This is a genomic window from Rhodovulum sp. HP10 (genome assembly GCF_047553435.1).
Lineage (GTDB): Bacteria > Pseudomonadota > Alphaproteobacteria > Rhodobacterales > Rhodobacteraceae > Rhodovulum.
Genome location: NZ_CP180201.1, coordinates 1,350,221 through 1,407,891 on the forward strand (window position 1 = coordinate 1,350,221; position 57,671 = coordinate 1,407,891).

The 57,671-nt window shown below is 66.1% G+C and carries 43 protein-coding genes and 3 pseudogenes (2 of these 46 running past the window's edge); 26 read left to right on the forward strand and 20 right to left on the reverse strand.

All coding sequences use genetic code 11. The annotated features are described in order from the left end of the window. Both ACK8CO_RS06265 and ACK8CO_RS06270 read left to right on the forward strand, forming a co-directional pair. Positions 1-352: the final stretch of a DUF1156 domain-containing protein gene (locus ACK8CO_RS06265; protein WP_414898551.1), read on the forward strand. Its footprint begins 2,435 nt before the window's first position; only the last 352 of its 2,787 coding nucleotides appear in the window; its start codon lies beyond the left edge, outside the window; the stop codon is at positions 350-352. Positions 353-364: 12 nt separating this feature from the next. Next, positions 365-3,697, forward strand: a complete 3,333-nt coding sequence (locus ACK8CO_RS06270) for a DUF499 domain-containing protein (protein WP_414898552.1) — start codon at positions 365-367, stop codon at positions 3,695-3,697. A gap of 213 nt (positions 3,698-3,910) precedes the next feature. On the opposite strand, the gene ACK8CO_RS06275 is transcribed toward ACK8CO_RS06270, so the two are convergent. Next, complete coding sequence (locus tag ACK8CO_RS06275; RefSeq protein WP_414898553.1) at positions 3,911-4,249, reverse strand: hypothetical protein; 339 nt, start codon at positions 4,247-4,249, stop codon at positions 3,911-3,913. Between the two features lie 1,154 nt (positions 4,250-5,403). On the opposite strand from ACK8CO_RS06275, the gene ACK8CO_RS06280 reads away from it, so the two are divergent. From ACK8CO_RS06280 to ACK8CO_RS06300, 5 genes are all read left to right on the forward strand, one after another. After that, positions 5,404-7,188 (forward strand): RecB family exonuclease, encoded by a 1,785-nt coding sequence (locus tag ACK8CO_RS06280; RefSeq protein ID WP_414898554.1) that lies wholly within the window; start codon positions 5,404-5,406, stop codon positions 7,186-7,188. Continuing rightward, positions 7,185-10,325, forward strand: coding sequence for a UvrD-helicase domain-containing protein (locus tag ACK8CO_RS06285; protein ID WP_414898555.1), 3,141 nt, complete (start codon positions 7,185-7,187; stop codon positions 10,323-10,325). Before ACK8CO_RS06280 ends, ACK8CO_RS06285 begins: the two co-directional genes overlap by 4 nt. A 58-nt stretch (positions 10,326-10,383) precedes the next feature. Further along, on the forward strand, positions 10,384-11,865 hold the full coding sequence (locus ACK8CO_RS06290) for a hypothetical protein (RefSeq protein WP_414898556.1): 1,482 nt from the start codon (positions 10,384-10,386) through the stop codon (positions 11,863-11,865). A gap of 408 nt (positions 11,866-12,273) precedes the next feature. Further along, positions 12,274-12,531 carry a hypothetical protein gene (locus ACK8CO_RS06295; protein ID WP_157982236.1) on the forward strand — a complete coding sequence of 86 codons (258 nt, stop codon included), beginning with the start codon at positions 12,274-12,276 and terminating at the stop codon, positions 12,529-12,531. Between the two features lie 4 nt (positions 12,532-12,535). Further along, positions 12,536-13,297 (forward strand): Fic/DOC family protein, encoded by a 762-nt coding sequence (locus ACK8CO_RS06300; RefSeq protein WP_414898557.1) that lies wholly within the window; start codon positions 12,536-12,538, stop codon positions 13,295-13,297. A 300-nt stretch (positions 13,298-13,597) separates the two neighbouring features. Here the strand turns inward: ACK8CO_RS06300 and ACK8CO_RS06305 are convergent, their stop codons facing one another. Continuing rightward, positions 13,598-14,695, reverse strand: coding sequence for an AAA family ATPase (locus ACK8CO_RS06305; RefSeq protein WP_414898558.1), 1,098 nt, complete (start codon positions 14,693-14,695; stop codon positions 13,598-13,600). Between the two features lie 316 nt (positions 14,696-15,011). Further along, entirely contained in the window at positions 15,012-17,282 is a 2,271-nt protein-coding gene (locus ACK8CO_RS06310) for an adenosylcobalamin-dependent ribonucleoside-diphosphate reductase (RefSeq protein WP_080615288.1), read from the reverse strand. A gap of 137 nt (positions 17,283-17,419) precedes the next feature. Here ACK8CO_RS06310 and ACK8CO_RS06315 point away from each other — a divergent pair, with 137 nt between their 5' ends. Further along, a complete protein-coding gene (locus ACK8CO_RS06315; protein WP_414898559.1) occupies positions 17,420-17,854 on the forward strand; it encodes a DUF1489 family protein in 435 nt (144 codons plus the stop codon). Positions 17,855-18,068: 214 nt separating this feature from the next. On the opposite strand, the gene hisG is transcribed toward ACK8CO_RS06315, so the two are convergent. The 3 genes from hisG to hisS are packed head-to-tail and all read right to left on the reverse strand — an operon-like array spanning position 18,069 to position 21,370. Next, the gene (gene hisG, locus ACK8CO_RS06320; protein ID WP_080615286.1) at positions 18,069-18,767 is read right to left on the reverse strand and encodes an ATP phosphoribosyltransferase; all 699 of its coding nucleotides are present in this window, start codon (positions 18,765-18,767) and stop codon (positions 18,069-18,071) included. Next, positions 18,764-19,870 carry an ATP phosphoribosyltransferase regulatory subunit gene (locus tag ACK8CO_RS06325; RefSeq protein WP_414898560.1) on the reverse strand — a complete coding sequence of 369 codons (1,107 nt, stop codon included), beginning with the start codon at positions 19,868-19,870 and terminating at the stop codon, positions 18,764-18,766. The genes hisG and ACK8CO_RS06325 overlap by 4 nt, the downstream gene beginning before the upstream one ends. Before the next feature lie 3 nt (positions 19,871-19,873). Further along, on the reverse strand, positions 19,874-21,370 hold the full coding sequence (gene hisS / locus ACK8CO_RS06330) for a histidine--tRNA ligase (RefSeq protein ID WP_414898561.1): 1,497 nt from the start codon (positions 21,368-21,370) through the stop codon (positions 19,874-19,876). 85 nt (positions 21,371-21,455) lie between these two features. On the opposite strand from hisS, the gene ACK8CO_RS06335 reads away from it, so the two are divergent. The 3 genes and pseudogenes from ACK8CO_RS06335 to ACK8CO_RS06345 all read left to right on the forward strand — a co-directional run. Then, positions 21,456-21,617: a hypothetical protein gene (locus tag ACK8CO_RS06335; RefSeq protein WP_155773914.1), complete on the forward strand. Its 162-nt coding sequence runs from the start codon at positions 21,456-21,458 to the stop codon at positions 21,615-21,617. Between the two features lie 205 nt (positions 21,618-21,822). After that, positions 21,823-22,017 (forward strand): annotated as a pseudogene (locus ACK8CO_RS06340) (transposase); the annotation flags it as partial. Positions 22,018-22,127: 110 nt separating this feature from the next. Then, a pseudogene (locus ACK8CO_RS06345) lies at positions 22,128-22,256 on the forward strand (IS481 family transposase); the annotation flags it as partial. 381 nt (positions 22,257-22,637) lie between these two features. On the opposite strand, the gene dnaE reads toward ACK8CO_RS06345, so the two are convergent. Both dnaE and ACK8CO_RS06355 read right to left on the reverse strand, forming a co-directional pair. After that, positions 22,638-26,141: a DNA polymerase III subunit alpha gene (gene dnaE, locus ACK8CO_RS06350; RefSeq protein WP_414898562.1), complete on the reverse strand. Its 3,504-nt coding sequence runs from the start codon at positions 26,139-26,141 to the stop codon at positions 22,638-22,640. A 38-nt stretch (positions 26,142-26,179) separates the two neighbouring features. Continuing rightward, a complete protein-coding gene (locus tag ACK8CO_RS06355) occupies positions 26,180-26,542 on the reverse strand; it encodes a VOC family protein (RefSeq protein ID WP_080615282.1) in 363 nt (120 codons plus the stop codon). A 278-nt stretch (positions 26,543-26,820) separates the two neighbouring features. Here ACK8CO_RS06355 and xdhA point away from each other — a divergent pair, with 278 nt between their 5' ends. The 8 genes and pseudogenes from xdhA to ACK8CO_RS06395 all read left to right on the forward strand — a co-directional run. Beyond that, a complete protein-coding gene (gene xdhA / locus ACK8CO_RS06360; protein ID WP_414898563.1) occupies positions 26,821-28,248 on the forward strand; it encodes a xanthine dehydrogenase small subunit in 1,428 nt (475 codons plus the stop codon). Beyond that, positions 28,245-30,596, forward strand: coding sequence for a xanthine dehydrogenase molybdopterin binding subunit (xdhB, locus tag ACK8CO_RS06365; RefSeq protein ID WP_414898564.1), 2,352 nt, complete (start codon positions 28,245-28,247; stop codon positions 30,594-30,596). The genes xdhA and xdhB overlap by 4 nt, the downstream gene beginning before the upstream one ends. Beyond that, the gene (gene xdhC / locus ACK8CO_RS06370; protein ID WP_414898565.1) at positions 30,593-31,537 is read left to right on the forward strand and encodes a xanthine dehydrogenase accessory protein XdhC; all 945 of its coding nucleotides are present in this window, start codon (positions 30,593-30,595) and stop codon (positions 31,535-31,537) included. The genes xdhB and xdhC overlap by 4 nt, the downstream gene beginning before the upstream one ends. Next, positions 31,534-33,054, forward strand: a complete 1,521-nt coding sequence (locus tag ACK8CO_RS06375) for an ABC transporter ATP-binding protein (protein ID WP_414898566.1) — start codon at positions 31,534-31,536, stop codon at positions 33,052-33,054. Before xdhC ends, ACK8CO_RS06375 begins: the two co-directional genes overlap by 4 nt. A gap of 12 nt (positions 33,055-33,066) precedes the next feature. Continuing rightward, positions 33,067-34,152: an ABC transporter permease gene (locus ACK8CO_RS06380; protein WP_080615277.1), complete on the forward strand. Its 1,086-nt coding sequence runs from the start codon at positions 33,067-33,069 to the stop codon at positions 34,150-34,152. After that, positions 34,152-35,084, forward strand: a complete 933-nt coding sequence (locus ACK8CO_RS06385) for an ABC transporter permease (protein WP_414898567.1) — start codon at positions 34,152-34,154, stop codon at positions 35,082-35,084. The genes ACK8CO_RS06380 and ACK8CO_RS06385 overlap by 1 nt, the downstream gene beginning before the upstream one ends. A gap of 61 nt (positions 35,085-35,145) precedes the next feature. Then, complete coding sequence (locus ACK8CO_RS06390; RefSeq protein WP_414898568.1) at positions 35,146-36,219, forward strand: BMP family ABC transporter substrate-binding protein; 1,074 nt, start codon at positions 35,146-35,148, stop codon at positions 36,217-36,219. Positions 36,220-36,683: 464 nt separating this feature from the next. Continuing rightward, positions 36,684-36,965: pseudogene (locus tag ACK8CO_RS06395) on the forward strand (IS110 family transposase); the annotation flags it as partial. Positions 36,966-37,003: 38 nt separating this feature from the next. Here the strand turns inward: ACK8CO_RS06395 and ACK8CO_RS06400 are convergent. After that, positions 37,004-37,726, reverse strand: coding sequence for an LrgB family protein (locus ACK8CO_RS06400; RefSeq protein WP_414898569.1), 723 nt, complete (start codon positions 37,724-37,726; stop codon positions 37,004-37,006). Continuing rightward, a complete protein-coding gene (locus tag ACK8CO_RS06405; RefSeq protein ID WP_414898570.1) occupies positions 37,701-38,123 on the reverse strand; it encodes a CidA/LrgA family protein in 423 nt (140 codons plus the stop codon). The genes ACK8CO_RS06400 and ACK8CO_RS06405 overlap by 26 nt, the downstream gene beginning before the upstream one ends. 117 nt (positions 38,124-38,240) lie before the next feature. Here ACK8CO_RS06405 and ACK8CO_RS06410 point away from each other — a divergent pair, with 117 nt between their 5' ends. Continuing rightward, the gene (locus ACK8CO_RS06410) at positions 38,241-39,140 is read left to right on the forward strand and encodes a LysR family transcriptional regulator (protein ID WP_414898571.1); all 900 of its coding nucleotides are present in this window, start codon (positions 38,241-38,243) and stop codon (positions 39,138-39,140) included. Positions 39,141-39,811: 671 nt separating this feature from the next. Here the strand turns inward: ACK8CO_RS06410 and ACK8CO_RS06415 are convergent. The 3 genes from ACK8CO_RS06415 to dapE all read right to left on the reverse strand — a co-directional run bounded on the left by ACK8CO_RS06415 (position 39,812) and on the right by dapE (position 44,763). Then, on the reverse strand, positions 39,812-41,146 hold the full coding sequence (locus ACK8CO_RS06415; RefSeq protein ID WP_080615271.1) for a lytic murein transglycosylase: 1,335 nt from the start codon (positions 41,144-41,146) through the stop codon (positions 39,812-39,814). A gap of 146 nt (positions 41,147-41,292) precedes the next feature. Continuing rightward, the gene (gene rnr, locus ACK8CO_RS06420; RefSeq protein WP_414898572.1) at positions 41,293-43,548 is read right to left on the reverse strand and encodes a ribonuclease R; all 2,256 of its coding nucleotides are present in this window, start codon (positions 43,546-43,548) and stop codon (positions 41,293-41,295) included. A 66-nt stretch (positions 43,549-43,614) separates the two neighbouring features. Beyond that, on the reverse strand, positions 43,615-44,763 hold the full coding sequence (gene dapE, locus ACK8CO_RS06425; protein WP_414898573.1) for a succinyl-diaminopimelate desuccinylase: 1,149 nt from the start codon (positions 44,761-44,763) through the stop codon (positions 43,615-43,617). A gap of 231 nt (positions 44,764-44,994) precedes the next feature. Here dapE and ACK8CO_RS06430 point away from each other — a divergent pair, with 231 nt between their 5' ends. Further along, on the forward strand, positions 44,995-45,927 hold the full coding sequence (locus ACK8CO_RS06430) for an HNH endonuclease (protein WP_414898574.1): 933 nt from the start codon (positions 44,995-44,997) through the stop codon (positions 45,925-45,927). A gap of 447 nt (positions 45,928-46,374) precedes the next feature. On the opposite strand, the gene ACK8CO_RS06435 is transcribed toward ACK8CO_RS06430, so the two are convergent. Further along, a complete protein-coding gene (locus ACK8CO_RS06435) occupies positions 46,375-46,716 on the reverse strand; it encodes a hypothetical protein (protein WP_414898575.1) in 342 nt (113 codons plus the stop codon). Beyond that, a complete protein-coding gene (gene dapD / locus ACK8CO_RS06440; RefSeq protein ID WP_414898576.1) occupies positions 46,709-47,536 on the reverse strand; it encodes a 2,3,4,5-tetrahydropyridine-2,6-dicarboxylate N-succinyltransferase in 828 nt (275 codons plus the stop codon). The genes ACK8CO_RS06435 and dapD overlap by 8 nt, the downstream gene beginning before the upstream one ends. Before the next feature lie 92 nt (positions 47,537-47,628). On the opposite strand from dapD, the gene ACK8CO_RS06445 reads away from it, so the two are divergent. Further along, positions 47,629-48,447, forward strand: coding sequence for an LOG family protein (locus ACK8CO_RS06445; protein WP_414898577.1), 819 nt, complete (start codon positions 47,629-47,631; stop codon positions 48,445-48,447). On the opposite strand, the gene ACK8CO_RS06450 is transcribed toward ACK8CO_RS06445, so the two are convergent. Both ACK8CO_RS06450 and rlmN read right to left on the reverse strand, forming a co-directional pair. Continuing rightward, positions 48,444-49,364, reverse strand: a complete 921-nt coding sequence (locus tag ACK8CO_RS06450; protein ID WP_414898578.1) for a DMT family transporter — start codon at positions 49,362-49,364, stop codon at positions 48,444-48,446. The two genes, ACK8CO_RS06445 and ACK8CO_RS06450, sit on opposite strands and share 4 nt — an antisense overlap. 105 nt (positions 49,365-49,469) lie before the next feature. After that, entirely contained in the window at positions 49,470-50,693 is a 1,224-nt protein-coding gene (rlmN, locus tag ACK8CO_RS06455) for a 23S rRNA (adenine(2503)-C(2))-methyltransferase RlmN (RefSeq protein WP_414898579.1), read from the reverse strand. Positions 50,694-50,896: 203 nt separating this feature from the next. Between rlmN and ACK8CO_RS06460 the strand changes: the two genes are divergently transcribed. Further along, entirely contained in the window at positions 50,897-51,868 is a 972-nt protein-coding gene (locus tag ACK8CO_RS06460) for a VPLPA-CTERM sorting domain-containing protein (RefSeq protein WP_414898580.1), read from the forward strand. A gap of 60 nt (positions 51,869-51,928) precedes the next feature. Here ACK8CO_RS06460 and ACK8CO_RS06465 read toward each other — a convergent pair whose 3' ends face one another. After that, a complete protein-coding gene (locus ACK8CO_RS06465; RefSeq protein ID WP_080615262.1) occupies positions 51,929-52,462 on the reverse strand; it encodes an invasion associated locus B family protein in 534 nt (177 codons plus the stop codon). Between the two features lie 165 nt (positions 52,463-52,627). Between ACK8CO_RS06465 and ACK8CO_RS06470 the strand changes: the two genes are divergently transcribed. The 3 genes from ACK8CO_RS06470 (at position 52,628) to ACK8CO_RS06480 (ending at position 55,947) form a co-directional block, all read left to right on the forward strand. Beyond that, positions 52,628-53,623: an asparaginase gene (locus tag ACK8CO_RS06470; protein ID WP_414898581.1), complete on the forward strand. Its 996-nt coding sequence runs from the start codon at positions 52,628-52,630 to the stop codon at positions 53,621-53,623. Positions 53,624-53,689: 66 nt separating this feature from the next. Beyond that, entirely contained in the window at positions 53,690-54,964 is a 1,275-nt protein-coding gene (locus tag ACK8CO_RS06475) for an aspartate aminotransferase family protein (protein WP_414898582.1), read from the forward strand. Further along, on the forward strand, positions 54,961-55,947 hold the full coding sequence (locus ACK8CO_RS06480; RefSeq protein WP_414898583.1) for a phosphotransferase enzyme family protein: 987 nt from the start codon (positions 54,961-54,963) through the stop codon (positions 55,945-55,947). The genes ACK8CO_RS06475 and ACK8CO_RS06480 overlap by 4 nt, the downstream gene beginning before the upstream one ends. 137 nt (positions 55,948-56,084) lie before the next feature. Here ACK8CO_RS06480 and pncB read toward each other — a convergent pair whose 3' ends face one another. Both pncB and pncA read right to left on the reverse strand, forming a co-directional pair. Beyond that, positions 56,085-57,377 carry a nicotinate phosphoribosyltransferase gene (pncB, locus tag ACK8CO_RS06485; protein ID WP_414898584.1) on the reverse strand — a complete coding sequence of 431 codons (1,293 nt, stop codon included), beginning with the start codon at positions 57,375-57,377 and terminating at the stop codon, positions 56,085-56,087. A gap of 3 nt (positions 57,378-57,380) precedes the next feature. Beyond that, on the reverse strand, positions 57,381-57,671 hold the 3' portion of the coding sequence (gene pncA / locus ACK8CO_RS06490; RefSeq protein WP_080615257.1) for a bifunctional nicotinamidase/pyrazinamidase. Its footprint extends 318 nt past the window's final position; the window shows 291 of its 609 coding nt (coding positions 319-609); the start codon falls outside the window, past its right edge — the gene reads right to left on this strand; its stop codon occupies positions 57,381-57,383.

Here is a 57,671-nt window from a genome sequence, read left to right on the forward strand (position 1 = left end):
AAGCTCGGCCGGGAGCGTGCGCATCTTCAAGCGCGCCGAGATCGACCCTGAGTGGGACCCCGAGACCGATGATCATTTCACGATCTGGGAGGCCTGCCAGCACCTGATCCGCACGCTGGAAAATGACGGCGAATATGCAGCGGCGGAACTGCTGAAGAAGATCGGCAGCGAGCGGGCCGAGACGGTCAAGGACCTTGCCTATTACCTCTACGACGTCTGCGGCAACAAGCGCCAGGATGCCAAGGAGGCGACTTCCTACAACGGCCTGATCGCCGTCTGGACAGATTTGACCCGGCTGGCGGCCACGATTCATGTGACCGACAAGAACCGCCAGACCCGCATGGATATTTGAAGGTGATTTGAGATGGCAAAAAGCACGCGCCAATATGTGTTCGAGGGGATGGAGCATATGCAGAAGGGCCTTCAGCCCTTCGTGATGCAACGGCTCGAAGCGGGGATGGGCAAGGGATGGCCGCAGGACGTGATCTCGCGCTTCCCCGAGTGGCGACCGGAATCCAACGGAAAGTTCACGCTCGATACGCAGAAGCTTCTGAAGATCATGGAGCGTCTCTGGAACGAGGCGTTTCGCGACGTTCTGGACCGGACGCACCGCTCGATCGTCAACGAGCTGATCGACGTCCGTAACAAGCTCGCCCATGATGGCAAGTTCTCCTACGACGATGCGGAACGGGCGCTGGACAGCATGCGTCGCATCCTCGACGCGGTGAGCGCCGGGGACAGCGCCGACGAGATCGGCAAGATGCGGGAGTCGATCCTGCGAACCAAGTTCACCGAGCTTGCCCGGAACGAGGAGCGCAAGAAGAGCAGCTCCACCACGATTTCGACCGAGACCGTTTCGGGGCTGCTGCCGTGGCGCGAAGTGGTGGAGCCGCATCAGGACGTGGCGACCGGCGAGTTCCAGCAGGCAGAGTTCGCGGCTGACCTTGCCAAGGTCCACAAGGGCACGGCAGCGCAGGAATACTGTGACCCGCGCGAGTTCTTCAGCCGGACCTATCTGACAGAAGGCCTGAGCGCCCTGCTCAAAGGTGCAGCCAAGCGCCTCTCCGGTGCCGGTGGTGATCCGGTGGTCGAGCTGCAAACCAACTTCGGCGGCGGAAAGACGCACTCGATGCTGGCGCTCTATCACATGGCAGGGCAAACCCGTGTCGGCGATCTGCCGGGCCTCGATCAGCTGCTGTCGCGCAACGGGCTGGATGTCCCCGAGAAGGTCAACCGCGCCGTTCTGGTCGGGACGTCGCGCGGTCCGCAGGACGTCATCACCCTGGAAGGCGGTCAGGTCATCAAGACAACCTGGGGCGAGCTGGCATGGCAGCTTGGCGGTCAGGCTGGCTTCGACATGATCGCGGAAAACGATGCCCGCGGTATCGCGCCGGGCTCGAACCTGCTGGAAGAGATCTTCAACAAGTTCTCGCCCTGTCTGATCCTGATCGACGAATGGGTCGCCTACCTGCGCCAGATCTACAAGATCGAGGGGCTGCCGTCCGGTTCGTTCGACGCGAACCTGTCCTTTGTCCAAGCGCTGACCGAGGCGGTGAAAGCCGCACCGCAAACGCTGTTGGTCGCCTCCTTGCCTGCCTCTCAGATCGAGGTCGGCGGTGAGGGTGGGCAGGAAGCTTTGGCCCGTCTGAAACAGACCTTCAGCCGTGTCGAAAGCTCATGGCGACCGGCATCGCAGGAAGAAAGCTACGAGATCGTCCGGCGGCGCCTGTTCCGGGAAATTCCCGGCGACAAGTACCTGCATCGCGACAACACGCTGAAGCAGTTCGCGAAGCTCTATCGGGAGAACCCTAACGACTTCCCGCAAGGCTGCGCCGACGAAGACTACCGCCGGAAGCTGGAGAAGGCCTATCCGATCCATCCGGACCTGTTCGATCAGCTCTACACCGCTTGGGGGTCGCTTGAGAAATTCCAGCGGACCCGTGGGGTTCTGCGTCTTATGGCCCAGGTCATCCATGAGCTTTGGATGTCCGGCGACCCTTCCGTCATGATCATGCCCGGCAGTGTGTCCATCAGTTCTGAACGGGTGGAGCCCGAGCTTCTGCACTATCTGGACCCCTCGTGGCAGTCGATCATTGCGGGCGACATCGATGGCACATCTTCAACCCCGTACAGGGTCGACCAAGCTGCGCCAAACCTGAACCGCTACTCGGCCACACGCCGCGTCGCCCGCACGGTCTTCATGGGAACGGCCCCGCTGCACTCTCAGGAAAACAAGGGGCTCGACGACAAGCAGATCAACCTCGGCGTCGTGCAACCCGGAGAGAAGATCGCAATCTTTGGCGACGCACTACGCCGCCTGACCAACCAGGCCAAGTTCATGCACGGTGACCTTGGTCGATACTGGTACTCGATGTCCGCGAGCCTCAACCGGGTGGCGGCAGATCGGGCAGGACAACTCGAAGACGCGCTTGTCCTTGTCGAAATCGACAAGGCCTTGTCGACCTACATCAACGGCATTGCAGATCGTGGAAACTTCGATGCCGTCCAGGTTGCCCCGGACAGCTCCGCAGCTGTGCCAGATGAGGCGGGCGGTGTCCGTGCCGTGGTTCTTGGCGTGGCGCATCCGCACAGTGGCCGAGACAACTCGGATGCGATGACGGAAGTGAAGGACATCCTGCTTCAACGTGGCTCAACGCCACGCGTCTATCGCAACACCTTGGTCTTCCTGGCTGCGGACTCCCGTCAGCTCGACAACCTGAAAGACGCCATGCGTTCCCTTCTGGCATGGGATGGGATCGTTCGAGATGCGAACAGCGGACGCCTGGACCTCAAGTCCAGCGAAATGTCTCTCGCCAAAGACAAAGCTCAGGAAGCCAAGGAGACCGTTCAGACAAGGCTCAAGGAAACATGGGCTTTCCTGATCTATCCTTATCAGGACAGCGCCCAGACCGACGTCGGCTTCTCAGCGGCCCGCATTCCGGCTCAGGATGGCCTCTTGAGCCGGGCAAGCAAGAAGCTAGTCAGCGAAGAGGCTCTTCTTCCAGAGATTGGTCCGGAGCGCCTGAACCGCGAGCTGGAAAAATACATCTGGAACGATCGCGACCACCTGCATCTCAAGGACCTTTGGGAATACCTGAACCGATACACCTACCTGCCCAGACTGAAAGATCGGGATACTCTGATCCGCTGCGTTCGTTCTTCGATCGCGCAAATGGTGGCGGGCCCCTTCGCGTATGCTGAAACTTATGATGAAGCTCAGAGCGAATACCGTGGTCTTTCCATCGAAAGCGCAGGAAGCGCTGCCGTCACGATCGACGCCGACAGCGTCATTGTAAGGCCGACTGTTGCTGAAGCCGCGAGAGCAAAACAGGTACCTGCTCAAGCGGAAAGGACCACCAGCACCTCGATAACTTCATCTGGCACCCCAGTCTCGCCAACAACAGCCGACGGGGAGCGTGAAGGCGGGACCACGGCCCCAGTGGGTCCAGCCCCCGAAGCGCCCAAAGACCCAACAAGGTTCCAAGGCACTGTCATGATCTCGGCTGACCGCCCTGCGAGAGATATGGCCCAAATCGTTGAGGCGATCGTGGAGCAGCTGACAACGGTCCCTGGCGCCGAGGTCACACTCCGACTGGAGATCGATGCCGAGGTGCCTTCTGGCCTAGATCGGTCGAAGGTCAGAACGCTGACCGAAAACGCGGCTACCCTCGGATTCATTGAGAAGTCCATCAGGTAACATGAAAAACTGAAGAAAATGTCGGGTTCATGCCGCCTTCTTGGCAATGCGGCATGAATTCGGCAATTTCTGTAGGGTTCCGCATGCGGAGGAGATCGAGCGCCGCCGCGACCGCATGGGCGCCCTGGTCAAATCCCTTGGCACGATGGTGTCGGCATGTGTGGCTCAGAAATAGCGCAGGGCGGCAGCAACCCGGCCCGTTTCGACAGAGGCTTACCCATCCCCGAAATACTTGTCGGCCTCCCCAACCCCGAGGGTCTCAAGCGCCGTACGGTCCATCTCGAAACCCTCCGGCCTCACCAGCACATGCGGGATGAAAGGCCCACCATAATCCACCACAGGATGGCCATCATGGGTGTGAAGCTCCCCGTTCGCTTCTTGGGCCAACATGATGAAGTCGACGAGATACTGGACGCCATTGAACAAGGCACTTCGTTCTGCCGCAGGAAGGTCAACAATCTTTTTGAGGTCGATAACCTGGTTCATCAGGGCAACGAACTCCTGCTCGGTGAAATTCTCAGGGAGTCGTTTGGCGAAATCCTCAAGGTTCATGGTTGTGCCTTCTGCAATATGGAAAGTGCCCGCGGGCTCCCTCAACGTCGGGAGCTGCCACGTACTGATGTAGGCTAACTTTTCCGGATGACGCAACAAGAACCATCACTCGCAATGACCTTTATCCCATTGCTTAAATTGCGAAAAAGTCACTCAGTCCTTTTCGCATATGGGCTTCGGCATGATTTTAGAGTGACCGGTCATGGGATAATTCATCCGACGTCGAATAGATGTCCGGCCCAACTCGCCTTGGGTGAAGAGACTAAAGGCATTCGAAGACGAGCACGCGAAGCTGAAGGCGATGCTAGCCGGACAGCGGCACGTGACCTGCCCCCAGAGGATCTGCCGCGGAAGATGTAACGCGCATTCGACACGCAAGAACGTCATGACCCCGGAGGGGTGACAGATACTGTAATACGCGATCCGGGAATCGCCTTTTCTCCTTTCCCTCCAATATCGTCTCGCTACTGTCCTTGCAGAAGGACCTTGTCGTTACCATTGGGAATACGCCCTTGCCCCTTGATCCCATCTCAACCGTTCATCCCGTGACTGGGGCAGTCCGTTTCGTGAGCCCGGAATTGTTGGCCGAAACCTACCTCTGCCCACCTCCTGCGGCCTTCGAAGACACCGCTGCTATCAGGGAGGCGAAGAGCGCTCCCTGGTCGTCGAGCCTTGCGGTCGCCCCCGATGCCACGATCGCCGCCGTATCGAGAGCCCTGAGCGATCTGGTCCATGCCGCGCCCGCGCTGGATCCCACGTCTGTGGAGGTGGATCGCCTGCCCGAGGGACGTGCGCGCACCCATCTGACATCGCTACGTGATCTGTGGCGAGACATAGGACGTCTCCCCGAAGATCTGGTACCACTTGCACACGCGCAATCCTGCAGGGCCGAAGATGCTCTCGCCCCATTGCAGCTTCTGTCAAGCGGCAGTCGGATTGGGGCTAGAGCCAGCGAGGTTGCTCTTGCAGAAATGCTCGAGCGCCATCATGGCTTGACGGTGAATGTGAGGGCGTTCCCAGGTCTGATCCCTGCTGGGGCCGGTCTTCTTTCGACGTTTCAATCTGGTGGCATGGCGCCATGCGCGCCCATCTCCGTCACTGCCCTGCGCGACCCTCTTGAGGAATTGCGCCACGCCGCCGCGCGAGCGCAACGCATGCTGGACGATGGCACAGTCCATAGCGCCGAGGAGATCGGCCTTCTCTTGCCCGACGATCCCGCATGGCTGGTCGACGCGGAGGCTGCCTTTGCCAATCTGGGTCTTCACCTCGGAGGTCTGCCGGGCGCACCCGCTCGGGATCGAGCGACCGAAGCACTGCATCTCATCCTGACGGTATTGAACAAGCCTGTGCCCGGCATGGCTGCCGTTGCTCTTGATGCACTGGGTCTCGGGACCTCCGACGGTGAGCTGCGCGGGCTTCTGCGCCGACATCCTGCCACGGGTGGCGAACTTGCGAAAACCCTTCGCGCAATCGCCTCGCACGTTCCGGGGGAGATCGCCACGGCTCTGCGGGCCATGCCCTGCGGCCCGGAGGAAGCCCCCGTCGACTGGGCTGGTCTCATTGCGGCAACCCGTCCCGGCACCCTGCCCGAAGCGCCGGTAGCGGCCACGCGCGGCGCGATTGCGGTTTTCACCGAAGGACAGAACCCATGGCGCGAAGTCCGCCATCTCCTGGCGCTCGGCTTCGCGGGGGACCGTTTCCCTAGCGTGTCAGGTTCCGGTCCGTTCTGGCTGGAGCACGAGATAGACCTGATTGAAAAATGCTGCGGCATCGCCCTGCCTGGTCGCCGTGCATCGCTCGAACTTGCCCGCGCACGGCTGGATCGGCAGTTCGCCGCAGTCTCGGAAGGTATCGAGATCACATGCCCCGTCCGTGATCGCGCCGGGGGCCGGCTGGCGCCTGCTGCCGCGCTCGACTTGATCGCGCACAGGCTTGGGACAAAAGCCGAGGACCTGATCCGCCCCCTGTCAGAGGATCCGGCCGACTGGCCCTTTGACACCCACGTTCCGCTCCCGGCAGCGCCGCGGACATTCCCGGCCGATCGCACGCTCGACCTCAACCGCGACCTCACCGGCTTGCGCCTCAAGGAAGACGGCACGGTGCGCCCCCAATCGCCCTCGCGCCTCGACACGCTGCTCGTGTCTCCTCTCGCCTGGCTCCTTGGCGAACTGGGGATCGAGGACAAGGGGTGGGGGCCGGATGCCCTCGATGCGATGGTACGCGGATCGCTCTTGCACAAGGTGCTGGAAGCACTCTTCCCGCCTGGTCCACCGCCCGATCCCGGCAGCATGGCGGAGGCTGTACCCGTCGCCATCGACGCCGCTATCGAGGATGATCGCGACTTGCGGTTCCTCGGGGCTCCCGCCTGGACGGTCGAACGCCGTCACGTCGCCAGCGACCTCACACGCATTGCCATCCGATGGGCCGAGATGTTGCAAGAAACCGGCGCAACCATCCACGCGACCGAGGAGTACCTTTCCGGTGAGGCCTTTGGCATGGGGCTCCACGGCAAAGCCGACACCCTGCTCAAATTGCCGAACGGGACCATCCTGGTGATCGATTACAAGAGCGGCAAGTCCCCCAAACGCGTGAAGCGCATGGAGAATGGCTGGGACGTTCAGGCCGAGCTCTACGGGGGCATGATCCGGGGCAGCGCACTCGCGGAGGGGAAGAATGCTGTCGCCGTGGGGTACCTCAGCCTTGCGGACATGGTGGCCGTAACCAGCGGCAAACTGGCCGGAGACCCCTTCGGCCCTTTGGACGCCGATACACATGGTGCGGCGAAAGAGAAGCTTACTGAAACCGTCGCAGCACTGCGGCAGGGACGGGTCACGCTGAACGGATCCCCCGATGCCAAGTTCTTCGACGACCTCGGGGTTGGTGCCTATGCCCTCGACAACACGATCGTGAGCGCATTCCTTTGGGAGGACGACCAATGACATTCCAGATCGTTGGGGCAGGCGCCGGTGCGGGCAAGACCTGGCACATCCAAGAGGCGCTTAAGGAATGGGTTACTGAAGATGCAATCAGACCCGAACGCATCCTCGCCGTGACCTTTACCGAGACAGCCGCCTCCGAACTCAAGGGCCGCATCCGTGGGGCCTTGCTGGCGGCTGGTCGATTGGTGGAGGCGGCGGCCATCGAGCGGGCCTATGTCTCCACCATCCACTCCCTCGGAAACCGGATACTGACCGAGCATGCCTTCGCCGCGGGCCTGTCCCCTTCGTTGCGGCTGATCGAGGATGCGGAGGCCGAGCTGCTCCTACGACGGGCAATGGCGGATGCCGACGCGATCAGGGTGTTTACCGATGATCTCGAGGCCCATGGCTATGCGTGGAGCTACGCGGGGGGCGACGCCACGGACGCATTCCGCAAGGATCTGCGTGCGGCCATCGCCAAGCTGAACGAGCTTGGGGAATTCGGCGACGATCCGGAACTGCCTGCGCGCGCGGCCGAAGCCTTGAAGATCGACTGGCCGAAGACGGACGCGAGCGGCGACAAGTTGGATGCAGGCCTGCGTCGCTCCATCGAAGCCATGCTGAAGGCCTTCCCGGACGGGATTGTCGATTGGGCAAAGAGCGGTGCCGCAACAAAGGATTTCACGTCGAACCATCGTGACCTCCAGCGCGGACTGTCGGAGGATGCCTACACCGACTGGGCTTGGTGGCAGCGTCTCACGAGCCTTCGGGTGAAGAACAGGGTCCAGCCGACCCCGGACGGCTACGACGATCTCGCCGAGGGCGTGATGCAAGCCGCTGGGGCATTACCCCGCCATCCAGGCCCGAAGATCGAGACGGCCCAACGCCTGCAGATGCTGCTCGCGGGAGCACAGGAGGTGCGTCGTCTGTTCGCGCAGGCCAAGGAGCGGCTCGGCGTGGTGGATTTCGGCGACATGATCGCCCGGGCTGAGGCCCTTCTGCGTGCCCGTCCCGAGGCTGTCGCGGCCATGATGGACGGAATCGACTGCGTGATCGTGGACGAATTCCAGGACACCAACCCCGTTCAGTTCGCCCTTTTGGCGCATCTCATCAAGGCCGCCCCCCGCGTCGTCCTGGTGGGAGACGGCAAACAGGCCATCATGGGGTTCCAGGGGGCTGACGCGCGCCTCGCGGCCGCCCTTGCTGCGCAGCGCCCCAATGATGCGCATACGTTGGACACCAACCGGCGGTCTGTTCCCGGGATCATGAACCTCGTGAACGATCTCGGCGCCGGGCTCTTTTCAGATTACGCACCCTTGGCACCGCATCGGAGCGCTGCTGACGGTACACCGATCGACGTCATGCGAGTCGAGAACAAGACCGCGACCAGCAAGGGAGAACCCCTGGCCAAGGGCTCGCATCACATCGCCGAGCGCATTCGCAGCCTGATGGACGAGAGCCGTACAATCATCGACAGGACTACGGAAACTCCCCGTCCCATGCAGCCTTCGGATATCGCCATCTTGTGCCGCACGCACGACAAGGCGCGGGAATACGCGGACTGTCTCACGCACTTGGGCATCCCCGTGGATCTCGCCGAAGATGGCTGGTTCACGTCAGAGGTCGTCACCGTCGCCCGGGCGGCCCTTGCCGTGATCGCCGATCCGTCAGATGCGTTCTCCGCCGTTATCTTCCTGACGCATGGCCCGGCGGCGGTGTCGCTGGAGGCAGCACTGACTGCTATTCTGGATGGCAACCTCGCCGCGCATCCAGCGTTGGCTTCTCTCGAGGCGTTGCAGGAACGGGCATCCAGCTGGACGGCAGCAAGGCTGCTCGCAGGGCTGCGAACGGACGCCGACCTCGATGATTGGGCCGCCGGGCTGGAGGATCATGCCCGCGCCCACGCCGACCTCGCCCGCCTCGACGCAGAGGCCGCAGCCTTCGAGGCCGCAGACCCCGTCACCCGTGCCGCCGCCGGCGTCTTCGGCTGGGATATTCGATCCTTTCTCGCATGGCTCGCGATCCGCACGGATGCGGGCGACAATGCACGTCCTGATCCGAGCGGTTCGACAGCGCGCGGCGTGAAGATCGCGACCTGGCACGCGTCAAAGGGGCTTGAATGGCCAGTGGTCTGTGTGACCGGCCTCGACTGGCCGGTCGGAGAGCGCGCCAATACCCTTCGCATCGAATTCAGCGGCTGGGACGTCCCGGAAACTTTGCTCGAGGGGGCCACGATTCACTATCATCCGGTCGTCGCTTGCCGGGAGGTGGCCGCACATTTCGCAGCCGCCCGCCGCGAGCCCGCCGCCGTGACAGAGCGCTGCCTGTCCTATGTTGCCATGACACGCGCACGGGATCTGCTGGTTCTGGAATGGCCAGACTACGTGAAGGAAGACGCGGACACGGTTTCACGACTGCTGGCCGAAGAAGGGAAGCTCGAACTCGGCACCGGAGAAATCACTGTCGGAAAGTCGAAGCATCCTGCGCGTCTGACCAACCATGGCAAGGCCTTCCCTGAGTCCTTCGCTGACAAAGGCATCGAAACAACAACCGAAGCTGAAGTCCGACCCGGTCGCCCGGAAACTCCAGGTCCGCGCGGCGCGCCTCTCTTCCTGCGTCCATCCGACGGCGGTGAGGCGACAGCGCTATGGTCTCTCGAGACCCATGCCCTTGGTGCCGCTCTCCCGCGCGAGGCGTTCGACGATGCAAGCTTGCGCGGAAGCGCGCTTCACCTTGCCATGCGAGTCTTTCTACAGCGCCCTGACCGGGCAATTGATCTGGGCGCAGCAACCGGCCTCTCGCCAGAGACCCTCGTAGCTCTCGCGGAACAGGCGAGAAGCCTGCATGAGACATTGGCAGAGCATGGCTTCACCGACTTGCACCCTGAGCTTCCATTCGACACAGAGATTGCAGGCGGCACCCGGATCCGCGGCACGGTCGATCTCCTCGGCCTGAGCCAAGATGGGCGAGAAGCAGTGATCATCGACTACAAGTCGCCTGCACCGGAATCCCCTGTCGAAGCTGCCCAGCCGTACCTTGCCCAACTCGGAGCATATGCCGGCGCACTTTCGGCGCTCCGCCCTGAAACCCGGCTGGCGCGTGCGGGCATCCACTTTCTAGGGTCGGGCACGCTTGCATGGGGCTCGCCCAGCATGTGACACCCTGCGCAAAGCCAGTTGCGCTGGCCCTCACCTCCTACACCCTGAAAGCCGCCGAATGACTCTTGCCCCCGCCGAGGCAGAACGCCTCCTCCGTTCCCGCTACGGTGATCCCGCAAAGGCACCGACCGACTACATCATCGGTTTCCGAAACTCAGTCGGGCGCGTCCTTGCCATCCACCGCACGAACCAGACCACTCGTGTCTGGTTTCAACCACCCGCACCACCGCAACTGGACGGCGTCGCGCTTCTGCCCGAGCCCAACAACGGCAACCACCATATCAACGGCCCGCTCAGACCGTTGACGCGACCAGACACTCAGCGCGCCGAGATCGACAGCCCTACAGCCCTGCAACGCTTTCTCGACTGGTACGATGGCGCGCCCGCGATGGCCCCGAAAACGCCCGATCTTCTGGAAGGCATCGATTTCACCAGCGCCTTCACCCGCTTCCAATCGCTGATTACCACCTTCGACGCCCCTTTTACGCGATTTGACGAAGGACTTATCGCCGCCTGGGAAAGCTACAAGCCCCGCGTCCGTGCCGAGGCATTGACTCGCCTCGGCGCCGACAGCTGGACGCAGGATCAGGTCGGCGACGGCGCTATCGCCGCCAAGGTCATCGCCGCCATCGAAATCCAGGCGACGCACGGCGACCTGAACAACAACATGGTATTCTGGCAGAACCGATATGGCCACGCCAACCGCGACCACCGCGCCCTGATCGAAGCGGCGACAACGGGCACCGGCCTGCGAACCCTCGAACGCCTTTTGTTCCAGCTCTATCGCACCGACCGGGACGAAGCAGCGCTGTTCGACGAATTGAGCGAAGCGACCGGCGCGAAATACCCGCTGATGGCCTTCCTGTTCTTCCTCAAGGACATGGATCGCTTCATGCCGATCCAGCCCACCGGCTTCGACCGTGTCTTCGGCGAGATCGGCCTAGAATTCCGCACCCTGCGCAATTGCACCTGGGAGAACTACAGCCAGTTCAACGGGATCTTGAATGCCCTCCGCAAGCCAATCGCGGAACAGGCAAGACTGGACCACGTCCGCCTAATCGACGCCCATTCCCTGCTGTGGCTGTTCTCGACCCTGCTGCGTAAAGAAGCCAAAGGCGAACTGGCAAAAGGTGAAAAGGCCGACGCGCGCTACCTCGGTGCCCGGGAGAAATCGATTGCCGACATCAAGTATTCGGTGGGCAAGACGGTCTTCAACTCCAACGGCCAAGTGGTCCCGACGACGGTCAAGAACAAGGAGCTGCACATGTCCGACGCGGAGTTGGACAATCTGATCCGGGACCTTCTCACCATCCAGGAAGACCGCTGCGCCATCACCGGCCTGCCGTTCCAGTTCCGGGGCGCACAGACTGACGACAACATGCTGCCCTCCTTGGACCGCATCGACAGCAATGGGCACTACGCCAAGGAGAACCTACAATTGGTCTGCCGCTTCATCAACTTCTGGAAGCAAGCATCTGATGACGCTGAGTTCCGCAGGTTGGTTGGCGTCGTTCGTGGCGATGACATGGAAGGGGGATAGCAGGCACCGAAACTGCGGAACGACAATCACCAGATACCTGATCGGCCCCGAGCTGCCGTTCGATCCAGGACCAAGGTGCGTCCGGTCCCTGAACACAGCCGGTATGGTTCCGGACGCTGCGAATGTCCGGCGTCACCTTTGCATGCCTTTCGGGCGGCAGCGGAGCAGGCAAAGGCCCATACATACTTAGCTTCGCATTGTCACCGGCTCCAAGCATGGTTCTTTGTATTTGTATGGTAGTGTTCGGGTGAATGTTAGCGGTTGGCAGGTCACGCAAAAAGCCTACACTTAACTTTGGAGCTAGTGAGTGGGAAATGTGGCCCGCAACACCGGCTCAGAGGCCATCAAACGCAAATTGGAGTGGCGGAACCGTATCTAAGATGCTATCTCTTCCCTAAGGAGATCCCAGTGTCCAGCTATGTCGCCATGAAACAAAAATCGCACAGTGTCGCAGATGTGGTCGCGCGATTCAGTCGGCAGAAAAAATTCATGCCGGTGAAGACCTACGGACATGTCTATGCTGGGAAGGTGACCGAGTTGGCGGGAGATAGCGTCGAGCTCGACATGACTGAAGAGCTCTTGGTAGCCTTAAAGCGTCGAAAGATCATTAGCGGGCGTCGCATGGTCAGTCTCCTCGGGCAGCACCAGCGCGAGATCCGGAGCTGACCTTTTGGTCTTCGACCCATTTGGCGACTTCGACACACAGGGTTACCTGCGCAATTCTCAAGGTTTGACCGATCCAGAGTCTGTCAAGCACGTTGAGCATTCATTGTTCCTGGCAAATCTGGATGACGCAATCGACATGCTGCGCACGCGCAAGGTGATTGATTATGGCAGCTTCCTCGACGTCCACCGGATCCTGTTCGAGGACTTCTATCCCTGGGCGGGGCAGGACCGACTGACGACTGCGCCGGCGCTCTACATCACTAAGGGCGAAGCCCACTTCGCCCAGGCCACGGAGATCCGAATGGCAGTCGACTGGGGTTTGACCCTGGCTGACAGAAACCTTCTCGAAAACTGCGGGACGGTACTGGGTCAGTTTGCCCTTGGGCATCCCTTTCTGGACGGGAACGGACGGACTATCATGCTGGTCTTCGGGGAACTCTGCTATCGGGCAGGCTTCGGCATTGCCTGGGAGGGAACGGACAAGACCGACTACCTGGACGCTCTCACGCGGGAACTCGATGACCCCCGCCCGGCGCCGCTCAATGCTTACCTCGCCCCCTATATCGCGGCTCGAGTTCCACATGAGGCCTACTCGAAGACGCTCAATGAACTGCCCGGTCTCAGTGGGATGGAGCGTTTCATCGATGAGGGGAGAGAGATCGCAGGCTACACCTCCGATCCTGGCGCTAAGAAAGCCTACGAGGCCTATATGGCTGCCCGTAATGCCGCGATACGCGTCGAGCAGGTCAAGACGGTTAAATCTTGAGAATGTCACATGCTTGACTCATGGGACGGCCCACAAGTGTCTACCGCTTTTGCGCCACGCTGAGTTCGCCTACTTCCGAGATAGACGTTCAGACGCCGAGCGGTGCGCTGATGCAAGCTCCGCATTGCATACGTTCGTGCAATTTTCTGCGAACGGCAGCGCTCGTCCGTTCGTGTCGGCGCCTGGCGTAAAGTTGCGCCTTGCACGAAAGCCGCTTGGGCCGACACCCGCCATTTGCGGCGGTCAGCCCAAGCGGCTGCTATGGTCTTGGCCGACCTAAAGCGCGCCTGCATCCACTCTTCAATGCAACCGCGGGCTGCTTGCCATGGCCTCTGCCCTCGCCAGCATTCTGGCCACATGGCGCAGGTTGAGCTCTTGCGTGTCGGCAACTTGCTCGATCACCTCGCAGATGGCGCCCAGGGCAGCATCAGACAGCCCCCATCGTGCGCCCTCGCGCTCCGCGAAGGAGATGAGGTCTCCTTTGCCGGGGCCGGCGAGGCGCAGGATTTCCAAGCGGCTCAGGAACGGGGCCGGAAGCGCCGTCAGGCTGTTCGAGGTCAGGACCCAGCTTATCCATGACATGTCGAAGCCGACCTGGTAATAGGGGCACTTCCATGCCAAGGCAGACGATCGCTCCAGCAGCGGCAGCAGCCCGTCGGCCAAGCCGTAGGCCTGCCCCTTGGTCGAGGTCGGCGTCCCGGCCTTCTCGATCTCGTCGATCACCACGATCGGGTTCGCGCAGAGGCTCTGCACGATGGTCTGCAGGGGCCGTCCAGGGAATGCCGAGCCCCAGCCACGTTGTGAGCCGTTGACGACGAAGGAGGCCTGTTCTGCGGTGCCCTCGATGCCACAGCGCGGCACCCCGAGATGGCGCCCGAGTTCGCGCGACCACACACTCTTGCCGATCCCCGGCGGGCCGTCGAGCAGCACGGGCGGCAAACGGAATCCGGGCTCCCCCACCCGTACCGAGCGGCGCATCGCTGTCCAGAGGAAGTCAGTGGCCGCCGCCATCCAAGGCATCTCGGCATGAATGGCGGCGGCGATCTCATCGGCGCGGTGCTCGCTGGCGATGCCGACTAGGTCCGCCCCGCAGCGGAACACCTCGAGCGCGCGCCGGTCATCCGAGCTGAGATGGCTGAGCCCGGAAGCCTTGGCACGCGCGCCCATTACCCGGCGCGCACGGCGCAGTACCTTGTTGCGGTCCTTTTCCGAGAGCGGCACGGCGATGAGGTCCTCGTTCCAGCGCAACTCATCCTCAAAGTCTCCCGGAACCTTTGCGGACACCCCGTCATGAAGGGCACGGAGCTTGCGCAGATGCCACTCAAAGCGGCGCTTTAGGGCGAACTCGTTCTCGTCGGGATCGGCGAAGCGGGCATCGATAAACTTGATCTTCGTCATGGAGGTCCTTTCTGGCGCATCGCGCCATGCCCTCGAGCAGCGGTTCTGCAGGAGGAGGAGGTTGGAAAGAACCCGGCCGGATTTGCCTGTGGGATGCCGAAAGCGCGGCTGGCCGTCAACGGCGCCCACCAGGGCGGAGCACTGCTACGGCGCACCAGAGGCCGTAAATCCGCCAGACGCGCAAGCCGTTGATGTAAAAAGAAAACCACCGGCTACGGTGCAGCCGGTGGTCATTAATCCTGTGCCGGAATGGACAAATTACCCCGGAAATGGACAAGATTTAGTGGGTCCTACAGACTTTGAGCCTAGAGCATGATTACTGGCATTTCGAATAGCCACAGCTCATGCATGTTCTGCAACCTTCCACCATCCGTATCTCATAGGCACCGCAGCTCGGGCAGGACGGGCCGCGGGGGGTGTCGCCAACCGCCATCTCCTCGTATTTCGGATCGATCTTCAGGCCCTTGCCCTCGGCCTCGATGAATCCGATGGTCACCAGATGGCGCTCGATCACGCCGCCGATGGCCGCAAGGATCGAGGGAATATACTTGCCCTGCATCCAGGCCCCGCCGCGCGGATCGAAGACGGCCTTCAGTTCCTCGACCACGAAGCTCACATCGCCGCCCCGCCGGAACACCGCCGAGATCATCCGCGTCAGCGCTACCGTCCAGGCGAAATGCTCCATGTTCTTCGAATTGATGAAGACCTCGAAGGGGCGGCGGCGACCGGCGATGACGATGTCATTGATGGTGATGTAGATCGCATGCTCGCTGTCGGGCCATTTCAGCTTGTAGGTGTTGCCCTCCAGCTCGTGCGGCCGGTCGAGCGGATCGGACAGATAGACGACATCGGCGCCGGTCTCGGCCTCGGGCGTCTTCTCCGAGCTCTCCGACACGCTCAGCACCGAGCCGGTCACGTCATTCGGCCGGTAGGTCGTGCAGCCCTTGCAGCCGGTTTCATAGGCCTGCATGTAGACGTCCTTGAAGGCGTCGAAGGCGATGTCCTCGGGGCAGTTGATGGTCTTGGAAATCGAGGAATCGACCCAAGTCTGGGCCGCCGCCTGCATCCGCACATGCTCGGAGGGCGGCAGAGTCTGGGCATTCACGAAATACTCGGGCAGCTCGGCATCGCCGAACTTGTCGCGCCAGAGCTGGACGGCGTAGTCGACCACTTCCTCCTCGGTCCGGCTGCCGTCGCGCTGCAGCACCTTGCGCTTGTAGCTGTAGGCAAAGACCGGCTCGATCCCCGACGAGACATTGCCCGCGTAAAGGCTGATCGTCCCCGTGGGCGCGATCGAGGTAAGCAGAGCGTTCCGGATCCCATGCTCGGCAATGGCAGCGCGCACATCGGCATCCATATGCGCCAGCGCACCGCTTCCGAGATATTGCTCGGCATCGAAAAGCGGAAACGCGCCCTTCTCCTTGGCCAGTTGCACCGAGGCCAGATAGGCGGCGCGGGCGATCCGGTGCAACCAGCGCGAGGTCTGACGCGCCGCCTCTTCCGAGCCGTACCGCAGGCCCACCATCAGCAGCGCATCGGCAAGCCCGGTGACGCCAAGACCGATCCGGCGCTTGGCCTTGGCCTCGTGACGCTGCGCGTCGAGCGCAAAGCGCGAGATGTCGACCACGTTATCCATCATCCGGACCGCGGTCGCGACCAGCGCCTCGAGCTCGGCCTCCTCGAGCGCTGCCCCCTCCTCGAAGGGGTTGGCGACAAGGCGCGCGAGGTTGATCGAGCCCAGCAGGCAGGCGCCATAGGGCGGCAGGGGCTGCTCGCCGCAGGGATTGGTGGCGGCGATGGTCTCGCAATAGGCGAGGTTGTTCATCTGGTTGATGCGGTCGATGAAGATCACGCCCGGCTCGGCATAGTCATAGGTCGCCTGCATGATCCGGTTCCACAGATCGCGCGCCTCGAGCGTGTGATAGACCTTGCCGCCGAATTGCAGATCCCAGGTGCCGTCAGCCTTCACCGCCTCCATGAAGGCATCGGTCACCAGCACCGAAAGGTTAAAGTTCCGCAGCCGTGCCGGGTCCTGCTTGGCGGTGATGAACTGCTCGATATCGGGGTGGTCGCAGCGCATCGTCGCCATCATCGCGCCGCGGCGCGAGCCCGCCGACATGATCGTGCGGCACATCGCGTCCCAGACATCCATGAAGGAGAGCGGCCCCGAGGCATCCGCCGCCACGCCCTTCACATCCGCGCCCTTGGGCCGGATCGTCGAGAAATCATAGCCGATGCCCCCGCCCTGCTGCATCGTCAGCGCGGCTTCCTTCAGCATGTCGAAGATGCCGGCCATGCTGTCGGGGATCGTGCCCATCACGAAGCAATTGAACAGCGTCACAGCCCGGCCCGTGCCCGCGCCCGCGGTGATCCGGCCCGCGGGCAGGAACCTGAAATCCTCGAGCGCGGCAAAGAATTCCGCCTCGCGGGCATCCCGCTCCGCCTCGGGCTCGGCCTCGGCCAGCGCCCTGGCGATGCGGCGCCAGCTGTCCTCGACCGTCATGTCGACGGGCGTCCCGTCCGAGCCTTTCAGACGGTATTTCATGTCCCAGATCTGCTCGGCGATGGGGGCGGCGAAACGGCTCATTTGGGGATCCTCGGATGCGCGCGGAAGATTACTCGGCAAAGGAGGTCGGTGGGGTCGAGAGTACCGACGCTGTTCCTTGAACTCCGCAACAGATAGCTTAGTTTGGGGTCTCATCAACAGAATCTGGTGGATGCACGATGGCGAGGGGCCATGTCAATCTGGTAAAGCTCTGCGTCGGCGCAGAGCGGGTCGAGGACCTGATCGACTGGCAGGCCGCGCGCCGTGCCAGCCTGCCCGACGGGCTGCCCCGCCATGTCACCCGGATGTGGCCCAAACGCGCGGCCGAGCTGCTGGATGGCGGCGCGCTCTACTGGGTGTTCAAGGGCATGATCCTGGCCCGGCAGCGCGTGCTGCGGCTTGACGAGGTCACCGGCGAGGACGGCATCACGCGCTGCGCCATCGTGCTCGACCCCGAGGTGATCCGAACCGAAGCGGTGCCGCGGCGTCCGTTCCAGGGCTGGCGGTATCTCGAAGCGGGCGATGCGCCCCGCGATCTGCCCGCCGCCCGCGCCGAGGAAGACGAACTGCCGCTGCAATTGATGGCCGCACTGGCCGAGATCGGGGTCAGGTAGACCGGACTTGCCTGCCGCTGCGGCAAGTTTGCACTGGCGAAACGCCGTCCAGGGACCGAAACCTGCACTTCAGGGCAATGGCCGCCTGCGAGGGGCGCGACAGCGAACACCAGGGGGACAGGCCGGTCGTTGCCCAGCCCGATGCACGGGCTCCCTGCGCACGCGCGCCCCGCACCGGCAGCCGGGCCTAAGCATGGCCGCCGCGAGCCGGCCGTCAGGCCGCGAGCCCCAGGCGATCCAGCATGGCATGCAAGTTGGTGCGGTCGATATCGCTGAACGCGGCGAGGCGCGACTTGAACAGCGTCGCCTGACTGCGATGGATCAGCCCGTCGGACAGGATCTTCAGATGATTGGCCCGCAGCGTCTCGCCGGTCGAGGTGATATCGGCGATGGCTTCGGCGGTCAGGTTCTTGACCGTGCCCTCGGTCGCGCCCTGGCTGTCGACCAGCTGATAATCGGCTACACCAGCATCGCGCAGGAACACCCGCACCAGGCGGTGATACTTGGTCGCGATCCGCAGTCGGTGGCCATGAGCGGCCCGGAAGGCCGCCGCCGCCGCGTCGAGATCGTCCAGCGTATCGACATCGGCCCAGCAGCGCGGCACCGCGATGATCAGATCGGCAAAGCCGAATCCCATCGGCTCGAGTTCCAGCACCCGGTTTTCCCAGTCGGCGATCCGCTCCTGCACCAGGTCCGAGCCGGTCACGCCCAGATGGATCCGTCCCGAGGCCAGTTCGCGCGGGATCTCGCCCGCCGAGAGCAGCACCAGCTCGATCCCGTCCACACCCTCGACCGCTCCGGAATATTCGCGTTCGGACCCGGTGCGGGCAATCGAGATGCCGCGTTCGGCGAACCAGTCGAAGGTCTTTTCCATCAGCCGCCCCTTGGACGGCACCCCGAGCTTCAGCGTCATGCCATCGCCTCCGTCAGAGACAGCACCAGTTCCGGCCGGACCACGCCGCCGACCGCGGGCACCTCGCGGCCGCGCCCCAGAATGCGGGTCAGCGCATCATAGCGCCCGCCCGTGGCCACCGGCGGCAAGCCCGGCTGGCCCTCGGCATAGAAACCGAAGACGAAGCCGTCATAATATTCCATCGTGGTGCGGCCGTAGCTTGCCTCGAAATCCAGGAGATCGACATCGATCCCCTGCCCCGCCAGCGCATCCAGCCGCGCCTGCATCCGGTCGACCGCCGGGCCGATGGTCTTGAGATCCACCGCGATGTCGCGCAGATGCGCCAGCGCATTGACCGAGGTCTCGCGGATCGACAACAGATCCTCCAGGAGTTCCGTCTCGCCGGTCGAAACCGGCGGCTCGGCCGCATCCTGCACCAGCGCATGCAGCCTCTGGGCCACATCGACGCGCGAGCGCAGTCCGATTTCCGGCGCGGCGGCATCCAGCACCGCCTCGATCCCATGGGTCTCGATCTCGGACAGCAGCCGCTTGCGGCTTTCCGGAAGCGGCATCCGCCCGGCGAAACGTTCCAGCAGCGCGCGGAAGCGACGCGGGCGCCAGACATGGCGCCGCAGCGCCGCCTTGCGCTTGTCGGTGGTCGAAAGCCCGTCGACGGCAGCAAGGATCAGCCCGATATCGCCGGTCGCGGCCCGCAGGTCGAGCGGCGAGAGCGCCTCGGAAAACAGCGCAAAGACCTCGGCATCGGCATCGGCCGGGCTCTCGCCGCCGAAGAGCTCGTAGCCCACCTGGATATATTCGTTGGGCCGGGACGGGTCGCGCTCCTGCCGCCGGAACACCTCGCCGCAATAGGTATAGCGGGCCGGGTCGGCAGCACTGTCCATATGCATCTGCACCACCGGCACGGTGAAGTCGGGGCGCAGCATCTGTTCGCCCCGCAGCGCATCCGAAGTCACATAGGCCCGCGCCCGGATATCCTCGCCGTAAAGGTCGAGAAGGGTCTCGGCCGGTTGCAGGATCGCGGTCTGCACGGGCTCGGCCCCGGCCCCCCGGAAGAAGACATGCAGCCGTTCGGCCTGTGCGAGGATGCGGCCCTTGTCCCGCACCGCTCAGCCCTCGCCCTGGGCCAGCAGACGCCGGACCTCGGCCACAAGATCGGCGCGCGCCGCCTCGAACTGGGCTGGCTGGGACTTCCATTCCTCGAGGCTGGCGCTTTCGGCGATCTTCGCGCCCAGCACCAGATCCTTGATCTGGACGACACCGCGCGCCGCCTCGTCGCTGCCCTGGATGATGGCGACCGGCGATTGGCGCTTGTCGGCATATTTGAGCTGGTTGCCGAAATTCTTCGGATTGCCCAGATAGACCTCGGCGCGGATGCCCGCATTGCGCAGCTCGCCCACCATGGTCTGATACTCGGCCATCCGGTCGCGATCCATCACGGTCACGATCACCGGCCCGTCCATGCCGCCCCCGGCGCGGCCCTTGGCGCGCAGCGCCGCCAGCAGCCGGTCGACGCCGATCGAGACGCCGGTCGCAGGCACGTCCTGCCCGGTGAAGCGCTTGACCAGATCGTCATAGCGCCCGCCGCCCGCGACCGAGCCGAATTGCCGCGGCCGCCCCTTCTCGTCGAGGATCTCGAAGGTCAGTTCGGCCTCGAAGACAGGGCCGGTATAATAGCCCAAGCCCCGCACGACGGACGGATCGAGGATGATGCGGTCGGGGCCATAGCCCTGCGCGTCGAGCAGGGTCGCGATGGTTTCCAGCTCGTCGACGCCCGCGGCACCCATGGCCGAGCCCGCCACCAGCTCGCGCAGCCGCGCGCAGGTTTCGGCGCCGCTCTCGCGGCGGGCGGCCATGAAGCCCATCACCACCTCGGCCTGCGCCTCCGACAGCTTCGCGCCGTCGGTGAAATCGCCCGAATCGTCCTTGCGGCCCTCGCCCAGAAGCGCCCGCACGCCCGCCTCGCCCAGCCGGTCGAGCTTGTCGATGGCGCGCAGCACGATGCCGCGTTCGGCCTCGAATTTCGAAGGATCGGCCGGGTCGAGCACGCCCGCGACCTCCATCACCCCGTTCAGGACCTTGCGGTTATTCACCCGGACGACATAGTCGCCACGCGGAATGCCGACGGTTTCCAGCGCATCCGAGAGCATGGCGCAGATCTCGGCATCGGCGGCGACGCTCGCGGCGCCCACGGTGTCGGCGTCGCATTGATAGAACTGACGAAACCGCCCCGGCCCCGGCTTTTCATTGCGCCAGACCGGCCCCATGGCATAGCGCCGGTAGGGGCTGGGCAGATCGTTGCGGAACTGCGCCGCGACGCGTGCCAGCGGCGCGGTCAGGTCATAGCGGAGCGCGACCCAGTCGCTGTCCTCCTCCTGCCAGGCGAAGACGCCTTCATTGGGGCGGTCGACATCGGGCAGGAATTTGCCAAGCGCCTCGACGGTCTCGACCGCGGAGGTCTCAAGAGGATCGTAACCATAGCGGTGGTAGACCTCGGCGATACGGTCGAGCATCGCCTTTCGTTCGGTGACATCGATTCCGAAATAGTCGCGGAACCCCTTGGGCGTCTCGGCCCTGGGGCGGCGGGGTTTCTTGTCCTTGGCCATCGGTCTCTCGCCACTGCCTACGCGTCGCGCGGGGTCTAGCGGAAGGGGGGCCGGGGGGCAAGGTCGCGCAAGGTCCGGAGGACGCATGGAACGGGAACTGACCCTATTGGACAACCGGATCGACCGGCTGACGGGCGAGCTTGCCGGGCTGAGCCGTGCCATAGAACAGCAGGGAAAGGAGATCGACCGGTTCCGCCATCTGGTGGCCACGACACTGGCCCGGGGCGCCGAACGCGACCGGCCATAAAGGTGCGAGGCCGGGCACCGATCCGGGCCGCCGGGACGGGGGCGGGCCTCGCGAAATGGGTATTTGCGCCAGGAAGAAGGCACCGGAGCACGACGTTCGGGACAGCTGGACACAGCGCTGCCGGAGGGCTTTGCTCCTGCCCGAGGCTGTGTTGACAAAAGGGGTTCGCCCCGCGCGGCAAGTATGATCGAAGCTGGTATCGGCGATGGAGACCAGCTTGGCACGCGCCCTTATGTCGGGCGAGGAATGGGCGTTCTTTGAGCGTTTCATCCTGACTGTCCGCGCGCCAAACGGGCGCAAACAGACCAGCCATCGCCTTGTTCCGGATGGAATTTTCCGGATCTCCCGCACCGGCGTGCCGTGGCGCGACCTGCCCGAAGCGTTTGGAGAATGGTCGAGCTCTCTCCCCGCTGAACGTCAAACGCCTCCACTACGACACCCCCTCGCCGACTTCATCTTGCGTCGGGGTCGACAGTCCACCGGACGGCCGCCTGTTCCCTCCTCACCGACAACTTCGCAAGCCGCCTCAAGACGCTCAGCGGTCTCACGCCCTACGAATACATCTACAAAGTCCGGACCTCAGAGCCAGACAGATTCAATGTCGCTCGGTTCCACCAGATGCCGGGACTGAGCACCTAACAGGCCGCTGAAAAACTCCGGCTTTGCCTTGTTGCGCAAAGATCCGGCTTTTTTGCTGCTTATCGCAAGGCTGATGACGGACTGTCGGGGCTGACATCGGCCGGCCCGGCGAGAGGGCGCGGTGCGGATCATTTTCCAGGAGCCTGCCAGGGATAGGAAGGCGTCGGCAACTTTGCCGACCTTGGCAAGACTGCACCCGACCGGACGGGAAAGGGCGTGCCATCCTCGGCTTTCGTCGGCCGCGCGTATCGCCTTGCGGGCGCAGCGGCCCGCAGGTCCCACCGCGAGAACGGCCGACCCCGCCACCAGCCGCGGAGACAATCACGGGACCACCATCCCCGGCTACGAGCGGCGCCTGTCCGGGGAGAATGGCGGCCCGGCTCAGACCTCTTCGACCATGGCGACACCGGGCAGGCTGCGCAGCGCGCCCTTGATCTGAGGATTGACCGGGTAGCGGTCGTTCAGCGTCATCCGGACCTCGCCGGGCAGGTCGGGGGCAAGCAGGCTGAATTCGATCGGGCCGCGACCGCCGCGCGCCCCGCTTTCGCCCCGTGCCCGGTCGAGCAGCGCCGCGACCGCCTCGACCGCAGCCTCGGTCTCGAGCACCACCTTGAGCCCGGTCACCCCGGCTTCGGCCACGACCGTATCGATCGGCTTCACCGACCGGCCCAGAAGCTTCAGTTGCTCGTTCTCCAGATTGGCCTCGACCTGGATCACCACATTCATGCCCGGCTCCAGCTGATCGCGCGCAACCTCGAGCACGTCCGAGAACAGCGTCACCTCGAACAGCCCCGTCGGGTCCGACATCTGCACGAAGGCGAAACGATTGCCCTTTGCGGACTTCCTCTCCTGCCGCGCGGCAACGGCGCCCGCCATCTGGACGAGGGCCGGTCCCGCCTTGGTCTTTTCCTCGACCTCGGCCTTGGTCATCACCTTCTTGCGCCTGAGCGCGGGCATGTAATCGTCGAGCGGATGCCCCGACAGGTAGAAGCCGATGGCCTTCTGTTCCTCTGCCAGGCGTTCGTTCGGCAGCCAGTCCGGGGTCTGCGCCAGACGCGGCTCGGGCAGATCCTCGCCCGCCTCGCCGAACAGCGAGACCTGCGCCGAGGCGCGCTGATCGTGGATCGCGGCCGAATAGCCCACCAGCGCATCGAGACTTTCGAAGACACGGCGGCGGTTGCCATCGAGCGTATCGAAGGCCCCTGCGCGGGCCAGCATTTCCAGCGGCCGCTTGCCGACATGCTTCATGTCGACGCGCCGGGCGAAATCGAAGAGCGAGGCGAAGGGCCGGTCCTCGCGCGCCGCGACGATCATCTTCATCGCCTCGATCCCAACGTTCTTGAGCGCGCCCAGCGCGTAGACCAGTGCGCCGTCCTGAACGTCGAAGGTCGCGAGCGAACGGTTCACGCAAGGCGGCACGATTTCCAGATCGAGCCCGCGCCGAACCTCCTCGGCATAGACCGCCAGCTTGTCGGTCAGGTGGATATCGCAGTTCATGATGCCCGCCATGAACTCGACCGGATGGTTCGCCTTCAGCCAGGCGGTCTGGTAGCTGACCACCGCATAGGCAGCGGCGTGGGACTTGTTGAAGCCGTAATTCGCGAATTTCTCGAGAAGGTCGAAGACCTCGGTCGCCTTTTTCGCATCGACGCCGTTCTTCTTGGCGCCATCCACGAATTTCGGACGCTCCGCGTCCATCGCCTCCTTGATCTTCTTGCCCATGGCGCGGCGCAGCAGGTCGGCGCCGCCCAGACTGTAGCCCGCCATCACCTGGGCGATCTGCATCACCTGTTCCTGATAGACGATGATGCCCTGGGTCTCCGCCAGGATGTGGTCGATGGTCGGGTGCACCGATTCGAGCGGTCTCAGCCCCTGCTTGACCTCGCAATAGGTGGGGATATTCTCCATCGGACCGGGACGGTAAAGCGCCACCAGAGCGACGATGTCCTCGATGCAGGTGGGCTTCATGCGCCTCAGCGCATCCATCATCCCCGAGCTTTCCACCTGGAACACCGCGACCGTGCGCGCCGAGGAGTAAAGCTGGTAGGTCTTCTCGTCATCCAGCGGGATATGCCCGATATCCTCCTCGGCCCCGGGCGGCGGCTGGTACAGCGCCGTGCCGTCGGCCGCCTGATGCAGCGACCGTCCGCCGCGATGGATCAGGTCGACCGCATTGCGGATCACCGTCAGCGTCTTCAGCCCGAGGAAGTCGAACTTCACCAGACCGGCCTGCTCGACCCATTTCATGTTGAACTGGGTCGCGGGCATGTCCGAGCGCGGGTCCTGGTACAGCGCCACCAGCTCATCGAGCGGCCGGTCGCCGATCACCACGCCCGCGGCGTGGGTCGAGGCGTTGCGCAAGAGCCCCTCGACCTGCTGGCCATAGGTCAGCAGCCTGTCGACGACTTCCTCGTTCTTCGCGGCCTCGCGCAGGCGGGGCTCGTCGGTCAGGGCCTGGGCAATCGAGACCGGCTTGACCCCTTCGACGGGGATCAGCTTCGACAGCTTGTCGACCTGGCCATAGGGCATCTGCAGCACCCGGCCCACGTCGCGCACCGCGGCCTTGGACAGGAGCGCGCCGAAGGTGATGATCTGGGCCACCTTCTCGCGGCCGTATTTCTGCTGCACGTAATGGATCACCTCCTCGCGGCGATCCATGCAGAAGTCGATGTCGAAGTCGGGCATCGAGACCCGTTCGGGATTCAGGAAGCGTTCGAACAGCAGCGAATAGCGCAAGGGATCGAGATCGGTGATGGTCAGCGCATAGGCCACCAGCGAGCCCGCGCCCGAGCCCCGCCCCGGCCCCACCGGAATGCCATGTTCCTTGGCCCATTTGATGAAGTCGGACACGATCAGGAAGTAGCCCGGGAACCCCATTCCCTCGATGATGTCCAGCTCGAACTGCAGCCGTTTCTCGTAATCCTCGACCGGCGCGGCATGCGGGATGACGGCCAGCCGGGCCTCGAGCCCCTCCCAGGCCTGGCGGCGCAGCTCCTCGACCTCGTCATCGGCGAAGCGCGGCAGGATCGGCTTGCGCTTTTCCGACTTGACCGCGCAGCGCCGCGCGATCTCGACGGTATTTTCCAACGCCTCGGGAAGATCGGCGAACAGCGCCGCCATCTCTTCGGGAGTCTTGAAATAATGCTGCGGCGTCAGCCGGCGGCGCGGCTGGGCCTGGTCCACATAAGCCCCGTCGGCGATGCACAGAAGCGCGTCATGGGCCTCGTACATGTCGGATTTGGGGAAATAGACGTCATTGGTCGCGACCAACGGCAGGTCCATGGCATAGGCCATCTCGACATGGCCGCGCTCGGTCTCGCGCTCGGCCTCGGTCGGCTGCCCGCCCTCGCCCGGATGGCGCTGAAGCTCGACATAAAGCCGGGTCGGAAAGGCCGCCGCCAGCCGGGTCAACAGTGCCTCGGCCTTCGGGCGCTGCCCGGCCCGCAACAGCCGCCCCACCGGACCGTCCGGGCCGCCACTGAGGCAGATCACCCCTTCCGCATGGTCCGCAAGCTCGTCGAGCGTCACCTGCGGCAACTGCCCGCCCGTATCGAGATAGAGACACGAGTTCAGCTTCATCAGATTACCGTAGCCGGCCTCATTCTGGGCCAGGAGCACGACCGGCGCGGGCGCGCGCGGGGCTTCGCCCGGCGCCGCCGGATCATAGCTGAGATCGACCTGGCAGCCGATGATCGGCTGGATCCCCGCGCCGGTCGCCATCACCGAGAATTCCAGCGCGCAGAACATGTTGTTGGTATCGGTGACGGCAACGGCAGGCATGCCCGCCGCCGCGCAGAGACCGGGCAGTTTCTTGACCCGAACCGCGCCCTCGAGCAGCGAATATTCGGTATGAACTCGGAGATGGATGAATCGGGGCGCGGACATGGGCCGACCCTAGCGCTCCGCCGCGCCGGGCGAAAGCCTCAGACCGGCTCCAGAAACTCGATCCGGTTGCCGAAGGGATCGTCGATATAGAACCGCCGCATGCCCGGCAAAGCCCCGTCCCAGCGTGGCGCCAGCCCGGCGCGCTCCAGCCGGTCGGCCAGCGCGCCGAGACCGCGCACCTCCAGCGCCGGATGCGCCTTGCGCGCGGCAACAAAGGGCGTCTCCACCCCCAGATGCAGCCGCAACTCGCCGCGCCGGAACCAGACCCCGCCGCGCGCCGCCAGCGCCTCGGGCTTTTCCTCCTCCTCAAGCCCGAGCAGCGCAGCGTAAAAGGCCCGCGCCTCATCCTCGCGGCCCTCGGGCATCGCCAGCTGAACGTGATGCAGCGCGTGCGGATACATGGCCTCCCCCGGTCCTTCCTTGCCCCGACATCCGCCAGCATAGGGCCGCGAGCCGCCCGCTGCCAAGTCGCGACGCCCCGAGGACCCGCATCGGTTGCACATTTTCCGGGCAGATCCCGACATAGCCGCCCATCCCCGCCCGGTTTTTCCTTGCCAAGAGCCGCCCCGCCCGCTTTCCTGACCGACGCTCCCGCACAGGGCCGCCCCTTCTACGCCGCATCGAGGGGGCCCGGCCCGGGGACACCCGCGAGAACCCGGTAAGGCGGCGGAATCACGGCATGGACATCGCCTTTCTTCTGAACGGAGAAAGAGTGGCTTTGACGGGGGTTGCGCCCACCGCGACGCTGCTCGACTGGCTGCGCGAGGCCCGCGGCCTCACCGGCACCAAGGAGGCCTGCCGCGAAGGCGATTGCGGCGCCTGCACGGTGATGGTGACCGATGCCGGGGGCAGCCGCGCGCTCAATGCCTGCATCCTCTTCCTGCCGCAGATCCACGGCAAGGCGATCCGCACCGTCGAGGGGCTTGCCGCACCCGATGGCCGGCTGCACCCCGTGCAACAGGCCCTGATCGACCATCACGCAAGCCAGTGCGGCTTCTGCACGCCCGGTTTCGCGATCTCGATGGCCACCGCCCAGAAGACCGGCGAAACCGATCTCGAGGCCGCGCTCGCCGGCAATCTCTGCCGCTGCACGGGCTATGCGCCGATCCTGCGCGCGGCCGAGGCCGCCCAGGGCGCCCCGGTTCCCGACTGGATCGACGAAGATGCCAATTTCTTCTTGGCCGAAATACCCTCGGGGGGGGCCGGTCCGCAGGACCGGCGGGGGGCGGACAGCCCCCCCATCTTCAGCCCCTCCGCCTTCCGCCCGGCCACGACCGACGCGCTTGCCGCCTGGTACGACGCCCATCCCGATGCCACGCTGATCGCGGGCGCCACCGATGTCGGCCTCCGGGTCACCAAGGGCCTGCAGGATCTCGGCAAGGTGGCCTTCCTGTCGGGCTGCGAGGATCTCACCCGGATCGAGATCACCGAAACCGACATCCGCCTCGGCGCAGGCATCACCATCGCCCGGCTGCGCGAGACGATGCGCGCATATCACCCGCATTTCGCAAGGATGCTGACCCGCTTCGGCTCGGCCCAGGTCCGGGCCGCCGCGACACTCGGCGGCAATATCGCCAACGGATCGCCCATCGGCGACAGCCCGCCCGCGCTGATCGCGCTGGGTGCCACCCTTCACCTGCGCAAGGGCGAGACCCGCCGCACCCTGCCGCTCGAGGCCTTCTTCCTCGACTACCGCCAGCAGGACCGCGCGCCCGGAGAATTCATCGAGGCGGTGACGATCCCGCGCCAGCCCGACAGCCTGCGCTGCTACAAGCTCTCGAAGCGCCGCGATCAGGACATCTCGGCCGTGCTGGGCTGCTTCAACCTCGTCCTCCGCGAAGGTCGCATCGAGACCGCGCGCATCGCCTTCGGCGGCATGGCGGGCATTCCGAAACGCGCCCGCGCGGTCGAGGCCGCACTGACCGGGCAGCTCTTCTCGCAGGCGACGATCGACGCCGCCCTGCCCGCCTTCGCCGCCGATTTCCAGCCGATGTCCGACATGCGCGCCTCGGCCGGATACCGGCTGCAGGCCGCCCGGAACATGCTGCTCAGGCTCTGGCACGAAAGCCGGAACGAGCCCGCCGATATCGACGAGGTCGCCCCGTGAGCGTGAAGAGCCCCCTGCCCCATGACGCGGCGCGCCTGCATGTGACCGGTACGGCGCGCTATCTCGACGACATACCGGCCCCCGCGGGCACGCTGCACCTGGCCTTCGGGCTGTCGCAGATCGCCCATGGCCGGATCCTCGCGATGGATCTGGCCCCGGTCCGCACCGCCCCCGGCGTGGTGGCGGTGCTCGGCCCCGACGATCTCGCCCCGATGCCCGACTGCTCGCCCTCGGCCCATGACGAGCCGTTGCTGGCCCCCGGAGAGGTCAGCTATTGCGGCCAGCCGCTTTTCCTGGTGATCGCCGAAAGCCACCTTGCCGCCCGCAAGGCCGCGCGGCTGGCCGAGATCCGCCATGAGGAATGGCCCGCGATCCTGACCATCGAGCAGGCGCTGGCCGCGAACAGCCGGTTCGAGGACGGGCCGCGGATCTGGGAACGGGGCGATGCGGCCGCGGCCATCGCGGGGGCTGCCCACCGGATCGAGGGCGTGATAGAGATCGGCGGGCAGGAGCATTTCTATCTGGAAGGCCAGGCTGCGCTCGCCCTACCGCAGGAAGGCGGCGACATGGTCGTCCATGCCTCGAGCCAGCACCCCTCCGAGATCCAGCACAAGGTCGCGGACGCGCTGGGGCTGCCTATGCATGCGGTCCGGGTCGAGGTGCGGCGCATGGGCGGGGCTTTCGGCGGCAAGGAGAGCCAGGGCAATGCGCTGGCCATCGCCTGCGCGCTGGCCGCGCGCGCGACCGGGCGGCCCTGCCGGATGCGCTATGACCGCGACGACGACATGGTCATCACCGGCAAGCGCCACGATTTCCGCATCGCCTATCGCGCCGGGGTCGATACCGAGGGCCGGATCGCGGGGGTCGACTTCCGGCATTACACGCGTTGCGGCTGGGCCCAGGACCTTAGCCTTGCGGTGGCCGACCGTGCGATGCTGCATGCGGATAATGCCTATTTCCTGCCTGCGCTGCGGATCGAAAGCCACCGGTTGAAGACCCATACCCAGTCCGCGACCGCCTTTCGCGGCTTTGGCGGACCGCAGGGGATGGTGGGCATCGAGCGGGTGATGGACCATGTCGCCCATGCGCTTGGCCGCGATCCGCTGCAGGTGCGCCGGATCAACTATTACGACAGTGCCCCGGACGCGGCGGGGGGGCTGTCCGCCCCCCGCCGATCCTCCGGATCGGCTCCCCCCGAGGGTATTTCCGCCAGGAAGAATACGACCACGCCCTATGGGATGGAGGTCGAGGATTTCATCCTGGACGAGATGACCGCGGCACTGGCCGAACGCGCCGACTATGCCGCTCGGCGGGCGGCGGTGGCCGAGTGGAACGCGCGGCATGCGGTGCTCAAGAAGGGAATTGCGCTCACACCCGTGAAATTCGGGATTTCCTTCACGCTGACCCATCTGAACCAAGCCGGCGCATTGGTGCATGTCTATCAGGACGGGTCGGTGCAGCTGAACCATGGCGGCACCGAGATGGGTCAGGGGCTGTATCAGAAGGTGGCGCAGGTTGCGGCCCATGCCTTCGGGCTGCCGGTGGCCGCGGTGAAGATCACCGCGACCGATACCGGCAAGGTGCCCAACACCTCGGCCACCGCCGCCTCCTCGGGCAGCGATCTGAACGGGATGGCCGTCAAGGCCGCCTGCGACGAGATCCGTGACCGGATCGCCGCGCATCTGGCCGCCGAGCACCAGACCGACCCGGCGCAGGTTCGCTTCGCGGATGGAAGGGTGTTCGCGGGCGGCGCCGAGATGAGCTTTGCCGAGGCCGCGCAGCGCGCCTATCAGGCCCGGATCAGCCTGAGTGCCACCGGCTTCTACCGCACGCCGAAGCTGAGCTGGGACCGGATCGCGGGACGCGGACGGCCGTTTCTCTATTTCGCCTATGGCGCCGCACTGAGCGAGGTGGTGCTCGACACCCTGACCGGCGAGAACCGGATCCTGAGGACCGATATCCTGCATGATGCCGGCGCCAGTCTGAACCCCGCGCTCGACTTCGGCCAGATCGAGGGCGGTTTCGTGCAGGGCGCCGGATGGCTGACGATGGAGGAACTGGTTTGGGACGCGAAGGGGCGGCTTTCGACCCATGCGCCCTCGACCTACAAGATCCCGGCGGTGGGCGACCGCCCCGAGATCTTCAATGTGGCGCTGTGGGACGGCCAAAACCGGGAGGAAACGATCCACCGCTCGAAGGCGGTTGGAGAGCCGCCCTTCATGCTGGGCATTTCGGTCCTGATGGCGCTGTCGGATGCGGTCGCAGCCTGCGGCCCGGGTTATCCGGCGCTCGACGCGCCCGCGACGCCCGAGCGCCTGCTGGCCGCCATCGAGCGGGTCCGGGCATGAGCCTCGACCGGGACGCCCTTGCGCGGGCGGTCCGCGCCCGGGGCCGCGTCGCGCGGGTAGCCGTGGCCGAGACCCGCGGCTCGACCCCCCGCGAGGCCGGCGCATCGATGCTGGTCTGGGCGGAAGGCCAGCAGGGGACCATCGGGGGCGGCACGCTGGAATACGAGGCCACGGCCGAGGCCCGGCGGCTGCTGGCAGGCGGCGGCACGCTGGTTGCGCGGATCGCGCTCGGCCCGGGTCTCGGACAATGCTGCGGCGGCGCGGTCCTGCTGGTGACGGAAATCTTCACGCCTCGCGAGCTTGCCGCCCTGCCCGGGGATGCCCATGCGCGGCGGGTCGAGGGGCATGCCGAGATGCCCCTCGCAATCCGTCGGGCGCTGAGCGAGGCGCGGAGCGGCCTCGGCCCCCCGCCGGTCCTGCTGCGCGAGGGCTGGCTTCTCGAACCCGTCGCCCCGCCGGCCCGTCCACTCTGGATCTGGGGGGCGGGCCATGTCGGCCGGGCGCTGGCGGCCGTGCTCGCTCCGCTGCCCGGCATCGGGATCACCTGGATCGACACCGCCGCCGCGCGCTTTCCGGCCGAGTTGCCCGAGGGCGTGCTGCCACGGGTCGCCCCCGATCCCGCCACCCTGGTGCCAGAGGCGCCCATCGGCGCGCACCATCTGGTACTGACCCATTCGCATGCCCTCGATCTCGCGCTCTGCCACGCGCTGCTCTGCCATGGCTTCGCTTCGGCGGGCCTGATCGGGTCGGACAGCAAATGGGCGCGGTTCCGGAACCGGCTGGAGCAGCTTGGCCACACCCCTGCCGAAATCGCGCGCATCTGCTGCCCGATTGGGCAGAAGTCTTTGGGGAAACATCCTCAAGCCATTGCGATTGGCGTCGCGGCCGCGTTACTAAGCGAGGGCGTCGAAGGGATCGCAGCGAGGGACATCGCCGGGTGACAGCGCTATTGACAGTCGAGGGCCTGAGCAAGGCCTATCCCGGCGTGGTCGCCAATGACCATGTGGGCTTTTCGATCGGCGCGGGCGAGGTGCATGCGCTTCTCGGCGAGAACGGAGCCGGAAAATCCACCCTGGTCAAGATGATCTACGGGCTGGTGCAGCCCGATTCCGGCCGGATGACCCTGCGGGGCGCGCCCTATGCGCCCTCCGAGCCCAGCGCCGCCCGCCGGGCCGGGGTGGCCATGGTGTTCCAGCATTTCTCGCTGTTCGACGCGCTGAGCGTGGCCGAGAATATCGCGCTGGGGATGGAGACGCCGCCGCCGATGCGTCGGCTGGCCAGCCAGATCCGCGAGGTCAGCGAAACCTACGGCCTGCCGCTCAAGCCCGACCGGCTGGTGGGCGATCTTTCGGCCGGCGAACGGCAGCGGGTCGAGATCATCCGCTGTCTGCTGCAGGATCCGCGGCTGCTGATCATGGACGAGCCGACCAGCGTGCTGACGCCGCAGGAGGTCGAGATCCTGTTCGCGACGCTGAGGAAGCTGGCCGCCGAGGGCACCTCGATTCTATACATTTCGCACAAGCTGGAAGAGATCCGCTCGCTCTGCGACCGGGCGACGATCCTGCGGCTGGGGCGGGTGGTCGAAAGCTGCGACCCGCGCGAGAAAAGCGCCGCCGAACTGGCCGAGATGATGGTGGGCGCCAAGCTTGCCGTCCCGGCCCGCGCGGGCGGCGCGCCGGGGGCGGCGGTGCTCGAGGTGAAGGCGCTCAGCCTGCCCTCGCCGAGCCCGTTCGGGACCAGCCTGCGCGATATCTCCTTCACCGTCCGGGCGGGCGAGATCATGGGCATCGGCGGGGTCGCGGGGAATGGCCAGGACGAATTGCTCGACGCGCTGTCGGGCGAGGCGCCGGTCGGGCCTGAAACCGTCCTGCTGCATGGCCAGCCGATCGGCGCGCTGGGGCCGAGCCTGAGACGCCGGATCGCGGTTCTGGCCGCGCCCGAGGAACGTCTGGGGCATGCCGCGGCGCCCGACATGAGCCTGACCGAGAATGCGATGCTGACCGCCGCGATCCGGCAGGGGCTGGCCAGCCACGGCTTCCTGAAATGGCCCGCCGCCCGCGCCTTCGCCGAGCGGGTGATCGAGACCTTCGACGTGCGCACCCCCGGGCCGCAAAACGCCGCGCGCTCCCTGTCGGGCGGCAATCTTCAGAAATTCGTCATCGGCCGCGAGGTGCTTCAGCGCCCCGAGGTTCTGGTCGTGAACCAGCCGACCTGGGGCGTCGACGCCTCGGCCGCCGCCGCGATCCGGCAGTCGCTGCTGGATCTGGCCGCCTCGGGAACCGCGGTGGTCGTGATCAGTCAGGATCTCGACGAGCTGATGGAAATCTCCGACCGCTTCACCGCGCTGAACGAGGGCCGGATGTCGGCGCCGCGCCCGGCGCGGGGCCTGAGCCTCGAAGAGATCGGCCTGATGATGGGCGGCGCCCATGGCATGGAGGTGGCCCATGTGGCCGAGTGAGGAGACCGCCCCTTGATCAGGCTGGAGAAACGACCCTCGCCGTCGCGCGCCTGGACGGTCGCGACCCCGGTTCTGGCGGTGGCGCTGACCATGGTCGCGGGTGGCATCCTGTTTGCCATGCTGGGCAAGGACCCGGTCGCGGCAATCCGCACCATCTTCTGGGATCCGCTCTTCAATGCGCAATTCGCCAGCTATTCGCGGCCGCAGCTTCTGGTCAAGGCCGGACCGCTGATCCTGATCGCGATCGGGCTCAGCCTCGGCTTTCGCGCAGGCATCTGGAATATCGGCGCCGAGGGGCAATACATCATCGGCGCGCTTTGCGGCGCAGGCGTGGCATTGGCGCTTTATCCGCTTGAGTCCTTTATCGTCTTTCCGCTGATGGTGCTGGCGGGCGGGCTGGGCGGCTGGGCCTGGGCGATGATCCCGGCGCTGCTCAAGACCCGGTTCCGAACCAACGAGATCCTGGTCTCGCTGCTCCTGGTCTATGTCGCCGAGCAGATCCTGGCGGCGATGGCGCTGGGCCTGATGCGCAATCCCGAGGGCGGCGGCTTTCCCGGCAGCCGCAACCTGCAGCAATACCCCGCCGCCGCGAATACCGAGCTGATCGCGGGCACCGGCATGCATTGGGGCGTGGTCGCGGCCTTCATCGCGGTGATCGCGGCCTATGTGCTCCTGAACCGGCACATGCTGGGCTTCCAGATCCGGCTGACCGGCCAGTCTCCGCGTGCGGCCCGCTTTGCCGGGGTCAACCCGAACCGGCTGGTGGTGATCTGCCTCGGCGCCTCGGGCGCGCTGGCAGGGCTTGCCGGGCTGTTCGAGGTCTCGGGGCCCGCCGGGCAGGTCAGCATCGACTTCAACCAGGGCTATGGCTTCACCGCCATCATCGTCGCCTTCCTCGGCCGGCTGCATCCGGTCGGGATCCTGCTGGCCGGGCTTCTGATGGCGCTTACCTATATCGGCGGCGAACTTGCACAATTCATGCTTGGCGTTCCGGCCGCGGCGATCCAGGCCTTTCAGGGCATGCTGCTTTTCTTCCTGCTCGGGGTCGATGTCTTGTCCAATTACCGCATCCGGTTCGGCCGGCGGGGAGTTGCGTGATGGATCTTTCGGCAATCAATCCGGTCGTGCTGATCGCCTCGCTGATGGTCGCGGCGACGCCGATCCTGCTGGCCGCCCTCGGCGAGCTGGTGGTCGAGAAGGCGGGCGTGCTCAATCTCGGCGTCGAGGGCATGATGATCACCGGGGCGATCTGCGGCTTTGCCGCCGCGGTCGAGACCGGAAGCCCCGCCATCGGCTTTCTCGCCGCGATGCTGGGGGCGGCGCTGCTGTCGCTGGTCTTCGGGCTTCTGACCCAGGTGCTGATGTCGAACCAGGTCGCGACCGGGCTGGCGCTGACGCTGTTCGGGCTCGGCCTCTCGGCGCTGATCGGGCAACGCTATGTCGGCCTCAAGCCGCCCGCGACCGCGCGACTCGATCTCGGCCCGCTCTCCGATATTCCGGTCCTGGGCCGCATCCTCTTCTCGCATGATCTCGTGGTCTATCTCAGCCTTGCCCTGGTGGCCGCCGTCTGGGCCTTTCTGCGCTTCACCCGGGCCGGGCTGATCCTGCGCGCGGTCGGCGAGAACCATGACGCGGCCCATGCGCTCGGCTACAAGGTCGTGCGCATCCGGCTGGCCGCCATCGCCTTCGGCGGCGCCTGCGCCGGGCTCGGCGGCGCCTATCTCAGCCTCGTGCGGGTGCCGCAATGGACCGAAGGCATGACCGCGGGCGCAGGCTGGATCGCGCTGGCGATCGTGGTCTTCGCCTCCTGGAGGCCGACCCGGGTGCTGCTCGGGGCCTATCTCTTCGGCGGCGTCGCCGTGCTGCAGCTGCACCTGCAGGCGGCGGGCGTGGCCGTGCCCGTCGAGCTCTTGTCCGCTTCGCCCTATCTGGTAACGATTCTGGTTCTGGTCATCATGTCGGCCGATCGCGGCCGCGCGGCCCTGAACGCTCCGGCATCGCTCGGCCGGGTCTTCCACGCCTCGACCTGAGGCCGCCCAATCAGCAGGGGCCGACCGCGGCCCGCAACACCATCATCGGGAGTATCCATTCATGAAACTCAAAGCGATTCTGGCCGGTGCCGCGCTTGCCCTCGGGCTGGCCGGAGCGGCACAGGCCCAGGACAAGACCAAGATCGGCTTCGTCTTCGTCGGCCCGATCGGCGACGGCGGCTGGACCTACGAGCATAACCAGGGCCGGCTGGCGGTCGAGAAGGAATTCGGCGACAGGATCGAGACCGTCTATCAGGAAAGCGTCCCCGAAGGCGCCGATGCCGAGCGCGTGCTGACCCAGATGGCGCTGTCGGGTGCCAAGCTGATCTTCACCACCTCTTTCGGCTACATGGATCCGACCATCAACGTCGCCCGGAAATTCCCGGACGTGAAGTTCGAACACGCGACCGGCTACAAGCGCGCCGAAAATGTCGGCACCTATTCGGCCCGGTTCTACGAAGGCCGCGCCGTGCAGGGGCTGATCGCCGGCCGCATGACCAAATCGAACATCGTGGGCTATATCGCCTCCTATCCGATCCCCGAGGTCGTGCGCGGCATCAACGCGGCCTATCTCCATGCGAAGAAGGTCAATCCCGATGTCCAGTTCAAGGTGATCTGGGCCTATACCTGGTTCGATCCGGCCAAGGAGGCCGATGCCGCAACCGCCCTTATCGAACAGGGCGCCGATGTGATCCTGCAGCATACCGACTCGACCGCGCCGCAGGCTGCCGCCGAGAAGGCCGGCAATGTCATCACCTTCGGTCAGGCCTCTGACATGGCCGAATATGCGCCTTCGCCGCGGGTCTCCTCGATCATCGACAACTGGGCCCCCTATTACATCGAGCGCATCCAGGCCGTGCTGGACGGCACCTGGGAAAGCGACGACACTTGGGACGGGATCGGCCCCGGAATGGTCAAGATCGGCGAGATCTCGAGCGCGGTACCCGAGGAGGTCAAGGCCGAGGCGCTGGCGCTCAAGGCCTCGCTCGCCAGCGGCGAGTATCATCCCTTCACCGGGCCGCTGAACAAGCAGGACGGCTCGCCCTGGCTGGCCGAAGGCGAAATCGCCGATGACGACACCCTGCTCGGCATGAATTTCTTCGTCGAGGGCCTGACGGTCGAGATCCCGCAATAAGCCCGAAAGCCGCCGGGGCCGTCATGACAGCGGGAATTGTCATGACGTGCGGCCTCTCGGGGGCGCTAATGATGTGACCGTCCCCCGACGGCATCTGTGTGCCAGGTTGGGTCTGCGAAGATCCATATAGGAGGACGGTCCCGTCGGAGTTTATCGCGGCCGGGCCCACCCCGGGGAAGAATGTGTCCGGGCCCGGTGCCGGGCGAAGACTTCCAGCGACACCTTCGGCGTCTCAGGGCCTTGACGACCAGAAGGGCTCTGAGGGTCGGGGCGCGCAAAAGGCTGCTGCCCCAGATCCGGACGCGGCACCGCTGGGCTGTTCGAGGATCAGGATGCAGAGCTGCAAGACCGATTGAACGAGATGATCGCCCGTCCGTCCCCCTCCGGACCCGGGATCGGCCCGGTATCGAACCGGTGCCCGGTTCGACGCCTAACCTCCTGAATTCGGCACTCCAACAGGAGAGGACGTCGCTGCGCTGACAAGCCTGTCGCCCGTTGCACATCAGAGAGGGACACTTCGTGGGAAGTGCGCCATTACCGGCGGCCGGCGGACCTTGTGGCATGTCCTGTTCCAGCCCGCGCTGCTCGCCTCCCGTCACACCCCTGCACTCAAAGCCTCCGCTGACCATCTTCGTACAGCCGGAAAGCCTCACAAGGTCATCGTGACTGCGGTCGCGCGAAAGCGCGTCATCATCGCCAATGCACTGTATAAAAGGCGCCAGATCCGGCAGCCAGGGGCCACGTGAGAGATACAGTTGCCAAGAAAACGCGGGCGCTCCGCCCATCAGCCCGAGACGACCCGGACTGCCGAAACCACAAGCGGCGCCAGGCAGACGTTCAGCAAACCCACCAGAACCATCACCAGCCCCGCCACCGAGCCTTCGGCCCGGCCGATCTGATGCGCCCGGGCGGTGCCCGCACCATGCGCGGCGACCCCCAGCAACGCGCCCCGCGCCAAGGCCGAACGCACCGGCAGCCAGGCCAGCACCAGATCGCCCAGAGCCGCGCCCAGAACGCCGGTCATCACAACGAAGACCGCAGTCAGGTCGGGCAACCCGCCGATATCGGCCGAAACCTCCATCGCGAAGGGCGTGCTGATCGACCGGGGCAGCAGGCTCAGCCGCAGACTCTGGTCCAGCCCGAAGAGGCTTGCCAGCCCCCAGCTGACCGCCACCGCCGTCGCGCTGCCCGCCACCATTCCGACCAGCAGCACCGGCCAGGTGCGCCGGATCAGGGCGCGCTGTTCATAGATCGGGACCGCGAAGGCCACGGTCGCGGGTCCCAGCATCAGCATCAGCCAGCCCGCGCCGCGGATATAGTCGCGATAGGTTTCGTGCAGCGCCAGCACCGTGATCGTCAGCAGCGCGGGCGCGACCGCCAGCGGCATAAGCCACCAGCGCGGCCAGCGCCGGTAGACCCACTTGGCCAGAAGATAGAAACCGACAGTCAGCAGCGACCAGCCCAAAACCGGCCCGAAGGGCTCAATCCAGTGCAGAAGGCTGTCCATCGCCCCCGATCCCCCAACGGCAGCACAGCTCGACCGTCAGCGCGGTCACCGCCATGACCGAAAGCGTCCCCAGGACGATGATCAGCAGGATCTGCAGACCAAGCAACCCGAGGAACTCCCGGTGGTTCAGCACCGCCAGAACGGCCGGCACGAAAAACAACAGCATCTCGGCCAGAAACCAGTTCGCGCCCCGCCGGAGCGTCCCCGTCCGCAGAAGCCCCGAACCGAGCAGCGCCAGCGCCGCCGCCATCCCCACCAGACCGCCCGGAAGCGACAGCCCGCTCAGCCGGACCGCAGCCTCTCCGGCCAGCCAGAAACCGACCAGAATGCCGATCTGCACCGTGAGGCTCCGCCGCACGGCAATGCGAAGCCGTCTCGCAAGAAGGCGCGTCGTCACGATAAATCCTCCAGGGGGTCTGCCAGCGGGACATCCCCGCCAGGACTTCATGTGGGCAAATCGCGGCATTCTTCAAATGACTTATTTGAATGTCATTCAGTCAATATTGGAATGGATATGGAATTCAGGACGCTCAGGGTCTTTGTCGAGGTGGTCCGTGCCGGAGGGTTCTCGGCCGCCACCGGGCGCGTGAATGCGACACAGTCAACGATCAGCAAGGCGGTGCGCCAGCTCGAGGACGAGATCGGCATGCCGCTGCTGATCCGCGGCCCTGCGGGGATCGCCCTTACCGCGGCGGGCGAGATCGTGTTCCAGCGCGCGCAGACCCTGCTGGCCGGACGCGAGACGCTGAAGACCGAACTGCAGGAGCTGGCCGGGCTGAAACGGGGGCTGTTGCGGATCGGGCTGCCGCCGATCGGGTCGAGCGAGCTCTTCGCGCCGGTTTTCACGCTTTACAGGCAGCGCTATCCCGGCGTCGACATCAAGCTGGTGGAGCATGGCAGCGACCGGCTGGAGGAGTTGCTGCGGGCCAGCGAGATCGACCTCGCCGCCTCGCTGCTGCCGGTATCGGAGGAATTCGACTGGCTGGCGATGCGTCGCGATCCGCTGGTCGCGCTGATGACGCCCGATGCGGCGCTGGCGCAGATGCCCGGGCCGCTCACTCTGGCCGATCTGCGCGACATGCCCTTCATCCTGTTCGACAGCGGGTTCGCGCTCAACCGGATCATCCGCGCCGCCTGCGCCCGGCATGGCTTCGAGCCCGAGGTCACGGCCCGCTCGAGCCAGATCGACTTCATCATCCGGCTGGCCGCGGCAGGGCTGGGCGTGGCCTTCCTGCCCCGGCTGATCGCCCGGGCGCGGGTGCATGTGCCGGTCGCACAGGTGCCGCTGGACGAACCCGGCACCGACTGGGCAATGGCGACGCTCTGGCGACGCGGCGCCTATCTGCCCCATGCTGCCCGCGCCTGGCTGGACATCGCCGCAGACGATCCCGCCGGGGCCGGCCCGGCGCCGTAGCCGGACGAGACCGCAACCGGAAATCCGTCGCGCCCGGTGTGACCCGGTGAGTGGACGATCCTCGACCACCGTCCCCCAAGTTCTCTACGGAAAAACAACTGACCCCCGGTCTTCGGAGGCTCATTTGCCCCTGGGCTGCGCTGTACCCTTCGCGTCGCGCATTGCGCCCTGTCCGGGACAGGACCACGACACGACAGGCGCCCCCTCGGCAATATAAGCAGCAAAGCCAGCCCCCAAGGCGACTCCGGCCGCTTCCGGCCCGGGCGCAGCGCATTGCCCGAAGAGAAACGATCAGTGGTGCGGACCGGCACGGTCAGCGTCCATGCCCGCGCCCGCCTGCCGGGTTCGCGACCGTGGCCTCGACCGCTCCCGCCGCAAGCCGGCACCACATGAGGGCGGAAGCGGCACCCCGCAAGAAAAGGAGAAAAGGCCGACACTCCGCCACTGCCGATGAAATCCTGACGGGCGCCACTCGCGCGACGCGCTGGACGGATCGACCGCCCGCGATGCGCAGCCCGGCGGGCGTACCGCCAGTTTCGCCCGGTATGGCGCCACACCTGAGGCGACAAGACTCGCACCTGGACCGGCCATTGCCGCCGGGCCAGATGAAGAGCCCACATAAGCGTCGACACGGCAGAGGCCGTGACGCGGCCCCCCAATGCCCTGCCGGGCTATCTCAGCCGCCGCAGCACCGCCATGCTGGCATAACCGTCGGGGATCATCCCGACCGCGCTCTGATAGGCCCGCAGCGCCGAGACCGTGTTCGGGCCGATCCGGCCATCGACCCCCCCGGTATCGAAACCGGCACGGGTCAGGCGTTCCTGCAGCTCCTTGCGCTCGGCCGAAGCCAGCGCCCGGTCGTCGCGCGGCCAGGAGCCCCGGATCGGGCCGCCGCCCTTCAGCCGGTCGGCCAGATGCCCCACCCCGATCACATAGGCGTCGGCCGGGTTGTAGCGCGCGATCACGCGGAAATTGTCGAAGATCATGAAGGCCGTGCCGCGCGCGCCCGCGGGCTGCAGGATCGCCGCGCGGCCATAATCGCGGACCGCCCGGCCGTCCATGTCGCGCACCCCGAGACGCGCCCAGTCCGAGGGCATCCGCTTGACCGAACGGTCGGCCAGCCGGTGATCGAAGCCGCGCGGCAGCTGCACCTCGACACCCCAGGGCTGCCCTCTGGTCCAGCCGAAATGCGCCAGATAGGCCGCGGTCGAGGCCAGCGCGTCGGTCGGATCGTCCGACCAGATGTCGCGCCGCCCGTCGCCGTCGAAATCGACCGCATGGTCAAGATAGGAGGTCGGCATGAACTGGGTATGACCCATCGCGCCCGCCCAGCTTCCGGTCATGTGCCGGGCATCGGTATCGCCCGACTGGATGATCTTCAGCGCCGCCATCAGTTGGGCCTCGAAGAAGGCGGCGCGGCGCCCCTCATAGGCCAGCGTCGCCAGAGACGAGACGATCGGTGCCGAGCCGCGATAGCTGCCATAGGAGGTCTCCATGCCCCAGATCGCGGCGACGATCTCCTTGTCGACACCGTAGCGCGCCTCGATCCGGTCCAGCACCGCACCATATTGCGCCAGCGCCGCGCGGCCGTTCCGGACCCGGGTCTCGGACACCGCATTGTCGAGATAGTCCCAGATCGGCCTGACGAATTCCGACTGGTTGCGGTCGCGCCGGATCACGTCGGCCTGGAAGCTCGCGTCCGCGAAGGCCCGGTCGAAGACGCCCGGGCCGATGCCCTGCGCCAGCGCCCGGCCGCGAAAGCCCGCGACCCAGCCCGGAAAGCCCCGCGCCTCGTCGGCGACAGTGTCGGGCGCGCCCGTCCTGGCCAGCGCAGCGACAACGGCGGACCTGATCTCGGGTCGGGGGCTCTTGCTCATTTCCAGCGTGTCCGGGCGGGGCAAGGGGCGCGGCACGCGCTCCAGCATCGCGTCAGCGGGTCCGCCCAGGCCAAGGGCAACCCCGAGGGCAACCCCAAGGCTTGGGGCCAAGGATCTGTATCGGGTCATCTGCTCGCACCTTTTATCAGGCTTTGAGCCAGTGTAGCGCAGGTCAACTCAACCGCAAAGCGGGGTTTCTGCGGACCGAGGCGCCGGGCCGCGCAGAGCCTGCCCGCGCCCTGCCGGCCCGCTCCTGCCGATCAGCGCCCTGCCCGTCAGCGCCGCGTCCGCTTGACCTTGCGCCTGACCTTGTCCGATTTCGCCTTGGACCGCGCCACCTTGCGCCGCACCGGCTTGCCCCGGCCGCGCCCGGGCCCGCGCGGCACCGCCCGGTCCTCGATCGACAGAAGCTCGAAGGTCAGGCCCCCAGTCACCGGCACCGCCTCGGCGAGGCGCACCGTCACCCGCTGGCCGATACCGATCACCAGCCCGGTATCGGCGCCCATCAGGGTCTGGGCATCGCGGTCGTGGTGGAAATATTCCCGGCCCAGCTCGCGGATCGGGATAAGCCCGTCCGCCCCTGTCTCGTCAAGCGAGACGAAGGCGCCGAACCGCGCGATCCCCGAGATCCGGCCGCCGAATTCGTTGCCCACCCGCTCGGAGAGATAGGCGGCAAGATAGCGATCGGTGGTGTCGCGTTCGGCCGCCATCGAGCGCCGCTCGGTCTCGCTGATATGCTTGGCAGTGGCCTCGAGCTCGTCGACATCCTCGGGGCTGAGCCCGTCCCGGCCCCAGCCATGCGCCGAGATCAGCGCCCGGTGCACGATCAGATCGGCATAGCGCCGGATCGGCGAGGTGAAATGGGCATAGGATTTCAGCGCCAGACCGAAATGGCCGAAATTCTCGGGGAAGTAATAGGCCTGGGTCATCGAGCGCAGCGTCGAGAGGTTGATCAGCTCGGAAAACTCGGTCCCCATCGCCTGATCAAGCAGGTCGTTCAGCTGGCGGGTATGCAGCACCTGCCCCTTGGCCAGCGTGAAGCCCGAGGCGCCCGCCACCTCGCGCAGCGCATCGAGCTTTTCGGGGCTCGGCTCTTCATGGACCCGGAACAGAAGCGGGCGTTGCAGCCGGGTGAGTTCCTCGGCGGCGGCGACATTGGCCAGCACCATGAATTCCTCGATCAGCCGGTGCGCATCCAGCCGGTCGCGGAACTTCACCGAGGCCACCTTGCCCTCGTCGGACAGTTCGATCCGGCGCTCGGGCAGGTCTAGATCCAGCGGCTGGCGCGCCTCGCGGGCCCGGATCAGCGCGCGATAGGCGGCGTAAAGCGGGTGGATCACCTCCTCGAGCAAGGGCGCGATGCGCTCCGAGGGCGTGCCATCCTCGGCCGCCTGCACCTCCTCATAGGCGAAGGCACCGGCCGATTGCATCAGCCCGCGGGTGAACCGGTGCGACAGCTTGTGGCCCGAGGCGTCGATCTTCATCCGGACCGCCATGCAGGCGCGCGGCACGCCCTCATGCAGCGAACACAGATCGCCCGACAGCCGGTCGGGCAGCATCGGCACGACCCGGTCGGGGAAGTAAGAGGAATTGCCCCGCCGCCGCGCCTCGCGGTCGAGCCGCGAGCCCGGGGTCACGTAATGGGCCACATCGGCGATGGCGACCCAAAGGATATACCCGCCCGGATTCGCCGGATCGTCATCGGGCATCGCCAGCACCGCATCGTCGCGGTCGCGCGCATCCGCCGGGTCGATGGTGACCAGAGGCAGCGAGCGCAGATCCTCGCGGGTGCCCAGCCCGGCGGGCTTGGCGCGGTCGGCCTCGGCGATCACCTCGTCGGGGAAGTCGTCGGGGATCCCATGCTGATGAATGGCGATCAGGCTGACCGCCTTCGGCGCGGTCGGATCGCCCAGCCGCTCGACGATGCGGGCCCTGGGCAGCCCCATCCGGCCGCGCGGCCCCGCCAGTTCGGCCTCGACCAGTTCGCCATCCTTCGCGCCATGGGTCAGGCTGGCCGCGACCGTCCATTCCTTGTCGGCGCCCTTGTCGATTGGGACGATCCGCCCGCCCTCGGTGGCCTTGCGGAAGATCCCCAGGATGCGTTTCGGGTTCGCGCCGATCTTGCGGATCAGCCGCGCCTCGTATTGGTGATCCTCGGCGCGGACCTCCTGCAGCTTGGCCAGGATCCGGTCGCCCTCGCCCAGCGCCGCATCGCTTTGCCGGGGCAGGTACAGCACCTTCGGCGCCGCACCCTCGCCATGCCATTCCAGCGGCCGGGCAAAAAGATCGCCATCGGCATTGGGCGCGAGGATTTGCAGCACTGTCACCGGCGGCAGCCGGTCGGGGTCGCGATAGCTGCGCTTGCGCTTTTCCAGATGGCCCTCGTCCTCGAGCTCCTTCAGCAGGCGCTTGAGGTCGATGCGGTCAGCCCCCTTCAGCCCGAACGCCTTGGCGATGTCGCGCTTGGAGGTCTGGCCGGGATGGGCGGCGATCCAGTCGAGGATCTCGGTCTTGGCGGGGATGCGGGTCATGGCCGAGACCTATCACGCAGCCCTTTCGCCGTCAGCCGGAAAGCGCGGGCGCCGGGACGAAACGGATCAGCCGAAATAACCCCCGAGGATGCGCGTATAGATCCGCTTCAGCTCTTCGATCTGGGCAGTCTCGACCCGTTCGTCGACCTGATGCATGGTCTTGCCCACCAGCCCGAATTCGACCACCGGGCACAGATCCTTGACGAAACGCGCATCCGAGGTGCCGCCCGAGGTGGAAAACTCGGGACGGCGGCCGGTCTCGGCCTCGACCGCATCGGCCACCAGACCGGACAGCGGGCCCGGGGGCGTGACGAAGCTTTCGCCCGAGACCTTGATCTCGATCCCGATCTCGATGCCGGTCTCTTCGGTCACCCGGGCGGCCTCGGCGGTCAGCCAGTCGGCGAGGCTCTCCGAGCTGTGCGCCTCGTTGAAACGGATATTGACGGTGGCCCGGCACTGGCCCGGAATGACATTGGTCGCAGGATTGCCGGTATCGAAGGTGGTCACGGCCAGCGTCGAGGGGTCGAAATGCCGGGTGCCCTGATCGAGGCTGTAGGCATCGAGCCGCTGCACCAGCCGTGCCAGCGCCGGGACCGGGTTCTGCGCGCGCTGCGGATAGGCGGCATGGCCCTGTATCCCCCGCGCGTTGAAATAGGCCGTCATCGAGCCGCGCCGGCCGATCTTCATCATGTCGCCCATGGCCTCTCGGCAGGTCGGTTCGCCGACGAGGCAGACAGCCATGTGTTCGCCCTCGGTCTGCATCCAGTCCAGAAGCGCGATGGTGCCGTCCGTGGCCTCGCCCTCTTCGTCGCCGGTCAGGATCAGGACGACGGCACCGTCGGGCGGGGTATCGGTCACGAAATCGATGGCAGCGGCGACGAAGGCCGCGACGCCGGATTTCATGTCGGTCGCGCCCCGGCCCCAGAGCTGGCCGTCACGGATCTCGGCGCCGAACGGGTCGGCCGTCCAGGCGGCGGTGTCGCCCGCCGGCACGACATCGGTATGACCATTGAAACCGAAGGTCTTCTCATGGCCCTTCGCGCCCCAGCGGGCGAAGAGGTTCGCGGTGCCGTTCCGGTCGATCCGCCGGCACTGGAACCCGGCGGCCGCGAGCCGCTCGGCCAGCAACTCGAGCGCACCGCCTTCGGTGGGCGTGACCGACCGGCAGCGGATCAGCTCGGCGGTGAGGGCAACGGGGTCGGTGGAGGTGGTCATCGGCGGCTCCGGCTTTCGGTCGTCCCGAGCGATACCCCCGCGACAGCCATGCTGCAAGGCGACAGGACAGGGAGAGGGTCGGGGGCGCTGCCCGGCCGTCGCTTGCGGCCGATGCGCCCTTCCGGACCGAAGCCCCTAGATGGAGTGCATCCCAGACGCCGGGCATGAGGTGCGGACGCGTTTGGTGCGGAAAATCCTTGCGTCCTGCCCGGCAACGCCTTTCCTGGGCGCATGGTGAAGCTGGTCCTCCTTCATAAAGCCGACTCGATCTACGAGGACGAGCCCGATATTGTCTACGATTTCCCAAGGCCCTACCTGAAGGCCGTCGAGGAAGCAGTCGGGGACTGGATTGTCTATTACGAGCCGGTCAAGGCCGGACCGCGCGGTTACTTCGCGGTGGCGAAGATCGGGCGCGTGATCCCGAAGCCCGGCGCCGAGGGCCGGTTCCTCGCGATGATCGCGTCCGGCAGCTTCCTTCCGTTCGACCGGGAGGTGCCGCGTCTGTTGGATGGCCGGCCGATGGAGGCCGCGCTAACCGACCCCGACGGGAGGCCGAAGAAAGGTGGTGCGCAGCAGCTCGCCGTGCGGCGGCTGGCCGAGGCGGATTTCGCGCGCATCGTCGATCTCGGACTGCCGCCGCAGCTCGAGCGGATCGAGGCGACGCGTTACGACCCGCAGCCGGCAGAGCTGGCCGAGGATGCCGGACTTTTCGAGCGCCCGGTGCTCGAGCGGCTGACGCGGAGACCCTATCGCGACGTCGCTTTCCGCCGGAAAGTCCGCGCGGCCTACGGCTACCGATGCGCCATGTCCGGCCTGATGCTGCGGAACGGCGGCGGACGGCCCGAGGTGCAGGCGGCGCATATCCGGCCTGTCGAGAGACAGGGCAGCGACTCGGTGCGCAACGGGCTGGCGCTGTCGGGCACGTTGCACTGGATGTTCGACCGGGGCCTGATCTCGGTGGCAGAGGATTGCGAGACGATCCTCGTTTCGCACAACAAGGTCCCCGGCGACGTGTCGCGACGGCTGCTGGCGCCTGGCGGCAAGCTCGTCAGGCCCGAGGACGCGAGGAACGCGCCGCATCCGGAGAACCTGCGCTGGCATCGGGAAAACGTCTTCGGCCGCGGCTTGCCCGACGGACCGGCTCCATGGGAGAACCGCGCCTGAGGGGCAGTTCCGGAACGGGCCCCGGCGCCCGGCCAGATTGACGGTGCAGAGGCGATGCGACACGATCTTCTTCGCGCTCGCCCTCCTGCGAGACGAATTGGGCCCAGTTCTTGCCGCCGATGAGCCGCTCGTTCAGATGCGAGCGCGACCGCTCCATATCGCCCACGCCTCTGCCCTCGCGATGCGCCTCAAAGCCCCGCCTTTTCGCCGGCCAGGCGAACACGCATCTGTCGGCGTCAGGTGGACGCGTCACGCGGACGCCGGCCCCGCGCGCAGAGAATGGCCCGGAAAGAGTGCGGCAGATCTCGCCACGCTGCGGGTCACAGCCGACATCAGCCCCCAGCCAAATCATCGGCACATAAAGATAATCAACGGTCGGACCGGGGGCGCTGCCCCCGGACCCCCGGGGTATTTCGGCCAAGAAGAAGGATACCGGGGCGGCCGGGCTCAGGCGCTTTCGTCTTCGCCGAAGAAGGGATCCATCTGGGCGACGATGACCGCGTTCTCGGCCAGCGCGCGGGCCATCAGCGCCTCTTCCTCGGGGTCGATCTCATGACCCTGGGCGCGGCGTTCGGCCAGGGTGCCGTAGCCGGTCACGTCGAGCGGCGCGAGGCCTGCTTGTTTCAGCACGGCCACGGTCTCGCGCACGGCTTCGGGTTCGTCGACGCCCGAGGCGTAGCACATCAGCCCCGCCCCGGTCGCACCCTCGGGCAGGCCGTCATCGGGCTTGCGCCCGACCTCGACCAGCAGGGTGTAGACCTGCTGGCGGCGGCTGGGTTTCTCAGTCACGCAGCAGCTCGTTGATACCGGTCTTGGACCGGGTTTGCGCATCGACGCGTTTCACGATCACCGCGCAATAGAGGCTGACGCCGCCCTTCGAGGGCATCGAGCCCGCGACCACCACCGAATAGGGCGGCACCTCGCCATACATGACCTCGCCGGTCTCGCGGTCGACGATCTTGGTCGACCTGCCGATGAAGACGCCCATGCCGAGGACCGAGCCCTCGCGCACGATGCAGCCCTCGACCACTTCCGAACGGGCACCGATGAAGCAGTTATCCTCGATGATGGTGGGGCCGGCCTGCATCGGTTCGAGCACGCCGCCGATGCCTACGCCGCCCGAGAGGTGCACGCCACGGCCGATCTGGGCGCAGGAGCCGACGGTGGCCCAGGTATCGACCATGGTGCCCTCGTCGACATAGGCCCCGAGATTGACGAAGGAGGGCATCAAGACCACGCCCGGCGCGATATAGGCCGATTTGCGCACGACGCAGTTCGGCACCGCGCGAAAGCCCGCGGCGCGCCAGTCTGCCTGACCCCAGCCCTTGAACTTGCTGTCGACCTTGTCCCACCAGCCGCCATCCTGCGGGCCGCCCTCGTGATGCTCCATGTCCTTGATCCGGAAGCCAAGAAGCACCGCCTTCTTGGCCCATTGGTTGACATGCCAGTCGCCCGAGGCCTGCCTTTCGGCAACGCGCAGCGTCCCCTTGTCCAGCGCCTCCAGCGTGGCCTCGATGGCGTCGCGGGTCTCGCCCCGGGTGGCGGGCGTGATCGTGTCACGAGCCTCCCAGGCGGCCTCGATGGCCGTTTCGAGCTGGGCGTTGGACATGGGGGTAACCTCCCGTCAAAAGGTTTCTGGTCTCGTTGGCGGTCAGGCTATAGACGCTAGTTGCTCAACGCGCAATCCAAGCGAGATCCCCCATGCATGACGACGCCCGCCGCCCGCTCCGCGACGCCTTCCGCGATATCGAGAGCGCGCGGGAAACCCCCGACACACCGCAGACCGCCTCGCCCTCCTACCGGCTGGCCTTCGCTGACCCGGATTTCCTGTGCCGGGACGAGATGCGGCCGGTCAGGGTTCAGCTCGAGCTGCTGAAGCCCGATATCCTGATGCGCGAATACGGCATCGAAAGCACCATCGTGCTGTTCGGGGGCGCCCGCATCCCGGACCCCTCGCAGCGCCACACCGCCCGGACCGAGACCCTGGCGGAGCTGTCGAAATATTATGACGAGGCCCGGGAATTTGCCCGGCTGATGACGCTGAAGGGGCAACAGGGCAAGCGGCTCGATCATGTCATCGCGACCGGCGGCGGGCCGGGGGTGATGGAGGCCGGAAACCGCGGCGCGGCCGATGCGGGCGGCGTGTCGATCGGGCTGAACATCGTGCTGCCGCATGAGCAGATGCCGAATGCCTATGTGACGCCCGAGCTCTGCTTCGACTTCCACTATTTCGCGATGCGCAAGATGCATTTCCTGCTGCGGGCCTCGGCCATCGCGATCTTCCCCGGCGGGTTCGGCACGCTGGACGAGATGTTCGAGGCGCTGACGCTGATCCAGACCCACCGGATGGACCCCGTGCCGTTTCTGCTGTTCGGCCGCGACTTCTGGGAGACGGTGATCAACTGGAAGGCGCTGGCCGAGGCCGGAACCATCAGCCGCGAGGATCTCGAGCTGTTTTCCTTCGTGGAAACCGCTGAAGAGGCCGTCGCGATCATCGAGGCCTGGACCCCGCCGCGCTAGCGCCGGAAGATCCGGCCGTCGACCGCCGCGAGGCCCAGCGCGATGCAGGCCATTCCGGCGCAATCGGTGGGGGCCAGCCGCTCGCCCGGCACCAGCCCGCCCAGCAGGATCGCCGAGACCGGGATCAGGAAGGTCACCAGCGACAGGCTGGTGGCCCCGGCGCGGGCGAGGATGCGGAAATACAGAAGATAAGCCAGCGCGGTTGACAGCACCGCCAGGCCCAGCACCGCGGCGCAGGTGACCGCACCGGGCATCGGTAGCGTCCAGGGCCGGTCGGCGATCAGCATCGCAGGGCTCAGCAAAAGCGTCGCGGCGCCGACCTGGCCTGCCGCCGTGACCAGCGGATCGACCCCCATCCGGCGGAACCGCCGCCCGAAGACCGCCGCGCAGGCATAGGACAGCGCCCCGCCCGGCACCGCCAGCTGGGCCAGTGCATTCGTCCCGAGCCCTGCCAGCGCGTCGTGGCCGATCATCACGGCCACACCGGCCAGCCCGGCCGCGACCCCGCAAAGCTTCAGCCCGCCCGGCCTCTCATCGGTCAGCAGAAGACCTGCCACCACCACGGTGAAAAGCGGCGTGGTTGCGTTAAGGATCGAGGCCAGCCCCGAGGCGATGCTGTGCTGTCCGGCCACGATCAGGCTGAACGGGATGACATTGTTCAGAAGCCCCATGCCGAGAAAGGCAGCCCAGACCCGGGGCGCGCGCGGCAGCACCCGTCCGGTTGCCGCGACCGCGCCCCACAGCACCAGTGCGGCCAGCGCCACGCTCAGCCAGACCAGCGTCAGGGTCGTCAGCTCGGCCACGGCGATGCCAACGAAAAGGAAAGACCCGCCCCACAGCACCGACAAGGCCAGAAGCATCGCCCATTCCGTCCGCCCCATGGTCAGGCGTTCTGCCGGCTCCGCGCTGGATGTCATCTCCTGCCCTCCTGCCGCTTTTCCGCAAACTGGCGCGGCAGGACCGGGCGCGCGACCCGGAAGCTGCGGAAACCTACGGCACGCGCAGACAGTCAGACCACGCGGTCAGTGGACGTCGGGGGCGGCGGGGCGGCGGACGATGCGTTCGGGCTCGGGCAGGCCGGCTTCGGCCGCGATCTGGAAGCGGTTCTTGCGGGCGCGTTCGGTCGCCGATTTCAGCTGGCCGCAGGCGGCCATGATATCCTCGCCCCGCGGCGTCCGGATCGGGCTGGCATAGCCCGCCTTGTAGACGATATTGGCAAAGGCCTCGATCCGGTCCCAGTCAGAGCGCTGATAGGGCGCGCCGGGCCATTCGTTGAACGGGATCAGGTTGATCTTGGCCGGAATGCCGGAAATCAGTTTGACCAGCCGGCGGGCATCGACATCGCTGTCATTCACGCCCTTCAGCATCACATATTCAAAGGTGATCCGCTCGGAATTCGAGAGCTTCGGATAGGCCCGGAGCGCGTCGAAAAGCTGGGCGATCGGGTATTTGCGGTTGATCGGCACGATCTTGTTGCGCAGCTCGTCGGTGGTGGCGTGCAGGCTGATCGCCAGCATGCAGCCGATCTCGTTGCCGGTGCGCGCGATTTCCGGCACCACACCCGAGGTCGAGAGCGTGATCCGGCGCCGCGAGAGGGAAATCCCCTCGCCATCCATCGCGATCAGCATCGCGTCGCGCACCGCCTCGAAATTGTAAAGCGGCTCGCCCATGCCCATCAGCACGAGGTTCGAAATCAGCCGGGTCTCGTCCTTGGGATGGCGCCCGGGTTTCGGCCATTCGCCCAGATCGTCGCGCGCCAGCATGACCTGGCCCACGATCTCGGCCGCGGTGAGGTTACGCACCAGCCGCTGGGTGCCGGTGTGGCAAAAGGTGCAGGTCAGGGTGCAGCCCACCTGCGACGAGATGCAGAGCGTGCCGCGCCCGTCCTCGGGAATGTAGACCACCTCGACCTCATGGCCGCCCGCGATCCGCACCAGGTATTTGCGGGTGCCATCGGCCGAGACCGAACGGGTGACGATCTCGGGCAGCTCGATGACGAAACGGGCTTTCAGGAGGGCGCGGTACTCCTTGGCGAGGTTGGTCATGGCGTCAAAGTCGCGCACGCCCTTCTGGTAGATCCACTGCCAAAGCTGGTTGACACGCATCCTGGCCTGCGGCTCGGGCGTGCCGGCGGCGATCAGCGCCTCGAGCAGGCGCGGGCGGGTCAGCCCGACCAGATTGATCCGGTCGGTTTCCGGCAGCTTGCGGGGCAGCGTCAGCACATCCTGGACGATGGGCGCGGACATCGGAGGACTCCTGTTCGGGAATTGGCAGCCCTTACCAGAGTCGCGCCCGTTTTGAAAGGGTCGAGCGCAGGCAGGCTTCCCCGCGCGTCGGCGCGGCCGCGACGCGGGCACTTATTACAAAAACGTTACCGGGCTGTCATCCCCCCCGCCTAAACGCGGGCAGCGCCCCGACGCGGGGCAGGATTCACAGTTTGGAGAGACGAATGCGTCTTCTGTTCACCACTGCCGCCGGCATTCTGGCGGCCGGCTCGGTTCATGCCGCAAGCTGGACCCTTGCCAGCCATGCCGATTACGCCTTCCTCGACGAGAACCAGACCGGGCTTCAGATGACGCAGGGCATCGCCTGGAATGCCGGGGCCAATGAATGGGTCACCTCCTGGCAGTTCGGCCTGGCCCGTTTCACCGAGGACTGGCAGTTCATCGAGGCCAGCGGCCGGTTCGATCCTGCAACCGGGCAGATCTTCAGCGGCATTCCCGCGGCGCTGGCCGATCGGGGATTCGACCATATCGGCGATTTCGAGATCAGGGACGGAATCGTCCACGTGCCGCTCGACAGCGCCGAGGACCATTACCGGAACGGTCATGTGGCACTCTTCGATGCCGCGACCCTGTCCTATACCGACATGCTTCACGAGATGATGGGCGATCCGACCAACCGACGCGACGATGTCGCCAGCTGGACCGCGATCGACCACGAGACCGGGCTGGGCTATGGCAAGGAATGGGCGCTTGGCGATACGCTCAACGTCTATGACGTGACCGACTGGAGCTATCTCGGCACGCTGCAGATGGATCAGGAGCTGAAACGCGTCCAGGGCGCCAAGGTTCTGGACGGGATGATGTACCTGTCCACCGATATCGACACGAAATCCGTCTACAGCCTCGATCTGGCGAACGGCCATGTCGAGGAGCTGTTCCGGCTCCCGGTCTTCGAGGGCGATATCCGGTTCGAAACCGAGGGGCTTGCCCTGCGCGAACTCGCCGATGGCAGCCTCGAAATGTTTGTCGAGATGGTGATCGACCCGGAGGCAGAGGACGGCCCGCTCGACGCCTATACACGCCTCTACCGCTACGTCCTTGAGAACGACCCGGCCCCGGTGCCGGTCCCGGCCACGCTGCCGCTGGTGCTGTCCGGGCTCGCGGCCTTCGGCCTCATCCGTCGCCGCCGGGCCTGAAACGCGACCGCCAGGGCATCCGTGCGATGCCCTGGCGACCGTCTCCCGGCACCGGCCGGATCAGTTGGCCGAGCAGCGGCGCGCCGCCTCGTCCATCGCCGCGGTGAAGCCGTAAAGCGAGAAGGTGTCGGTGGTCTTGGTCCCGCGCGAGGACATCCCCACCACCTCGGCCTCGGCACCGCGCTTCATCGCCTCGATGATCTTCGCGTCATCCGCCTTCGAGGCCGGCCAGGCCCATTCGCCTTCGGTGAAAAGGTCGAACTTGCTGTCGCCCACGCTCAGCGCCACGGTCGAGCCCGACTTGAACGGATAGCCGCCCGAGAAGGACACCTCGCCCTTGATGCCGTCGCCGGGACGGAAGGTCACGAACAGCAGGATCTCGCCGCGCCGGGCCGACACGACCTGGCCGCCACGGGTATTGACGGTCTTCTTCGGTGGCGACACGCTCCAGCATTCGGTGGGATTGGTCTCGACGAACACGTTCCAGTCGGTCTTGACCGCCACGTTGTTGGTCGATTCCTCCTGCGCATGCGCCGCTGTCACCGCCAACGCCAAAGCGCCGCCCGCGATGGCCGCTCTGAAAAGGGATGTCATCGTCTTACAGCCTCCAGCTGTCTTTGCCTCTCGGCCCGCCTTTATGGGGAAGCGTTTCCGGTGGCGCGGCAGGTCCGAACTCGATATGCGCAGCCTAGCCCAGCCACGCGCGGATGTGAAAGTCTTCATGGCACAAAGTCAACCGGACTTGAAGGGGAGCAGGACATGACGGCGGCCGTGGACATGGTCGAGGTGCTGCGCGGCGGGATGGTGGAATCGCGCCATCGCGGCCACGCGGCGATCTGTGACGGCACCGGGCTCGTTGCCGCCTGGGGCGATCCCGGGGCGCTGATCCTGCCGCGCTCCTCCTGCAAGATGCTGCAGGCCCTGCCGCTGGTCGAAAGCGGCGCGGCCGATGCCGCCGGGCTCGGGCCCGAACAGCTGGCGCTGGCCTGCGCCTCGCATCAGGGCGCGCCGCTGCATGTCGCGAAGGTCGCGGCCTGGCTGGCGGAAACCGGCCGATCCGAGGCCGATCTGCTGTGCGGCGTGCAGCCCACGCGCGACCGGAGCGAACGCGCGCGGATGATCCGCGCGGGCGAGAGCGCCTGCCAGCTTCACAACAACTGCTCGGGCAAGCATGCGGGCTTTCTGACCCTTGCCCGGCATCTGGGCGCGGGGCCCGATTACGTCGACCCCGACCACCCGGTGCAACGCGCGGTGCGCGCGGCCTTCGAGGAGATCACCGGGATGACGAGCCCGGGCTTCGGCATCGACGGCTGTTCGGCGCCGAATTTCGCCACCACCGTCACCGGGCTTGCCCGCGCGATGGCAGCCTTCGCCGCCGCCCGCCCCGATGCGGGCGACGCACGCGCCCGCGCCGCCGGCCGACTGAGCGAGGCGATGCGGCGCCATCCCGATCTGGTCGCGGGCGAGGGCCGGGCCTGCACCGAGCTGATGCGCGCGATGGAGGGCCGGGTCGCGGTCAAGACCGGGGCCGAGGGCGTCTTCGTGGCCTTCCTGCCCGGGCGCGGCCTTGGCGTCGCGCTCAAGATCGAGGACGGCGCCACCCGCGCCGCCGAGGCCGCCATTGCCGGGCTTCTGGTCCATCTGGGGGCGCTCGACCCCGCCCATCCGGCCGCCCGCAAGCGGATGCTCGGCCCGATCGTCAACTGGCGCGGCATCGAGACCGGCCAGATGCGGCTGGCACCGGGCTTCGCCTGAACTGGGCCTTGCATGCGCCCCGCCACTGCGCTCTGATTGGGACGCAGACGTCCGAGGTGCCCTTTCATGACCGACCCCCTGATCGAGCGGCGCGCACGCCTGCTGGGCCCGAACGTGCCGACCTTCTACGACGAGCCCGTCCATATCGTCCGCGGCGAGGGGGTCTGGCTCTGGGATGCCGCCGGACGGCGCTATCTCGACGCCTATAACAACGTCCCCCATGTCGGCCATTGCCACCCGAAAGTGGTCGAAGCCATCGCTGCCCAGGCCGCACGGCTGAACACCCATACCCGCTACCTGCATGAGGGCATCCTCGACTATGTCGAGCGGCTGACCGCCAGGCTGGGCCATGGCCTGAGCCAGGCGGTGATGGTTTGCACCGGCTCCGAGGCCAATGACGTCGCGCTTCGCATGGCCCAGGCCGCGACCGGCAGGACCGGGCTGATCGCGACCGACAATACCTATCACGGCAATACGACCGCGGTCAGCGCACTCTCGACCCGGCGCCCGCCGATCGGCGGCTACCCGCCCCATGTGCGGTTGGTGCCCGCCCCCGACAGCCTCGCCCCGCTGGGCGGCAGCGCCGAGGCCCAGCCCAGGGCCTTCGCCGCCAATGTCGCCCGCGCCATTGCCGAACTGGACGCGGCAGGTCACGGTTTCGCTGGTTTCATGCTCTGCCCGTTCTTCGCCAATGAGGGCTTCCCGACGCTGGCCCCGGGCTTTCTCGATCCTACCGTCGAGGTGGTGCGGCAGGCCGGCGGGCTCATCCTCGCCGACGAGGTGCAGCCGGGCTTCGGGCGGCTCGGCCCCGCCTTCTGGGGCCATGAGGTTCTGGGCTTCGCGCCCGATGTCGTCACGCTCGGCAAGCCGATGGCCAATGGCCACCCGGTCGGCGCCGCCGTGACCCGCCCCGGGATCATGGCCGCCTTCCGCGGCGCCTTCGGCTATTTCAACACCTTCGGCGGCAACCCGGTCTCGATGGCCGCGGCGCTGGCGACGCTCGAGGTGATCGAGGAGGAGGGCCTGATGGAAAATGCCCGCGCGGTCGGCGCCTACGCGCTCGAACGTCTCTCGGCGCTCCGCCATCCCTGGCTGGCCGAGACCCGCGGCCGGGGGCTTTTCTTCGGCGCCGAATTCATCGACGAGACCGGTGCGCCCGCCACCGAATTCGCCATCCGGCTGGTCGAGGGGCTCCGCGCCGAGGGCATCCTCACGGGCCGGATCGGGCGCGCCATGAACACGCTCAAGTTCCGCCCGCCGATGCCGTTTTCGCGCGAGCATGCCGATCTCGCGCTCGATAGTCTCGAGCGTGTCCTGGCCCGAACGGAGGTGCCGCGATGACCGAGGCCGAAACCCTGTGCCTGGCCGAAGAGGCCGCCACCCATTGGGAGGGCTGCGCCGCGCCAAGGCTTCTGTCCCATCGCGAGAACGCGGTCTTCGCCGTCGCCCTGTCCGACGGACGCCGCGGCGTGCTGCGGCTGCACCGGCGCGGCTATCAGAGCGCCGATGCGATCCGCTCGGAACTGTGGTGGATGCAGGCGCTGGCCGAAGCCGGGGTGGCGGTGCCCTGCCCCGAAGCCACGCGTGACGGCGCGCTGCTCGCCCATCTCGAGGATGGCCGCGTCGCCTCGGTCCTGAGCTGGGTCGCGGGCACTCCGCTGTCCTCCGGCGCCCGGCCGCTCGAGGGCGGTGCCACCGCGCAACTGCGCCGCTTCGCGGAGCTCGGACAGGCAATCGGCAAGCTGCATGTAACCACCGACCGGCTGACCCTGCCGCAGGGCTTTTCCCGTCCGCATTGGGACATTGACGGGCTGCTCGGCCCCGCGCCGTTCTGGGGCCGGTTCTGGGACCATCCTGCTGCCAGCGAAGCCGAGGCGATCCTGCTTCAGGAAGCCCGGCGCTTTGCCCGTGAAAGACTGTCGGCCTATTCCGCCGCGGGCGGAGATCACGGGCTGATCCATGCCGATCTGATGCGCGAGAACGTGCTTTTCGACGGGCCCCGCGCCCATCTGATCGATTTCGACGATTGCGGCTTCGGCTTCCGGCTCTACGACCTCGGCACTGCGCTCGTGCCCAATCTGGAAGAGCCCGGGCTCGATGCCATCGCAACCGGCCTGCTCGAAGGCTATGCCACCGAACGCGGGCTGAACGATGCCGATCTGGCGATGCTGCCGGTCTTCGTCATGATGCGCACATTGGCCTCGGTCGGCTGGACCATGCCCCGGCTCACGCCCGACGACCCGCGCATCCGCGCCTATCTGAACCGCGCGATCCGGACCTCTCACGCGGTGATGGAAGGCCGTCCGCTGTTCCGGACCTTATGAGCTGCCCAACCGACACGCCCGCGGCCGATGGCGCGCCCTGGGTATTTAAGCAAGGAAGAAGCAGAGAGACGCGCGCTCGTTCTTCTTGGTCCAAATACCCATGACGGGAGGCCTGCCAAAGGCGGGCCGCCGGGATATCAGACCACGACCTCCATCGGCGCCTGCGCCCCGACGGCGAAGACCCGCTTGTAGCGTTCGATCTCGGCGGCGGGACCCATCGCCTTGTTGGGATTGTCGCTGAGCTTGACGGTCGGCTGCCCGTTGGCGCTGACCGCCTTGCAGACCAGACTGAAGGGCGCCAGCGCGTCATCCGGCACGAGGCCGCGGAAATCATTGGTCAGCAGCGTACCCCAGCCGAAACTGATCTTGGCCCGGCCCGCGAAGCGGTCATGCAGCTCGATGATCTTGTCGACATCGAGCCCGTCGGAAAAGATGATCAGTTTCTGGGTCGGGTCCTCGCCGCGCGCCTTCCACCAGTCGATGGCGGTCTCGGCGCCCTCGGCCGGATCGCCGGAATCGATCCGGATACCGGTCCAGCCCGCAAGCCAGTCGGGCGCATTCTCCAGAAAGCCGCGGGTTCCGAACGTGTCGGGCAGCATGATCCTGAGATTGCCGTCATGCTCCTCGTGCCAGTCCGCCAGCACCTTGTAGGGGGCCCGGGCCAGCTCGGCATCGGTCTTCGACAGCGCCGCCTGCACCATCGGCAACTCATGCGCGTTGGTGCCGATCGCCTCGATGTCATGGCGCATCGCGATCAGGCAGTTCGAAGTACCGGTGAAGCGGTCGCCCAGCCCCTCGATCATCGCCTGCACGCACCAGTCCTGCCACAGGAAGGAATGCCGGCGCCGCGTGCCGAAATCGGCGAGCTTCAGCCCGTCGAGCCCGCGCAGCCTTTCGATCTTTTCCCAGAGCTTGGTCATGGCCCGGGCATAGAGGACCTGCAGCTCGAACTTGCCCAGCCGCGCAAGCACCGCGCGCGAGCGCAGCTCCATCAGCACCGCCAGAGCCGGGATTTCCCACATCATGACATCGGCCCAGCGCCCCTCGAAGGTCAGCTCGTACTGGCCGTTGCGCTTTTCCAGCGTGTAGGGCGGCAGCCGCAGCCCCTCGAACCACTCCATGAAGTCGGGGCGGAACATCTGGCGCTTGCCATAGAAGGTGTTGCCCCGAAGCCAGGTCGACTCGCCGCGGGTCAGCCGCAGCGTGCGGATATGGTCGAGCTGCTGGCGCAACTCGCCTTCGTCGATCAGCTCGGCCAGCCGGATGTCGGTCGTGCGGTTGATCAGCGAGAAGCGGACCTGGGTCTCGGGATGGTTCCGATAGACCGACTGGCACATCAGGAGCTTGTAGAAGTCGGTATCCAGCAGCGACCGCACGATCGGGTCGATCTTCCACTTGTGATTGTAGACCCGGGTCGCGATATCGGCCATCGGTCAGGGCTCCAGAACGATATTGGCGTCCAGCATCGTGGTCCGCGCATCCTCGAGCGAGCCGTTGAGGTCGATCCCCCGGCAGGCGCCTTCGAGCACGGTCACGGCATAGCCCAGACGGTTGGCATCGAGCGCCGAGTAGAGCACGCAGAAATCGGTGGCGAGCCCGACCAGGGTGATCTTCTCGATCCCCTTCGCGGCGAGGTAGTCGTCGAGCCCCGTCGGCGTCTCGTGATCGTTCTCGAAGAAGGCCGAATAGCTGTCGACAGCCGGATCGGAGCCTTTCCGGACGAT

Bases quoted from the DNA above. Each gene is read 5' to 3' on its own strand.
- ACK8CO_RS06450 (WP_414898578.1), bottom strand. From the start codon at position 49,364: ATGACATCCAGCGCGGAGCCGGCAGAACGCCTGACCATGGGGCGGACG.
- ACK8CO_RS06415 (WP_080615271.1), bottom strand. From the start codon at position 41,146: ATGACCCGATACAGATCCTTGGCCCCAAGCCTTGGGGTTGCCCTCGGG.
- ACK8CO_RS06335 (WP_155773914.1), top strand. From the start codon at position 21,456: ATGGAACGGGAACTGACCCTATTGGACAACCGGATCGACCGGCTGACG.
- pncB (WP_414898584.1), bottom strand. From the start codon at position 57,377: ATGGCCGATATCGCGACCCGGGTCTACAATCACAAGTGGAAGATCGAC.
- ACK8CO_RS06355 (WP_080615282.1), bottom strand. From the start codon at position 26,542: ATGTATCCGCACGCGCTGCATCACGTTCAGCTGGCGATGCCCGAGGGC.
- ACK8CO_RS06310 (WP_080615288.1), bottom strand. From the start codon at position 17,282: ATGAGCCGTTTCGCCGCCCCCATCGCCGAGCAGATCTGGGACATGAAA.
- ACK8CO_RS06470 (WP_414898581.1), top strand. From the start codon at position 52,628: ATGACGGCGGCCGTGGACATGGTCGAGGTGCTGCGCGGCGGGATGGTG.
- ACK8CO_RS06430 (WP_414898574.1), top strand. From the start codon at position 44,995: ATGGTGAAGCTGGTCCTCCTTCATAAAGCCGACTCGATCTACGAGGAC.
- ACK8CO_RS06475 (WP_414898582.1), top strand. From the start codon at position 53,690: ATGACCGACCCCCTGATCGAGCGGCGCGCACGCCTGCTGGGCCCGAAC.
- hisS (WP_414898561.1), bottom strand. From the start codon at position 21,370: ATGGCCAAGGACAAGAAACCCCGCCGCCCCAGGGCCGAGACGCCCAAG.
- hisG (WP_080615286.1), bottom strand. From the start codon at position 18,767: ATGACGCTGAAGCTCGGGGTGCCGTCCAAGGGGCGGCTGATGGAAAAG.
- rlmN (WP_414898579.1), bottom strand. From the start codon at position 50,693: ATGTCCGCGCCCATCGTCCAGGATGTGCTGACGCTGCCCCGCAAGCTG.
- ACK8CO_RS06280 (WP_414898554.1), top strand. From the start codon at position 5,404: ATGCTGGACGATGGCACAGTCCATAGCGCCGAGGAGATCGGCCTTCTC.
- ACK8CO_RS06400 (WP_414898569.1), bottom strand. From the start codon at position 37,726: ATGGACAGCCTTCTGCACTGGATTGAGCCCTTCGGGCCGGTTTTGGGC.
- dapE (WP_414898573.1), bottom strand. From the start codon at position 44,763: ATGACCACCTCCACCGACCCCGTTGCCCTCACCGCCGAGCTGATCCGC.
- ACK8CO_RS06480 (WP_414898583.1), top strand. From the start codon at position 54,961: ATGACCGAGGCCGAAACCCTGTGCCTGGCCGAAGAGGCCGCCACCCAT.
- rnr (WP_414898572.1), bottom strand. From the start codon at position 43,548: ATGACCCGCATCCCCGCCAAGACCGAGATCCTCGACTGGATCGCCGCC.
- xdhA (WP_414898563.1), top strand. From the start codon at position 26,821: ATGGACATCGCCTTTCTTCTGAACGGAGAAAGAGTGGCTTTGACGGGG.
- ACK8CO_RS06460 (WP_414898580.1), top strand. From the start codon at position 50,897: ATGCGTCTTCTGTTCACCACTGCCGCCGGCATTCTGGCGGCCGGCTCG.
- dnaE (WP_414898562.1), bottom strand. From the start codon at position 26,141: ATGTCCGCGCCCCGATTCATCCATCTCCGAGTTCATACCGAATATTCG.
- ACK8CO_RS06270 (WP_414898552.1), top strand. From the start codon at position 365: ATGGCAAAAAGCACGCGCCAATATGTGTTCGAGGGGATGGAGCATATG.
- ACK8CO_RS06285 (WP_414898555.1), top strand. From the start codon at position 7,185: ATGACATTCCAGATCGTTGGGGCAGGCGCCGGTGCGGGCAAGACCTGG.
- ACK8CO_RS06385 (WP_414898567.1), top strand. From the start codon at position 34,152: ATGGATCTTTCGGCAATCAATCCGGTCGTGCTGATCGCCTCGCTGATG.
- ACK8CO_RS06465 (WP_080615262.1), bottom strand. From the start codon at position 52,462: ATGACATCCCTTTTCAGAGCGGCCATCGCGGGCGGCGCTTTGGCGTTG.
- ACK8CO_RS06315 (WP_414898559.1), top strand. From the start codon at position 17,420: ATGGCGAGGGGCCATGTCAATCTGGTAAAGCTCTGCGTCGGCGCAGAG.
- ACK8CO_RS06445 (WP_414898577.1), top strand. From the start codon at position 47,629: ATGCATGACGACGCCCGCCGCCCGCTCCGCGACGCCTTCCGCGATATC.
- ACK8CO_RS06275 (WP_414898553.1), bottom strand. From the start codon at position 4,249: ATGAACCTTGAGGATTTCGCCAAACGACTCCCTGAGAATTTCACCGAG.
- ACK8CO_RS06290 (WP_414898556.1), top strand. From the start codon at position 10,384: ATGACTCTTGCCCCCGCCGAGGCAGAACGCCTCCTCCGTTCCCGCTAC.
- dapD (WP_414898576.1), bottom strand. From the start codon at position 47,536: ATGTCCAACGCCCAGCTCGAAACGGCCATCGAGGCCGCCTGGGAGGCT.
- ACK8CO_RS06390 (WP_414898568.1), top strand. From the start codon at position 35,146: ATGAAACTCAAAGCGATTCTGGCCGGTGCCGCGCTTGCCCTCGGGCTG.
- ACK8CO_RS06305 (WP_414898558.1), bottom strand. From the start codon at position 14,695: ATGACGAAGATCAAGTTTATCGATGCCCGCTTCGCCGATCCCGACGAG.
- xdhC (WP_414898565.1), top strand. From the start codon at position 30,593: ATGAGCCTCGACCGGGACGCCCTTGCGCGGGCGGTCCGCGCCCGGGGC.
- ACK8CO_RS06410 (WP_414898571.1), top strand. From the start codon at position 38,241: ATGGAATTCAGGACGCTCAGGGTCTTTGTCGAGGTGGTCCGTGCCGGA.